The 51,755-nt window shown below is 67.4% G+C and carries 47 protein-coding genes; 28 read left to right on the top strand and 19 right to left on the bottom strand.

Annotated elements, in window-relative coordinates; genetic code table 11:
- Positions 1-73: 73 nt before the first annotated feature.
- The 10 genes from QZH66_RS09975 to QZH66_RS09930 all read right to left on the bottom strand — a co-directional run bounded on the left by QZH66_RS09975 (position 74) and on the right by QZH66_RS09930 (position 15,195).
- Positions 74-1,264 carry a CoA transferase gene (locus QZH66_RS09975; RefSeq protein WP_305805787.1) on the bottom strand — a complete coding sequence of 397 codons (1,191 nt, stop codon included), beginning with the start codon at positions 1,262-1,264 and terminating at the stop codon, positions 74-76.
- Between the two features lie 191 nt (positions 1,265-1,455).
- Complete coding sequence (locus QZH66_RS09970) at positions 1,456-3,315, bottom strand: beta-L-arabinofuranosidase domain-containing protein (RefSeq protein ID WP_305805786.1); 1,860 nt, start codon at positions 3,313-3,315, stop codon at positions 1,456-1,458.
- Positions 3,312-5,501, bottom strand: coding sequence for a formylglycine-generating enzyme family protein (locus tag QZH66_RS09965; RefSeq protein WP_305805785.1), 2,190 nt, complete (start codon positions 5,499-5,501; stop codon positions 3,312-3,314). The genes QZH66_RS09970 and QZH66_RS09965 overlap by 4 nt, the downstream gene beginning before the upstream one ends.
- Positions 5,502-5,538: 37 nt before the next feature.
- Positions 5,539-6,492, bottom strand: a complete 954-nt coding sequence (locus QZH66_RS09960) for a ribokinase (RefSeq protein WP_305805784.1) — start codon at positions 6,490-6,492, stop codon at positions 5,539-5,541.
- On the bottom strand, positions 6,489-7,868 hold the full coding sequence (locus tag QZH66_RS09955; RefSeq protein ID WP_305805783.1) for a serine hydrolase domain-containing protein: 1,380 nt from the start codon (positions 7,866-7,868) through the stop codon (positions 6,489-6,491). Before QZH66_RS09955 ends, QZH66_RS09960 begins: the two co-directional genes overlap by 4 nt.
- A complete protein-coding gene (locus tag QZH66_RS09950) occupies positions 7,868-10,003 on the bottom strand; it encodes a TonB-dependent receptor (RefSeq protein ID WP_305805782.1) in 2,136 nt (711 codons plus the stop codon). The genes QZH66_RS09955 and QZH66_RS09950 overlap by 1 nt, the downstream gene beginning before the upstream one ends.
- A 104-nt stretch (positions 10,004-10,107) precedes the next feature.
- On the bottom strand, positions 10,108-10,533 hold the full coding sequence (locus QZH66_RS09945; protein WP_305805781.1) for a hypothetical protein: 426 nt from the start codon (positions 10,531-10,533) through the stop codon (positions 10,108-10,110).
- Between the two features lie 300 nt (positions 10,534-10,833).
- Positions 10,834-11,715, bottom strand: a complete 882-nt coding sequence (locus QZH66_RS09940; protein WP_305805780.1) for a LysR family transcriptional regulator — start codon at positions 11,713-11,715, stop codon at positions 10,834-10,836.
- A 94-nt stretch (positions 11,716-11,809) separates the two neighbouring features.
- Positions 11,810-14,254, bottom strand: coding sequence for a sodium:solute symporter (locus QZH66_RS09935; RefSeq protein ID WP_305805779.1), 2,445 nt, complete (start codon positions 14,252-14,254; stop codon positions 11,810-11,812).
- A 65-nt stretch (positions 14,255-14,319) separates the two neighbouring features.
- Positions 14,320-15,195: a CoA ester lyase gene (locus tag QZH66_RS09930; RefSeq protein WP_305805778.1), complete on the bottom strand. Its 876-nt coding sequence runs from the start codon at positions 15,193-15,195 to the stop codon at positions 14,320-14,322.
- 142 nt (positions 15,196-15,337) lie between these two features.
- On the opposite strand from QZH66_RS09930, the gene xth reads away from it, so the two are divergent.
- Positions 15,338-16,105: an exodeoxyribonuclease III gene (xth, locus tag QZH66_RS09925; protein WP_305805777.1), complete on the top strand. Its 768-nt coding sequence runs from the start codon at positions 15,338-15,340 to the stop codon at positions 16,103-16,105.
- Positions 16,106-16,165: 60 nt separating this feature from the next.
- On the opposite strand, the gene QZH66_RS09920 is transcribed toward xth, so the two are convergent.
- Entirely contained in the window at positions 16,166-16,417 is a 252-nt protein-coding gene (locus QZH66_RS09920) for a GlsB/YeaQ/YmgE family stress response membrane protein (protein WP_305805776.1), read from the bottom strand.
- Between the two features lie 111 nt (positions 16,418-16,528).
- On the opposite strand from QZH66_RS09920, the gene QZH66_RS09915 reads away from it, so the two are divergent.
- From QZH66_RS09915 to QZH66_RS09850, 14 genes are all read left to right on the top strand, one after another.
- A complete protein-coding gene (locus QZH66_RS09915) occupies positions 16,529-17,122 on the top strand; it encodes a 4'-phosphopantetheinyl transferase superfamily protein (RefSeq protein ID WP_305805793.1) in 594 nt (197 codons plus the stop codon).
- A gap of 83 nt (positions 17,123-17,205) precedes the next feature.
- On the top strand, positions 17,206-17,844 hold the full coding sequence (gene rsmG, locus QZH66_RS09910) for a 16S rRNA (guanine(527)-N(7))-methyltransferase RsmG (RefSeq protein WP_305805775.1): 639 nt from the start codon (positions 17,206-17,208) through the stop codon (positions 17,842-17,844).
- Positions 17,845-17,941: 97 nt separating this feature from the next.
- On the top strand, positions 17,942-18,739 hold the full coding sequence (locus QZH66_RS09905; RefSeq protein ID WP_305805774.1) for a ParA family protein: 798 nt from the start codon (positions 17,942-17,944) through the stop codon (positions 18,737-18,739).
- Positions 18,739-19,668, top strand: coding sequence for a ParB/RepB/Spo0J family partition protein (locus QZH66_RS09900; protein ID WP_305805773.1), 930 nt, complete (start codon positions 18,739-18,741; stop codon positions 19,666-19,668). The genes QZH66_RS09905 and QZH66_RS09900 overlap by 1 nt, the downstream gene beginning before the upstream one ends.
- Positions 19,669-19,701: 33 nt before the next feature.
- Positions 19,702-20,004: a helix-hairpin-helix domain-containing protein gene (locus tag QZH66_RS09895; protein ID WP_305805772.1), complete on the top strand. Its 303-nt coding sequence runs from the start codon at positions 19,702-19,704 to the stop codon at positions 20,002-20,004.
- A gap of 129 nt (positions 20,005-20,133) precedes the next feature.
- Entirely contained in the window at positions 20,134-21,099 is a 966-nt protein-coding gene (locus QZH66_RS09890) for an SDR family NAD(P)-dependent oxidoreductase (RefSeq protein ID WP_305805771.1), read from the top strand.
- A 70-nt stretch (positions 21,100-21,169) separates the two neighbouring features.
- Complete coding sequence (locus tag QZH66_RS09885; RefSeq protein WP_305805770.1) at positions 21,170-21,892, top strand: glycosyltransferase family 2 protein; 723 nt, start codon at positions 21,170-21,172, stop codon at positions 21,890-21,892.
- A complete protein-coding gene (locus QZH66_RS09880) occupies positions 21,892-22,233 on the top strand; it encodes a lipid-A-disaccharide synthase N-terminal domain-containing protein (protein WP_305805769.1) in 342 nt (113 codons plus the stop codon). Before QZH66_RS09885 ends, QZH66_RS09880 begins: the two co-directional genes overlap by 1 nt.
- 302 nt (positions 22,234-22,535) lie before the next feature.
- The gene (locus QZH66_RS09875; RefSeq protein ID WP_305805792.1) at positions 22,536-24,296 is read left to right on the top strand and encodes a DUF885 family protein; all 1,761 of its coding nucleotides are present in this window, start codon (positions 22,536-22,538) and stop codon (positions 24,294-24,296) included.
- A 128-nt stretch (positions 24,297-24,424) separates the two neighbouring features.
- Positions 24,425-25,204 carry a hypothetical protein gene (locus QZH66_RS09870; RefSeq protein ID WP_305805768.1) on the top strand — a complete coding sequence of 260 codons (780 nt, stop codon included), beginning with the start codon at positions 24,425-24,427 and terminating at the stop codon, positions 25,202-25,204.
- Positions 25,205-25,414: 210 nt separating this feature from the next.
- Positions 25,415-25,651, top strand: coding sequence for a 50S ribosomal protein L28 (gene rpmB / locus QZH66_RS09865; protein WP_057505668.1), 237 nt, complete (start codon positions 25,415-25,417; stop codon positions 25,649-25,651).
- A gap of 13 nt (positions 25,652-25,664) precedes the next feature.
- Positions 25,665-25,829 carry a 50S ribosomal protein L33 gene (gene rpmG, locus QZH66_RS09860; RefSeq protein ID WP_180545703.1) on the top strand — a complete coding sequence of 55 codons (165 nt, stop codon included), beginning with the start codon at positions 25,665-25,667 and terminating at the stop codon, positions 25,827-25,829.
- Positions 25,830-26,014: 185 nt separating this feature from the next.
- On the top strand, positions 26,015-27,436 hold the full coding sequence (gene cls / locus QZH66_RS09855; RefSeq protein WP_305805767.1) for a cardiolipin synthase: 1,422 nt from the start codon (positions 26,015-26,017) through the stop codon (positions 27,434-27,436).
- 72 nt (positions 27,437-27,508) lie between these two features.
- Positions 27,509-28,897: an FAD/NAD(P)-binding protein gene (locus QZH66_RS09850; protein WP_305805766.1), complete on the top strand. Its 1,389-nt coding sequence runs from the start codon at positions 27,509-27,511 to the stop codon at positions 28,895-28,897.
- Positions 28,898-29,373: 476 nt separating this feature from the next.
- On the opposite strand, the gene QZH66_RS09845 is transcribed toward QZH66_RS09850, so the two are convergent.
- Positions 29,374-29,865 (bottom strand): hypothetical protein, encoded by a 492-nt coding sequence (locus QZH66_RS09845; RefSeq protein WP_305805765.1) that lies wholly within the window; start codon positions 29,863-29,865, stop codon positions 29,374-29,376.
- A 195-nt stretch (positions 29,866-30,060) separates the two neighbouring features.
- On the opposite strand from QZH66_RS09845, the gene uvrD reads away from it, so the two are divergent.
- The gene (gene uvrD / locus QZH66_RS09840; protein ID WP_305805764.1) at positions 30,061-32,253 is read left to right on the top strand and encodes a DNA helicase II; all 2,193 of its coding nucleotides are present in this window, start codon (positions 30,061-30,063) and stop codon (positions 32,251-32,253) included.
- Positions 32,254-32,383: 130 nt separating this feature from the next.
- Positions 32,384-32,833: a universal stress protein gene (locus tag QZH66_RS09835; RefSeq protein ID WP_305805763.1), complete on the top strand. Its 450-nt coding sequence runs from the start codon at positions 32,384-32,386 to the stop codon at positions 32,831-32,833.
- A 181-nt stretch (positions 32,834-33,014) separates the two neighbouring features.
- Here QZH66_RS09835 and QZH66_RS09830 read toward each other — a convergent pair whose 3' ends face one another.
- The gene (locus tag QZH66_RS09830; protein ID WP_305805762.1) at positions 33,015-33,287 is read right to left on the bottom strand and encodes a hypothetical protein; all 273 of its coding nucleotides are present in this window, start codon (positions 33,285-33,287) and stop codon (positions 33,015-33,017) included.
- A gap of 76 nt (positions 33,288-33,363) precedes the next feature.
- Positions 33,364-33,648 carry a DUF2782 domain-containing protein gene (locus QZH66_RS09825; RefSeq protein WP_305805761.1) on the bottom strand — a complete coding sequence of 95 codons (285 nt, stop codon included), beginning with the start codon at positions 33,646-33,648 and terminating at the stop codon, positions 33,364-33,366.
- An 85-nt stretch (positions 33,649-33,733) separates the two neighbouring features.
- Here QZH66_RS09825 and polA point away from each other — a divergent pair, with 85 nt between their 5' ends.
- Entirely contained in the window at positions 33,734-36,502 is a 2,769-nt protein-coding gene (gene polA / locus QZH66_RS09820; protein ID WP_305805760.1) for a DNA polymerase I, read from the top strand.
- A 510-nt stretch (positions 36,503-37,012) separates the two neighbouring features.
- Positions 37,013-37,492 carry a YetF domain-containing protein gene (locus QZH66_RS09815; RefSeq protein ID WP_305805759.1) on the top strand — a complete coding sequence of 160 codons (480 nt, stop codon included), beginning with the start codon at positions 37,013-37,015 and terminating at the stop codon, positions 37,490-37,492.
- A gap of 9 nt (positions 37,493-37,501) precedes the next feature.
- Here QZH66_RS09815 and hemF read toward each other — a convergent pair whose 3' ends face one another.
- The 4 genes from hemF to QZH66_RS09795 are packed head-to-tail and all read right to left on the bottom strand — an operon-like array spanning position 37,502 to position 41,925.
- Positions 37,502-38,401: an oxygen-dependent coproporphyrinogen oxidase gene (hemF, locus tag QZH66_RS09810; RefSeq protein ID WP_305805758.1), complete on the bottom strand. Its 900-nt coding sequence runs from the start codon at positions 38,399-38,401 to the stop codon at positions 37,502-37,504.
- 48 nt (positions 38,402-38,449) lie between these two features.
- On the bottom strand, positions 38,450-39,025 hold the full coding sequence (locus tag QZH66_RS09805; RefSeq protein WP_305805757.1) for a hypothetical protein: 576 nt from the start codon (positions 39,023-39,025) through the stop codon (positions 38,450-38,452).
- Positions 39,026-39,054: 29 nt separating this feature from the next.
- Positions 39,055-39,501, bottom strand: coding sequence for an NUDIX domain-containing protein (locus QZH66_RS09800; protein ID WP_305805756.1), 447 nt, complete (start codon positions 39,499-39,501; stop codon positions 39,055-39,057).
- 57 nt (positions 39,502-39,558) lie between these two features.
- Positions 39,559-41,925 carry a S9 family peptidase gene (locus tag QZH66_RS09795; protein WP_305805755.1) on the bottom strand — a complete coding sequence of 789 codons (2,367 nt, stop codon included), beginning with the start codon at positions 41,923-41,925 and terminating at the stop codon, positions 39,559-39,561.
- Positions 41,926-42,136: 211 nt separating this feature from the next.
- Here QZH66_RS09795 and QZH66_RS09790 point away from each other — a divergent pair, with 211 nt between their 5' ends.
- The 3 genes from QZH66_RS09790 to QZH66_RS09780 all read left to right on the top strand — a co-directional run bounded on the left by QZH66_RS09790 (position 42,137) and on the right by QZH66_RS09780 (position 45,999).
- The gene (locus QZH66_RS09790; protein ID WP_305805754.1) at positions 42,137-43,534 is read left to right on the top strand and encodes a cytochrome ubiquinol oxidase subunit I; all 1,398 of its coding nucleotides are present in this window, start codon (positions 42,137-42,139) and stop codon (positions 43,532-43,534) included.
- A 2-nt stretch (positions 43,535-43,536) separates the two neighbouring features.
- Complete coding sequence (cydB, locus tag QZH66_RS09785) at positions 43,537-44,550, top strand: cytochrome d ubiquinol oxidase subunit II (RefSeq protein WP_305805753.1); 1,014 nt, start codon at positions 43,537-43,539, stop codon at positions 44,548-44,550.
- A 102-nt stretch (positions 44,551-44,652) separates the two neighbouring features.
- Positions 44,653-45,999, top strand: coding sequence for an AMP-binding protein (locus tag QZH66_RS09780; protein WP_345783841.1), 1,347 nt, complete (start codon positions 44,653-44,655; stop codon positions 45,997-45,999).
- 10 nt (positions 46,000-46,009) lie between these two features.
- Here QZH66_RS09780 and QZH66_RS09775 read toward each other — a convergent pair whose 3' ends face one another.
- Positions 46,010-46,999 carry a pteridine-dependent deoxygenase gene (locus tag QZH66_RS09775; protein WP_305805790.1) on the bottom strand — a complete coding sequence of 330 codons (990 nt, stop codon included), beginning with the start codon at positions 46,997-46,999 and terminating at the stop codon, positions 46,010-46,012.
- A gap of 240 nt (positions 47,000-47,239) precedes the next feature.
- On the opposite strand from QZH66_RS09775, the gene QZH66_RS09770 reads away from it, so the two are divergent.
- The 6 genes from QZH66_RS09770 to QZH66_RS09745 form a co-directional block, all read left to right on the top strand.
- Positions 47,240-47,509, top strand: a complete 270-nt coding sequence (locus QZH66_RS09770) for a phosphopantetheine-binding protein (protein ID WP_305805752.1) — start codon at positions 47,240-47,242, stop codon at positions 47,507-47,509.
- Positions 47,510-47,519: 10 nt separating this feature from the next.
- The gene (locus tag QZH66_RS09765) at positions 47,520-48,239 is read left to right on the top strand and encodes a ketosynthase (protein ID WP_305805751.1); all 720 of its coding nucleotides are present in this window, start codon (positions 47,520-47,522) and stop codon (positions 48,237-48,239) included.
- 52 nt (positions 48,240-48,291) lie between these two features.
- Positions 48,292-48,591 carry a hypothetical protein gene (locus QZH66_RS09760; RefSeq protein WP_305805789.1) on the top strand — a complete coding sequence of 100 codons (300 nt, stop codon included), beginning with the start codon at positions 48,292-48,294 and terminating at the stop codon, positions 48,589-48,591.
- On the top strand, positions 48,588-49,577 hold the full coding sequence (locus tag QZH66_RS09755) for an acyltransferase (RefSeq protein ID WP_305805750.1): 990 nt from the start codon (positions 48,588-48,590) through the stop codon (positions 49,575-49,577). The genes QZH66_RS09760 and QZH66_RS09755 overlap by 4 nt, the downstream gene beginning before the upstream one ends.
- Positions 49,531-50,142 (top strand): LolA-related protein, encoded by a 612-nt coding sequence (locus QZH66_RS09750; protein ID WP_305805788.1) that lies wholly within the window; start codon positions 49,531-49,533, stop codon positions 50,140-50,142. Before QZH66_RS09755 ends, QZH66_RS09750 begins: the two co-directional genes overlap by 47 nt.
- Positions 50,118-51,755, top strand: a 1,638-nt coding sequence (locus QZH66_RS09745) for an MMPL family transporter (protein WP_305805749.1), incomplete at its 3' end; no start/stop codon positions are given. The genes QZH66_RS09750 and QZH66_RS09745, both read left to right, overlap by 25 nt.

Genomic DNA, 51,755 nt, shown 5'->3' with positions numbered 1-51,755 from the left:
ATCGGCCACCACCACGGACAGTTCGCGCAGCTGGGCGAGTTTGGAAACTGAGGTCATGCGCTGATCCTTTCGGTCAATCATCTAACGGAGTGTCGAACAGCGCGCCCAGCGCCGCGGTGTCCTGGTCGAAGACCGGGGCGGCAAACGGCTGCGGACCGGGGGTGCGGCCGAACACGATCGGGCGGGTGACGCCGCGGTAGCTGCCCAGCAGCGGGTGGTCCAGGGAGGTGATCATGTTTTCGGCCTGCACCTGCGGATGGTCGAACATGTCTTCGATCTGGCGCGCGGCCGCGCATGGCACTTCCTCGGCAAACAGCGCTTCCCATTCCAGCGCCGGTCTGCGGGCCAGCGCGGCGTGCAGCTGCGGCAGCAGTTCGGCGGCATGTTCGGCGCGCTTGCGCACGCTGTCATAGCGCGGGTCGGTGGCCAGCGCCGGCAACCCGGTCTTGCCGCACAGCGCCTGCCAGAAGCGCGGCGTGTTGGCCGAGATGTACAGCCAGCCATCGGCGGTGGGGTGGATGCCGGTGACGCCACCCGAGCGCATGTCGCGGCCGATTGCGGCCGGCTCGCCTTCGGCCCACACCATCCGCGCCGACTGCATGGTCAAGGCGCTGCGCAGCAGCGACACGCCGACAAACTGGCCTTGGCCGCTGCGCTCGCGTTCGTACAGGGCCGAGGACACCCCGGCGGCGACCAGCGCGGCGGCGTAGTAGTCCACCACCGAGCCGTAGAGGATCTCCGGGGCGCCGTCGGCCGCGCCCTGCATCGCGCACATGCCGGTCATGGTCTGCAGCACCTGGTCGTAGCCGGCCTTGTCCTTCAGCGGACCCTGCTCGCCGTAACCGGTGACCGAGCAGTACACCAGCCGCGGATTGAGCTTGTGCAGGCTGTCGAAATCGATGCCCAGCCGTGCCGGCACGCTGGGACGGAAGTTGTGCACCAGTACGTCGGCCTCGCGCACCAGCCGCATCAGCACCGCGCGCTGGTCGGGTTGCTTGAGGTCCAGCACCACCCCGCGCTTGGAGCGATTGACGCCGAGGAAGGCGCGGCTTTCGGCCTCCAGCGTGGAGGGGTACTTGCGCAGGTTGTCGCCGACCGGCGGCTCGACCTTGATCACTTCCGCGCCCTGGTCGGCCAGCAGCGTGCAGCCGTACGGCCCGGCGATATACGCGCTCAGGTCCAGTACGCGGATGCCGCTGAGCGGTCCGGCTGCGCCCTCGCGATGGGCGATGTCAAACGGGGAAGGGGGGTTGCTTCCGGTCATGGTGGGTGCACTCGATTCCTTGGATTGCAGTGTCCTCCCGGGATGCGGAAGAAACAGATCGTGCGGGTATGTTCAGCGAGGACAAAAAACTTCGATGAGGATTTGTTTGGCGCTGCGTCGGGGATGGCGGTTGTTGAAAGCGTGCTGCGCCGGAGGTCCGGGATACTGAAATCACGGACCTTCCTGATGGCTCAGGGTGCCGGTGGCAGCGACAGCCAGCTCAACCGCCACGCGCCATGTTCACGGCCGCCGCAACGGTAGTACGGCTCGAACACCAAGGGCGCGCGGCTTTGCAGCCACATCGTCACCGGTGCGCCTTCACCTTCGTCAGTGCCCACCTGCAGCCACGTTGCGGGATCGCCTGCCCGCAGTCTCACTGTCTCGTCAGTCTTGAAGCCGTCGATCAGGCCGGTGGCATAGACCAGCGGGCCGTAGCTCAGGCCCACGTATTCCCAGCGCAGTACTTCCTGCGCTACCGGCGAGCCATCGGGTGCGCGCGATTCCTGTACGTTGATGTTGGCCGCGCGCTGCAGCTGCGGTTGCATCGGCAGCTGCACGTTGACCAGATCACCGGCCTGCCATTGCCGCTGCAACTGCACGAAGCCATCAGCGGCGATGTCGATAGGCTGGGTGACGCCGTTGACCTCGATGCGTGCATCCTCGGCCCAGCCGGGAATGCGCAGGCCAAGGCTTAACGTGGCGCTGCGTTCGGGTAGCACCTTGATCGTGATTGCGCCGTCGAACGGGTAGCGGGTGTCCTGCTGCAGGGTCACGTTGCCGGCTTCGGCATGCGCCAACGTTGCCTCACCGGCGCTGTACAGATTGACCCGCAGGCCACCGTCGGCGGCGATGCCGTAGGCGATCTGCGGCAGCTCTTCCACCGCCATCGCGCCGGAAGATTTGCAGCAGCGCCAATACGTGGTGTGCACGCGCTTGCCGTTGGGGAAGGTGTAGTAGCACCAGTCCTCGCCGTTCGGCGCCATCGCCGCCAGCAGGTCGTTGTAGGCGGTGCGTTCCAGTTCATCGGCGTAGCGGGCGTGGCCGGTGATGGCCAGCAGTTCGCGGTTGAGCTGCATCCACGCCAGCACCGAGCAGGTTTCCACATAGGCCTGCGGCAAGAACGTGCGCGGGGCGTTGAACACTTCGCGCGAGCGATGCGCCACGCCACCCCACGGGCCGCCGCCCAAAGTAAGGTGCTGCTCGCGGATGTTGTTCCACAGATTGTCGATGGCCAACTTGTAGTCGGCCTTGCCGGTGGCCTTGTACAGCTTGGCCAGGCCCACCAGATTCCACGACAGCTGATACGCCTTGCCGGTGGCGATGAAGGCGGCATCTTCGTTGGCGATGCCCTTGTCGAGCAGGGCCAGACGCGGGTTGGCGTTGGCCTGCTGCAGGATCTTCTCGGACAGCGCCAGGTAACGCGGCTCGCCGGTGACCAGGTACAGGTCGGCGGCCGGGTCCAGCAGTACCGTGGCCGACATGCCGTGGTGGTTGCCAAGCGTGGTGATGTCGATGCCCGCCTCCAGCGCCTGCCAGCACAGGTCGGCGATGTCGCGTGCGGCTTGCAGGTAGCGCTCTTCGCCCAGCGCCCGCCAGGTTTCGAGGAAGCCGAGGATCAGGTAGCTGTGGGTCCAGATGTCCCAGGTGCGCAGCGCCGGTTCGCCGTTCCAGCTCTCGGGCTTGGGCGGCTGCGGCACGGTGAAACGGCGGTCGGCGGCGTAGTTGCCGAGATAGCCGTCGGCGTCCTGCTGGCTGATCAGCCAGTCGGCGACTCGGCGCAGGTTGGCTTCCAGCTTGTCCTGCCCGCCCTGCGCCACCGCACGCGCAGTGGCCGACAACCACTTGCCGGCGTGTTCGCCGTACCAGTCGCCTTCCTGGTTCTGCTGCTTGTGGGCTTGGCCGAAAATGCTGATCGACGGGCTGTGCTCATCGACGATGAAGCTGCTCAGGCGGCCGCTGCGGTTGGCCGCCAACATCTGCCCGAACACGCCGTCCAGCTTTACTGAGGCGGGCGCGATCAACTGCTGGCCGATGGTGATGGCCGCAGTCATGTTGCATCCACCACGCAGCGGAAGCCGAGCATGCCGCTGCGGTCCTTGGCCGGCGCCATCAGCAGGTACTTGCCGTGCTGGTCCAGGCGATAGGCCTGCGGGAAATACCAGTGCGAGGTCTGCGGCTGGTAGCGGGAGCCGCCGCGCAGGATCGCCGCGCGGGTGTGCTCGTCGATGAACTCATCGGTCCACTGCCACACGTTGCCGACCAGGTCTTCCACGCCAAACGGGCTTGCCCCCTGTGGGTGCGCATCCACATCGGCCGGGGCCAGCACGCGGCGGCCACGGTTCACCCGCGGCACGCAGCTGTCGTCCCAGTCGTTGCCCCACGGATAGGTGCGGCCATCGTTGCCCTGTGCGGCGTACTGCCATTCCCATTCGTGCGGCAGGCGCTTGCCGGCCCACGCGGCATAGGCGCGACAATCTTCCAGCGACACCCACACCACCGGCTTGTTCTCCCAGCCGGTGCGCGGCGCGCCATCGAGCCAATGGGCGAGGAAGTTGATGTCATCGGCCGGGCGGTAGCCGCTGGCGTCGATGAAGGCCTTGAACTGCGCGTTGGTCACCGGGTAACGGTCGATATGGAACGCGGCCATCTGCATGTGCTTGCGGTGGTGGCGGCGCGGGCAGTCTTCCCACGGGAACTGCACGTCCTGGCCGGCCCAGTTGAAGCCTTCGATCTCGATGCCGCCGACGTTGAACACGAACTCGCCGGCGGGGATGCTGACCATGCCGTCCGGCGCGGTCGGCTGCACGGCGGTGGCAGGAATCTCGCGCAGCTGCTGCGGCAGTGCCGTCCACGCCGCGGAGTAGCTGTTGAGCGGCTGCGCGGCGCGCTTGGCGGCGGCCAGCAGGAAGGCCTCCAGCCCGTCCACCGTCACCCCCGGCTGCACGCTGAGCACCGCGCCGAAGCCGCGTGCTTCCATCGGCAGTTCGATCACCGCCTTGCCATCACGTACCCGTGGCGACAACTCGACGCCGTGCCACACGTCGTAATAGCGGCTGCCGTCCACGTGCGGCAGATCGATCTGCTCGCCGTTGACCGCGTATTCGTGGCGGTTGATGAAGGTGTGCAGGCACAGGCCGTCGGCCGGAAACTTGCTGGCGAAGATGCCGCCCTGATGGCAGACCTGGTACGGCTCCCAGTCCATCGACACCACCAGCTGCGGGAACTGGCGGTAGATCGCGGCGATGCGGCGCAGGGTTTCACCATCGCGCGCGGTGAACTGGTTCCAGATGCCCCAGATGTTTTCCCAGGCGTTGTAGCCGATGCCGTTGAAGAAGCAGTACTGCAGGTCGTGGTTGCGGTTGCGGCCCCAGCGGTTCTCGTAGTTGACCATGTGGCGCGGCTCCAGCCACTTCCACTTGGACACCGGCGGCACCGGGCCGTCGGGTGCCTTCTTGCCCCAGCTCTGCACGTTCCAGATCAGCTGTTCTTCGGAGCTGATGGTGGATTCGGGCTGGATCACCACCGGGTTGCCGCGCGCATCGCAGGCGTCGAAGAACGCACGCGGCACACCGTTGAAGGTGTCGCCGTTGATGCCGTCGGCCCCGGTGGCCTTGATGATCTCGGCCAGCCCGTCCCAGTGCGTGCAGCCCGGGTCACGGGTGCCGTGGTCCCACGGCTTGGCCGGCAGGAACACCTTGACGCCACGCTTCTGGAATGCCTGCACGGCGCTCTTCAGCCCTTCCAGTCCGCCGGGCAGGGTGTGCGCCAGATCGAACTGGTTGCGGTCATCGATGCCGATGTTCGGGTAGATGTACCAGATCAACACCGAGTCCAGGCCGCCGAAACGGGCGATCAGATCGTCCAGGTATTTGTCGACGGTGTACTGCGCGGTGTCCACGTCGTAGAAGTAGCGGTCCTCGACCAGCATCTGCGCGTGCACGAAGTTGCGCTGCGACCACTGCAGCTCCGGGCGGCGGTAGTTGACGTCGGTATAGCCGATGCGCACCAGGTGTTCGCGGCGCCAGTCCTTCAGTTCGGTGATCCAGTCGGCGGCGCTGGCGTTGGCATCGATCATCCAGCTCCCGATATCGGAAAATGGCCATGCCGGTGCCTTGCCCGGCGTGGGCAGATAACGGCCGGTGGTCACGTGCGAGAACTTGTACTCGGTGGTGACGGCCTCATGCCCGTAATCGGCTGCTTCGTTGTCGTAGTCGGGGGTCTGATAAGGCGTCGTCATGGGCAAGGCATCCAGCAGGAAACGGAAAGGAACAACATCAAAGCGTGCACCACGCCGCGAGCGCGGTATGGGCATCATCGCCGGGCCGGCGCGCGCAATCGGACAGCAGCGCGGCAACCTCGGTGAAGGTGGGAATACTCGATTGCGCACCCAGCCGGGTGCAGGCCAGTGCCGAAGCGGCACTGGCGGTGAGCAGTGCATCGGCCAGCGGGGTGTCGTGGGCGAGCGCGGCGACCAGCGCGCCGCAGAAGGTGTCGCCGGCGGCGGTGGTGTCCAGCGCGGCGATGCGGAAGGCCGGCTGCAGCAGGATTTCATCACCCACCCGCGCCAGACAGCCGCGCGCGCCCAGGGTCACGATCACGCACGGCACCTGCACGCGGGCCAGACCGGTGGCCAGGTCCGGCGGATTGCCGGCCACGACCGCCAGTTCGCCCTCGTTGACGATCAGCACGTCCAGCAGCGCCAGCAGCTCTTCCGGTAGCGGCTGCGCCGGCGCGGCGTTGAGCGCGATCTTGATGCCGGCCGCGCGTGCGGCGTAGGCGTAGGCCAGCACTGTTTCCAGCGGGGTTTCCAGCTGCAGCAGCAGCCAGCCGATGCCCTCCAGTGCGGGCAGGTGTTCGGCACGCAGCGCCATGTTGGCGCCTGGGGCGACGGTGATCGCGTTCTCGGCATCGTCGGACAGGCAGATGAAGGCGGTGCCGGTCGGCAGCTGTGCATCGCGCACGGTGTGCAACTGCACGCCAGCGTCGAGCAGCGAGGCTTCGATCGGTTTGGCGAAATCGTCCTCGCCCAGTGCCAGCAACATCTGCGTGTCGGCGCCACCGGCGTGCGCGCAGGCCACCGCCTGGTTGGCGCCTTTGCCGCCGGGGAAGGTGCTGAACTCGCGGCCGAGCACGGTTTCACCCGGTGCCGGCACGTGCGCGGCGCGCACCACGAAATCGAGATTGGCCGAGCCGGCGACGAGCACGGCACGACGATGGGCTGGAGTCATGGCTGCAAGGCCTCATCGACAAGGTTGTAGAACGCGGTGCTGATGCGCGGCAGGTCGTTTTCGCCGCCGGGCAGATGTTGCAGCAACAGGATCGCCAGCAGCTTCCTGTCCGGCTCGATCGTGTAATAGGTCGACGCGGCGCCGGACCAGCCGAACGCGCCGGCGGCCGCGCGGCGGCCCTTCAGCGCCGGATCCAGCAGCACCGAGCCGCCCAGGCCGAAGCCTTCGGCATCGCTGAATTCGGTGACCGGTTTGGGCAGTGGAAAGTGCGCGAGCTGGTTCTGCAGCATCAGCGCCACGGTTGCGGGCTGCAGCAGTTGCCGGTCCTGATAGCGGCCGCCATCGAGCAGCATCTGCGCGAAACGGCCGTAGTCGGCGGCGGTGGAGTACAGCCCGCCGGCACCGCTGCGGTACGGGCGCAAGGCCGTGCCGGGATCACGGGTATGCGGCTCATCGGCCAGCGCCAGCTTGCCGTCGGCGCCCATCACGCTCAGCTCGACCGCGCGCGCGCGCTGCGCCGGCGGCACTTCAAAGCCGGTGTCGTGCATTGCCAGCGGCTCGAAAATACGCTGCTGCAGGAACTGCTCGAACGGCACGCCGGCGACCACTTCCACCAGCCGCGACAGGGTTTCGGTGGAGGTGCTGTCGTAGCGGAAGTGGGTGCCGGGTTCGGTCGCCAGCGGCACCTGCGCCAGTCGCGTGCTGTACGCGGCCAGGCTGCCGACATCGCGCACGCGGTGCTGTTCCAACAGTTGCGTCACCGCTTCAAACCCTTCGCCGCCGGCGGCAAAACCGGAGGTGTGGGTGAGCAGGTGGCGCACGGTCAGCGTGGTGCTGAGCGGGCGCAATTGCGGTGCGTCGGCGCTGCCGCCGATGAACAATTGCAGCTGCGAAAATTCGGGGAGATGGCGCGCGACCGGGTCGTCCAGCCCCAGCTTGCCATCGTCCACCAGCATCAACGCCGCCACCGAGGCGACGGTCTTGGTCATCGAATAGATGCGGAAAATGCTGTCCTGCTGCATCGGCCGGGTATGCGCCAGATCCTGCCAGCCGTAGCTGGCGGCGTGCACGGTTCTGCCTTCGTGGATCACCAGCGCGACCGCGCCGGGATAGCCGTGCGGACCGGTGGCATCGGCCAGGAAGCGGTCGATGGCCGGCAACCGCGGGGCCGTTGCCGGTGTCGCGGGTGCGACCGGCAGGGAGCTGCGGCTGACCGCGTCGGAGCAGGCCACCATCGGCCAGCCTGTCATGCAGAGCACGGCGCCCAGGGCCAGGCCCCGGGCGCCGCGGTGCAGCCACACCGCGTCACGCCGGCCGCCGGGGCGGGCGTGATCGCGATGTCGGAGGCGCAAGCCCCTGGCTGCGAGGTCGCTCATCAGAAACTGATGTTATGCGACAGGGCGAACACGCGGCCGCGGCCGGCCATCCAGTCGTCGTTGCTGCTGCTGGCCTCGGAGGTGGTGAGGATGTACTGCTTGTTGAACAGGTTCTCCACGCCCAGGGTCAGCCTGCCGAAGCGGCCGGTGTCGTAGTTCACGCTCAGATCGAGCAGGGTGCGGCCGGAGGTGTGCTCGGCGCCGCTCTTGCCCTGGTTGAGGGTGCGCGACAGCAGCGTCATCGCGCCCAGGTTCAGATCGACCTGTTCGGCCACGCGCCAGTACAGGTTCACGCCGATCTTGTCCGGGCTGACATCGTTGGCGCCCATGCGCTTGTCCAGCGGACCGTTCTTGACGAACCAGGTCTTGCCAACGATGTGCGAGTACATCGCGTTGATCTTCAGGTCGTCATTGAAGTCGTAGCTGCCGCTGAACTCGATGCCGTTGATCCGCACCGGGCCGCGGTTCATCACGAAGTCGCCGGTCACCGGGTCGGTACTCAGCGACACGCCGAAGTCCGAGTAGCTGCGGTAGTAGGAACCACTGAACGAGGCGTTGCCGGCACGCCAGTTCAGGCCGACTTCCTTGTTCTCGACGATGATCGCCTGCAGATCGAGGATCCCGCTCACGCTCTGGCCGGGCTTGTTGATGTTGCGCAACGGGATGCCGACGTTGGGCAGGCTGAAGCCTTCCGAATAGGAGGCATACGCCGAGAGCTGCTCGTTGAAGCGGTAGACCACGCCGAAGTTGGGCAGCTCGGTCTTGTAGTCGAGCTTGCCGCCTTCCACGAACACGCGCTTGTTGTAGTAGGTGGTGGTGTAGCTGTCCACGCTCAGGGTGCCGTCTTCCTGGCGCAGGCCGCCGCTGACCGTCAGCGGGCCGATGTCCCACGACAGCTGCGCGTATGGCGCGGTGCTCTTGTACTCCATCGGCGGCACCCACACGCGGTGGGTCAGCGCCAGGCGCTGATCGGTCAGGTCCTTGACCACGTCCACGCCGGCACGCAGCTCCAGGCCCTCCACCCCGAACAGGTCGCCGCGGGTCCACGAGGTGCGGACGCCGCGCTTTTGCGAATTCACTTCGGACTGGTCTACCAGCTGGCCGAGCGGAGCGATCAGCGGATCCTGCTTGTCCGAACCTTTTTCCGCCGGATAGCGCATCGCCTGGTCGGCGCGATAGGTGTCGGCCAGCAAGGTGCCGCCGAAGAAGTCGGCATGGCTGTAGGACAGTACGAACTGGTTGAAATCGTTGAACTCGGTCTTGGCGCCCAGCGGCGTGCCGGCGATCGAAGTCGAGGTGATGTTTTTGGCGCGGTCACCGTTGATACCGGTGTAGTTGCCCTTGCCGGTCAGGTTGAAGCGGCTGACCGACGCCTGCAGGCGCTGCATGCCGTCCTCACCGAAGTTGCTGCCCAGCTTCAGGAACAGGTTCTTCGATTCGGAGTCGTTGATGGTGCCTGAGCCGCGCATGCCGATCTTGCGGCCCTTGGCGTCATAGGCCATGCCGCGGTCGACGAACGAGGTGGACAACAGCAGGTCGTAGGCATCTTCCTTGTGGCCGAAGGTCAGCCCGACCTTCCAGCCGTCGCTGTCGTCGCGGCCCTGGGTGCTGTAGCGGGTGCTGACAGTGGTGTGGCTGCCTTCTTCCGGCGTCTTGGAGATGTAGTTGATGATGCCGCCGGCCGCGCCGACGCCTTCGGCCGCGGAGGGGCCGTTGACCACTTCGATGCGGCCGATCACGCCCAGGTCGGTGAAGCTGCCGGCGCGGTTGGTCTCGCGCAGTGGCGAGGTCTGCGGGATGCCGTCGAACAGGCGCAATGCAATGCGCCCACGCAGGGTTTCACCGGAGTTGGTCAGCGCCTGGGTCGATTCGGAATAGCCGGGAATGGTGCGCGTCAGCACCGCGGTGGCGTCTTCGGTCAGGCTCAGCGAGTTGTTCAACTCCTGCAGGGTGATGATGCTGACCGCACCGGGGATACGGTCCACGGCCTTGGGCGCGCGGGTGCCGGTGACAATCACGTTGTCCAGCGTGGTGGCGGTCGGCTTGTCGCGATCGGCGCTGGCGTTGTCCTGCGCTTGGGCGCTGGCCGACAGCAGCAGGGCCAGGGTGATGCTCGATGAAAGCAGGGTCTTCATGGTGCGGTCTCTCTCCAGAACGCGGTTGGACTGCAAGGCCTGCCGGAATGGCAAGCAAAAAAAAGACGCCACCGCGGCGGTGGCGCCCTGGATCAAAAGTCCGGTCAGAACAGCGAACCGGAGGTGTTCAGGCCCACCCGGCGGCCGTTGCCGTCGTAGGAGATGCCACGGTCGATAGAGACGCCGCTGACCAGGAAGTCGGCCGCTTCGCCCTTGTAGGCGTGGGTGAGGCCGATCTTGGTCTGGGCGCTGTCGTCCTTGAACTGGGTGCTGTAGCGGGTGGTCACGATGGTCTCGTGGCCGGCCACGCCCGGGTTCTTGGACAGGTAGTTGATGACGCCGCCGATGCCTTCGGCCGCCGCGGGACCGTTGATGACCTCGATCCGGCCAATCACACCGATGACCTGCTCGGCGCTCACCAGGGTGACGGCGCCGGGCACCTTGTCGATGGCCACCGGAGTGCGGGTACCGGTGACGATGACCTGGTCCAGGTCGATGGCGGTCTTGTCCTGCGCCTGGGCAGGACTCATCACGCATGCGAAAAGTGCAGCGCTGATGGCCGCCGATAGTGGCTTGATCACGGGTTCTCCCCCCTTGGATGAAAAAACAGCGGGGACAACGTGGTGGTTGTCAGCGCCGATGGATTTGCATGGACGCGAACGTCCCCTCGCCGACCCGTGTGTACGGCCCTCCCAGGGCGCTGCAAGCACTACACCGGCAATACGCGTGAGACTAGGGCGGCCTCCATGGCGATAGAACTGCGGATGCCTATGTTCATTCCCTAGGGTTTGTTGCTTATCGGCCGCCAACGGCTGCGGTCCCCCGCCGGGTCAGCGCTGTGGCTCGATCAGCGCGGTGCGGCCTTCTTCCAGCAATACGTTCACCAGCCGGATCCGCACCGAGGAGCGCGACCAGACCATGCCGATCCGGCGCGGTTCGCTGTGCTGCGGCAGAGCAATGCGCACCACATTGAGGCCTTCGGGCCACGGCTTGGCCCAGTCCGGCACCAGCGACACGCCGAGCCCGCGATCGACCATCACCGCGATCGCATTGAGGGCGTTGAGCTCGAAGCGTTCGCGCGGCACGATCCCGGCCTGGCGCAGGTACTCGTCGGCCTGGCGGCCGCCCCACTCGTGGCGGTCGTAGCGGATCAGCGGCTGCTCGCGCAGCAGTTCGTGCGGGTCGGCGTGGGCCAGGTGCGCCGGCGCCAGCACCACCAGCGGCTCTTCGCGCAGCAGCTGCCAATTGCAGGTCTTGGGCAGCGCGAACGGTGCCTGCAGCACCATCGCCGCATCCAGGTCGCCGGCTTCCACCGCGCGATACAGATCGGCCGAGTAGCCCGGTTTGATGAACACATTGATCTGCGGGAAGGTGGCCACCATCCGCGACAGGATGTCCGGCAGCAGCCCGGCCAGCGCCGTGGGGCAGGCGCCCAGGCGCAGCTCGCCGGCAAGTTCGTTCTCGTTGGCCACGCTGCGCAGGTCGGCGACGTTGCGCAGCAGATCACGCGCCCGCTGCAGGATGCGCGCCCCTTCCTCGGTCACGCTGACCGTGCGCCCGGCGCGGGCGATCAACGGCGCGCCCAGCTCGCGTTCCAGCGTACGGATCTGCTGGGCCACGGCCGCCGGAGTGATGTGCAGCGACCGCGCGGCGGCGGCCATCGAACCGCGGTCGACGACCGTGACGAAAGTATTGAGAAATTGGGTTTCCACAGATAGACCTCTCAGCGTGCGCGCAAGCTACCGCAGTGCGCGCTGCAATGCGATGCGACCACCGCCCGTTGCCTGCGGGTCGTGGCGGCGCGGTTCATTGCGCCACCTCCACCGGACGGTCGCGGTAGATGGTCAGGCCGTCCAGCGAACCGGCGGGCGCCGGGAAGAACAGGCTGGCCACATAGCCGATCACGATGCACAACAGGATCGAGATGGCCAGATAGAAGTACGGGTGCACCAGGTCCATCGACCAGCAGGCCATCGTGATCAGGATGCTGCCGGCCACGCCGATCGCCACGCCCGGGGCGTTGGCCCGACGGGTGAACATGCCCAGGGTGTAGGCGCCGGCGAAGCCACCGCCGAGCAGGCCGGCCAGCTCGATGGAGACGTCGAACAGCGAGTGGATGTCGTAGCGGCTCATCACCAGCGCGATCAGGATGCCGAGCAGGCCCACCGCCACGCCGATCCATTCGGCAAAACGCACGCTCTGCTTCGGCGTCGGGTTCTTCTTCAGTTTCTCGTAGAAGTCCACCGAGGCCAGGGTGGAAACGCTGTTGATGATGCTCGACAGGGTCGACATCGCCGCGGCGAAAATGCCGGCGATGATCAGTCCGGTCACCCCCACCGGCAGCTCGGCGGCGATGAACAGCGGGAACGTCGCATCGATCGGCAGCAGCGGATTGAGCCGCTCCGGGTTGTTGCGGTAGTACACCCACAGCGCGGTGCCGATGCCGTAGAACACGAAGCCCCCGGGAATCATCATCGCCGCAAAGGTCCAGATCGAACGCCCGGCTTCCTTGTCGGATTTGGTCGACAGCACGCGCTGCATCAGCACCTGGTCCTTGGGGAAGGTCAGCACCACGTCGAACACGACCAGGAAGATGAAGCCCCACACGGTGGCCTTGGTCAGGTCGAAGCTGAAATCGAACAGCTGGCTCTTGTTCTCGGCCGTGGCCAGGGCCAGGAATTCCGGCACGCCACCGTGGATCTGCTGGATGATGAAGCCGATGGCGAACAGGGCGCCGCCGAACATCACGAACACCTGCACGAAGTCGGTCCAGATCACCGCCTTCATGCCGCCCATGGTGGTGTAGACGATGGTGAACACGCCCATCAGCAGGATGCTCCAGACCACATCCACCCCGGTGATGGTGGAGATGGCCAGCGCCGGCAGGAACAGGATCACGCTCATCCGGCTGCCGATCTGCATGACGATGCACAGCCCGCTGGCGAGCATGCGGATGGCCGGGTGGAAGCGGGTTTCCAGGTAGGAGAACACCGACATCAGGTCCAGCCGGCGCAGCAGCGGCACGATCCAGATCGCCACGAACACCAGCCCCAGCACGGCGATCAGGTTGTTGGTCATGTACTGCCAGTTGGTCTCGAACGCCTTGGCCGGAATGGCGATGAAGCTGATCGAGCTGGTGTTGGTGGCATACAGGCTGATGCCGGCGGCCCAGAACGGGATGCTGCGGCCACCGACGAAGAAATCCGAAGTGTTGCCGTGCTTTTCGTGGAAGTAGAACCAGGCGCCGATGCCGAGCATCGCCGCCAGATAGACCAGGATCACCGCCCAGTCGAGCCAGTGCAGCAGGTGTTTTCCGCCTTCGATCTGGGCGTGGTGGAATGTGCTGCCGGACGCCGACGGGGAGGTCCAGAGCAGGCCGTTGCCCCAGCGGATGACCTTCTGCGCGTTGCCGATGGCGGTGTCTTCCAGCGTGGTCCAGGCGCTGGTGATGGTGTGGAAGGTGCGCGCATGCAGCTGGCCGGCGCGATCCTCGACCAGCATCAGCAGGTGCGCCTGGCCCAGGGCGCGGATCGAACCGGGGGCGATCCGGCCATCCGGCGGAGGCATCGCCTGCCAGCTGTTCTCAGCGGTCCAGCGCCACAGCGTGTCGGACTTTCCGTCAGTGCCCACGCCGGCGTACAGCGCGCCTTTCTGCGCCTGCAGCGCGGTGGGCACGCCTGCCTGCGGCCATGTCGCCTGGCGCTGCCAGGCGACGGTGCTGGCGGCATTGATGTTGCGGCGGTACAGATGGGTGACGCCGGCGGCATCGGTGCCGGTGACATAGAAGGTATCGCCGAGCGCGGTGGCGTGGGCATGGGCAAGCGGCATCGGCAGCGCCAGCGGGGGTCCGTAGACCAGCGAATGGTTCTGCACCCGCACCGGCCGCAACCGGTCGCTGTGCGAGGCATCGGGCCCCTGCAGCAGATAGGTGCGGGAGGCGGCGGAGACGCTGCCGTGTATGTCCCGGTCCGTGTCCGTCCCGGTCCGGGTGAGCGGCTCCCACGCCGTGCGGTCGCCGCGCAGCGCCCAGGCATCGTGTCCGGCCAGGACGATGGCGCGACCGTCGACATCGACCAGCGCCTCGGCCGACACCGCCGCCGGCAAGGGCGGCAGCGTGCCGGAGGCAACGGTGGTCAGGCTTTCGGCGGCAACGCTGCCGCTGCCCGCCAGCAACCCGGCGACCGCGACCAGACGCAGGCGGCGCGCCCAGCACCGCAGCAGGAGGGAGGCCGAGGCCACAGGTTCGATCATGGGGATTTCCCGGGAAAAGGCGCGGCAGAAACCGGGGCGGCCGCCACGCGAAAGCAGAAAGGGGTTCAAAGCGGTGCCGGGGTCGACGCCGGGCCATCCCGGCGCGCGGCGAGGATGGCTTCGGCGCGGCGCAGGAACGGCAGGTCGATCATCCGGCCTTCAAACAGGAAGGCGCCGTGCCCGTGCCGGCGGGCCTCGCTGGCCGCCGCCACGATCCGGCGCGCCTCCTCGACCAGCGCCGGGGCGACACTGAAGGCGGAGTTGGCCAGGCCGACCTGGCGCGGGTGGATGCAGCTCTTGCCAAGGAAGCCCAGCCGCTGCGCCATCTGCGCCTCGCGCTGGAAGCCGTCACTGTCGGTGACATCCGGAAAGGCGCCATCGCAGGCGAACACCCCGGCCTCGGCGGCGGCCATCTTCAGCGCAAACAGGGTGGCGTGCACATTGGCCGGATCGCGGGCGATGCCATGCGGCGCGAACAGGTCGCCCAGGCCCAGTTGCAGCCCGGCCACGCGCGGATGCGCGGCCGCCAATTCCGCGGCCACGCGCAGTCCCTTCGGGGTTTCGATGTTGAGCAGCAGCCCGATCGGCCGGGCCACGCCGTTGCCCGCCTCGGCCTGCTCCAGCCGGGTGATGGCGGCCTGCAGCTGCGCCACCGATTCGACTTTGGGGATGTTGAGCAGGGCCACCGCCGGCAGCGCCACGGCGGCCAGGTCGGCGGCAAAGTACGGGCTGTCGGTGCCGTTGCTGCGCACGATCAACAGTTTGGGGCTGGCGGCGGTTTCCGGCCGGCGCAGGAAATCGGCCACGGCGCCGCGGGCCTGCGCCTTGCCGGCCTCGGGGACCGAGTCTTCCAGATCGAACGACAGCGCATCGGCATCGCCGGCCATCGCCTTGTCGAACAGTTCCGGGCGTGCACCGGGCACGAACAGCTTGCTACGCATGGTTTCCCCTCATCATCCAGCGCAGTCTGCGGAAATAGGACAGACGAAAAACTGTCTTCCGCGACATTCACGAAATACGTTTTGTTGTGAGTGCGGCCGGCCGCCTGGCCCCGGCCTGCGGCGCAGGGCTTAGAATTGTGCGATGAAAATCGCTTCGTGGAACGTCAATTCGCTCAATGTGCGCCTGCCGCACCTGGAACAGTGGCTGGCCGATTTCGCCCCGGACGTGGTCGGCATCCAGGAAACCAAGCTGGAGGACCACCGGTTTCCGGACACCCGGCTGCTGGAGCTGGGCTACCGCAACGTGTTTGCCGGACAGAAGACCTACAACGGCGTCGCGCTGCTGGCGCGGCAGCCGATCGAGGATGTGCAGGTCGGCATTCCCGGATTCGAGGACGAGCAGAAGCGGGTCATTGCCGGCACCATCGGCGGGGTTCGCGTGATCAACCTGTATGTGGTCAACGGCCAGGACGTCGGCACCGACAAGTATGCCTACAAGCTGCGCTGGCTTGCCGCAGCGCACGACTGGGTTGCCGATGAGCTGCAGCGCCACCCGGAGCTGGTGGTGCTGGGCGATTTCAATATCGCCCCGGAGGCGCGCGATGTGCACGACCCGGCGGTATGGAACGAGGACCACATCCTCACCTCCACCGCCGAGCGCGCCGCGCTGGAAAAGCTGCTGGCGCTGGGCCTGCACGATGCCTTCCGCCTGCATCACGACGATGCCGGCGTCTTCAGCTGGTGGGATTACCGCGCCGCCGGCTTCCGCCGCGACCTGGGTCTGCGGATCGACCTGACCCTGGTGTCCGATGCCCTCAAACCGCGTGCGGTGGCGTCGGGGATCGACCGCGAGCCGCGGACCTGGGAACGCCCCAGCGACCACGCCCCGGCCTGGGTGCAACTGGGCTGAGCACGGAAAAGCCCGGCCGTAGCCGGGCTTTGTTTTCCCGTGGCCGCGCCGTGGCGCGGGTCAGCGGATGCTTTTGCGGGTGAACAGGTTGACGATCGCCAGCAGGATCACCGCGCCGATCAGCGAGAACAGGAACGTGCGCAGCGTGATGGCTTCGTTGATGCCGCCGCCGAAGAAATAGCCGGCGATCAGTGCCCCGATGATGCCGACCACGATGTTCAGGATGATGCCCTGCTGCGCGTCGCGGCGCATGATGATGCTGGCCAGCCAGCCGACCACGCCGCCCACAATCAACCAGATGATGATGCCCATGTTTTCAGCTCCTTGCGTCAATGCACCCCAGGCGGTGCGACCGGCACAGTTAAGAGGTCCGGGCGTGAACTCTCCGTGCACTGCGGCGCTACCGCGGTGGCGGTGAGTCCCTTGCCCGCGGTGCCGTCGGCGTATTGGCAGTTCGGGCCGGTGCGGGTGTGGCAGCTGCCGCACGTGCCGGGCACCCGCGGTGAACCGCAGGCGCGTGAGTTGCTGGCCGCGCAGCTGGGGGGCAGTGCCCAGAACCTGCCGTTGACCCGTGACGAGCGCGGCCGGCCGTGGCTGATCGGCGCGCTGGCACGCTATGGCACCGGCTGGAGCCACAGTGGCGGCCATCTGCTGGTGGCGCTGGGCGAACAGGTGCGGCTGGGCGTGGACCTGGAGCGGCAACGGCCACGCGTGCACATGCGCCAGGTGATCCGGCGATTCTTCCATCCCGCCGAGATCGACTGGCTGGATGCGCTGGACACCGCGGCGCGTGAACACTGGTTTTTCCGTGTCTGGTGCGTCAAGGAGGCGCTGTTGAAGGCGCATGGCCATGGCATCTCGTTCGGCCTGCACAAGCTGCGCTTCGCGCCCGATGCAGCCGGCGCGCTGCAATTGGTGTGGTGCGACCCCGGCCTGGGCCAGGCCTCGCGCTGGCAGCTGCACGAATGGCAGGCCGCGGACGATTTCCGCGCGGCGCTGGCGTGGTATCCGCTGTGACGGCGCCGCACCGATGCGGACGCTGCAACCGGCGCGTTGCTTGACCGGGCGGGCAGGTGGCCAAGACTGCGATAATCGCCGCCATGAACGAGAACACGCTTCCGGCCGCCGTGGCCACCGAACTGGAACAGGGCCTGCGCGCGCTGGGGCTGGAGGTCGCCCTGGCGCCAAAGCTGCTGGCCTATCTGGCGCTGCTGGTGCGCTGGAACAAGACCTACAACCTCACCGCGATCCGCGATCCGCAGGAAATGGTCACCCGCCACCTGCTCGATTCGCTGGCGATGCAACCGTATGTCGACTCCGGCACGCTGGCCGACCTGGGCACCGGCCCCGGGCTGCCGGGTATTCCCTTGGCCATCGCCCGGCCGCAGCTGCAGGTCACGCTGGTGGAGAGCAATGGCAAGAAGGCGCGCTTCCTGCGCGAGGCCGTGCGCCAGCTGCAGCTGGGCAACGCGCGTGTGGCCGAGCTGCGCGCCGAAGCGCTGGACGAGCCGGGCGCCTATGACAACCTGACCGCACGGGCGATGGATACGCTGGCCGGGATCATCGCCGTCGGCGGCCACCTGCTGCGTCCTGGCGGCCATCTGCTGGCGATGAAGGGGGTGTATCCGCACGAGGAAATCGCCCAGCTGCCGGCTGGTTGGGCGGTGCGCGAGGTGCGTCCGTTGCAGGTTCCGGGGCTGGTCGGCGATCGCCATCTGGTGGTGGTCGGCCGCACCTGAGGCCGCCGTGGCCGCCCGCGCCGGCGGTGCCGATTTCCGCCCGGCGCCCGCTGCCCGCATAATGCCCGGTCACACCCCGCCCACGAGGCTCTCCTGCATGGCTCGCATCATCGCCATCGCCAACCAGAAAGGCGGCGTCGGCAAAACCACCACGGCCGTCAATCTGGCTGCTGCCCTGGCTGCCGCGCCCAAGCGCGTGCTGCTGGTCGACCTGGACGCCCAGGGCAATGCCACCACCGGCAGTGGCGTGAACAAGCGTGAAGTCGCCGCCTCCACCTGCGATGTGCTGCTGGGCGAAAACAGCGCCGCCGAGATCCGCGTGGCCGCCCCGGAAGGCTTCGACCTGCTGCCGGGCAACATCGACCTGACCGCCGCCGAGATCCGGCTGATGGACCAGCCCGCGCGCGAGCAGCGGCTGAAACAGGCCCTGGCGCCGATCCGCGGCCAGTACGACTTCATCCTGATCGACTGCCCGCCGGCGCTGTCGCTGCTGACGCTCAATGCGCTGGCCGCCGCCGACTCGGTGATCGTGCCGATGCAGTGCGAGTACTACGCGCTGGAAGGCCTCAGCGCGCTGGTGGAGACCATCGACGCGCTGAAGGTGGATCTGAACCCGGCGCTGGAGATTGAAGGCGTGCTGCGCACCATGTTCGATGTGCGCAACAATCTGGCCAACGCGGTGTCGGCGCAGTTGACCGAATACTTCGGCGACAAGGTGTTCCGCACCATCGTGCCGCGCAATGTGCGCCTGGCCGAGGCGCCCAGCCATGGCCAGAGCATCCTCGGCTATGACCGCAGCTCGCGCGGTGGCGTGGCTTATCTGGGCCTGGCGGGCGAGATCATCCGCCGCACCCGTGATCGCATCGAGGCCGGCATGGCCAGGGAGAGCGTCTGATGACTGTCAGCAAGCCGTCCGGTGCCAAGAAACGCGGTCTGGGCCGGGGTCTGGATGCATTGCTGGGCCCCCGCGGTGCTGTCACCCAGGTCCAGGCGGCCGCGGCCATCGAACCCCTGGCCGGTGAAATCCTGCGCAAACTGCCGGTCACCCAGCTGCAGCCGGGCAAGTACCAGCCGCGTCGCGAGATGGATGAAGGCAAGCTGGCCGAGCTGGCCGAGTCGATCACCGCGCAGGGCGTGATCCAGCCGATCCTGGTGCGCCTGATTGAAGGCGACCGGTACGAGATCGTCGCCGGCGAACGCCGCTGGCGCGCCTCGCAGCTGGCCGGTCTGGATGAAGTGCCGGTGGTGGTGCGCGAGCTGGAAGACCGCACCGTCATCGCGATGGCGCTGATCGAGAACATCCAGCGCGAAGACCTCAACCCGCTTGAGGAGGCCGAAGCGCTGCAGCGGCTGATCAGCGAATTTTCGCTGACCCATGCCGAAGCGGCGCAGGCGGTGGGCCGCTCGCGCGCGGCGGTCTCCAACCTGCTGCGGTTGCTGGATCTGCCGGTCGGCGTGCGCGTGCTGCTGGAAACCCGCCGGCTGGAGATGGGCCACGCCCGCGCGCTGCTGACGCTGGCGCCGGAACTGGCGACCAAGCTGGCGCAGGACGCCGCCGATGAAGGCTGGTCGGTACGCGAAGTGGAGTATCGTGCCCAGCAATTCGCCGTGGGCAAGGTGCCCCGCGCGCGCAACGCCAAACCGGCTCCGGCCATGCCGCAGGCGGATATCGCCTCGCTGGAAACCGAACTGTCCGAATCGCTCGGCACCAGGGTGGCGATCAATCATGGCCGTGGCGGCAAGGGCAAGCTGGTGATCCATTACACCGATCTGGACACGCTCGATGGCGTGCTGGAAAAGTTGCGCACACGGCCCCAGGGCTGATCTTCCGCACGCTGTCGAGGTGACCGCAACGCAATGAACCCCACCAAGGTCGACCGCAACCATTTGCTGAGTCTGACCGACCTCCCGAATGTGGGGCCGGCCTGTGAAAAAGATCTGCGCCTGATCGGCATCCGCGTACCGGCGCACCTGCGCGGCCGCGATGCCTACGACATGTACGCGCAGCTGTGCATGAAAACCGGGGTGATGCACGACCCGTGTGTGATCGATGTGTTCCTGTCGATCCTGCGCTTCATGGCCGGCGAAGCGCCGCAGCCATGGTGGGCCTTCAGCAAGGAGCGCAAGGCCGCGCTGGCCAAAGCGCCGCTGCTGGGCTGAAATCCGATGGCCGCGGCCCGCTCGCGCATTGTCCCTGCCTGTGCCGCGTTATTATCAAGCGCCGCCGCGCGCACCGGATCTGCCGCGTCGATCCGGTGCGCCGTCCACTGAAAAATCAGGATTTATCTGATGACCATTCTCGTTACCGGCGCCGCCGGCTTTATCGGTGCCTACACCTGCCAGGCGCTGGCCGCCTGCGGCGAACGCGTGGTCGGGCTGGACAACTACAACAGCTACTACGACCCGCAGCTCAAACGCGACCGGGTTGCCGCGCTGTGTCCGCAGGTTGATATCCGCACGCTCGACCTGACCGACCGCGAGGGTCTGGCCGCGCTGTTCGAGGAGGTCCAGCCGACCGCGGTGATCCACCTGGCCGCACAGGCCGGGGTGCGCTATTCGCTGGAAAACCCGCACGCCTACGTCGACAGCAACCTGGCCGGGTTCGTCAACATGCTCGAACTGTGCCGGCATCGCGGGGTGCGGCACCTGGTGTATGCCTCCAGCAGTTCGGTGTATGGCGACTCGGCCACGCCGCCGTTTTCCGAGGACCAGCGCGTGGATCAGCCGCGCTCGCTGTACGCGGCAACCAAGGCCGCCAACGAGCTGATGGCCTACACCTACGCGCAGCTGTACGGCCTGCCCGCCACCGGCCTGCGGTTTTTCACCGTGTACGGCCCGTGGGGCCGCCCGGACATGGCGCCGCTGCTGTTCGCGCGCGCGGTGCTGGCCGGACGCAGCATCGAGGTGTTCAACCAGGGCCGCATGCGCCGCGACTTCACACATGTTTCCGACATCGTCGCCGGCATCCTCGGCGCCCTGTCGCATTCTTCCACCGCGCCGGTGCCGCACCAGGTGTTCAACCTCGGCAACCACACGCCGGTGGAGCTGGAATATTTCATCGGTGTGATCGAGTCCGCGGCCGGGCAACCGGCGCAGAAGATCTACAAGCCGATGCAGCCGGGCGACATGGTGCAGACCATGGCCGATACCTCGCGGGCGAAGGCGGCATTCGGATACGAACCGGCCACACCGATCGAATCCGGCCTGCCACCGGTAGTGGAATGGTGTCGTGACTATTTCGGGGCGCGCGCCTGATTTCATCTTCGGCTAACTTGAGCGAAGGAAACTGCGCGGAATTTTTTCCATGACACAGCCGGATCCTGCAATGACCCAACCCGAGCTTTCGGTGGTTGTTCCTGTTTTCAACGAGCGTGACAACGTCACGCCGCTGGTAGAGGAAATCACCGCCGCGCTTCGCGGAAAGATCGCCTTCGAGATCATCTACATCGATGACCATTCGCGCGATGACACCTTGACCGTGCTCAAGGCGCTCAAGGCGACCCACCCGGAACTGCGGGTGCTGCACCATGTCAGCCAGAGCGGGCAGAGCACCGCGGTGCGCAGCGGAGTGAAGGCGGCGCGCGCGCCGTGGATCGCCACCCTCGACGGCGACGGCCAGAACGACCCGGCCGACATTCCCAGGCTGCTGGCCGCACGCACCGCCGCCGACCCGGCGGTGAAGCTGTTTGCCGGCTGGCGGGTGGACCGCCGCGATTCGGGTTCCAAGCGCTGGGCCAGCAAGTGGGCCAATGCGATCCGCGCGCGCATGCTGCGCGATGACACCCCCGATACCGGGTGCGGCATCAAGCTGTTCGAACGCGCCGCCTTCCTCGACCTGCCGTACTTCGACCACATGCACCGCTACCTGCCGGCATTGATGCAGCGCGCCGGCTGGCAGACGCTCAGCGTGCCGGTCAACCACCGCCATCGCACCAGCGGCGTGTCCAAGTACACCAATCTCGGCCGCGCCCTGGTCGGCATCCGCGACCTGCGCGGCATGGCCTGGTTGATCGCGCGCAGCAAGCGCACCGTGGTGGAAGAGCGCTGATGGACCTGCACTGGCTCGACCAGCCGCTGACCTGGCTGTACTGGACCGGGGTGCATATCACCGGCTGGAAGCTGATCGGCTATACCGGCGCGTTGATGTTCGGCGGCCGCTGGCTGGTGCAGTTCGTCGCTTCGCGCCGCGCCGGCAAGCCGGTGATCCCGCGCCTGTTCTGGTACATGAGCGTGATCGGCAGCCTGATGACGCTGAGCTACTTCCTGTTCTCGGCCAAGCAGGATTCGGTGGGCGTGCTGCAGAACCTGTTTCCGGCCTTCACCGCGCTGTACAGCCTGCACCTGGATATCCGGCACCGCGGCTGGAAGCGGGACAAGGCGACGCATTGAGGGCTTGGGCGGCGGCGCGTGCACGCCGGTGCGTATCGCGCTGGTGCGCTTGCCGGGCCATGCCAGGCTGCTCTTTGCGACCACCGTCGGCCGCCGATCCGCCGGTCCTGCCCGCGCAGGGCGTGATGCGGCGGGGCGGCCACCCTCCCGTGCGTGGCGACGCGTTCCTGGACCATGGCGCCCGACGCTCATGGCGCGCGGCAGGACCTTTGATCCATGCGCATCGCTTCCGCCGGATGCCATGATCGGGGTTTGCCGCCCACCGGGAACCCCTGATCGTGAAATCACCGCTCGTCACCGCGTTGCTGCTCGCCTTGGCCTTTCCTGCCGGCGTGGCCCTGGCCGCTCCGTCTGCCAGCGCGGCCGCCGCCCCGGCCAGCCTGGCGGCCGAAAGTCCCGCCGATGCGCAATTCCGCGCCATCTACGAGCAGGAGTGGAAGTGGCGCCAGACCGGCGGTGGTGAAGCCAGCGAGGACAGCGACGGCGCGGCCAATGCCACGCGCCTGCCCGATGTCGGCGCCGCCGCGCACCAGGCCCGGTTGAAGGTGTGGGATGAGGTGCTCGCCCAGCTCGATACGCTCGATCCGGCGGCGCTGTCGGCGGACAACCGCATCAACCTGGCGATCTATCACGCCCAGATCCGCAACCTGGCCGATGCGGTACGCCTGCGCGCCTACGAGATGCCGTTCAACTCGGACTCCTCGTTCTGGTCCAACCTGTCGTTCATGGCCCGGCGCGAGATGAAGACCGCGGCCGACTACCGCAACTACATCGCCCGCCTCAACGATGTGCCGCGCTACTTCGCCCAGCACACCGACAACATGCGCGTTGGGCTTGCGCGCGGTTTCAGCGTGCCGCGTGAAGTGCTGGAAGGCCGCGACGGCTCGATTTCCGCGGTGGCCGGATTGACCGACCCGACCCAATCGCCGCTGTATGCACCGCTGAAGAAGCTGCCGGCCAGCATTCCCGCGGCCGAGCAGCAGAAGCTGCAGGCCGAAGCGCGCCAGGCCATTGCCGGCAAGGTGGTGCCGGCCTTCGCCAGGTTGCTGACTTTCTTCCGCGAGGAATACGTGCCGCAGGCGCGCACCACGCTGGCCGCCGAAGCGATGCCCGATGGCAAGGCGTTCTACCGCCAGCAGATCCGCGAATACACCACGCTGGAACTGTCGCCCGAGCAGATCCACCAGATCGGCTTGGAGGAAGTGGCGCGCATCCAGAAGGACATGGACGCGATCATCCAGCAGGTGGGCTTCAAGGGCGGCTTCGCCCAGTTCCTCCAATTCCTGCGCACCGATCCGCAGTTCTACGCCACCACCCCGGAGCAGCTGCTGTACAAGGCGGCGTGGATCTCCAAGCGCGTGGACGGGGTGATCGGCAGGTACATGACCCTGCCGCGCGCGCGCTTCACCATCGTGCCGGTGCCGGCGGACATCGCCCCGTTCTGGACCGCCGGCCGTGGCGGCATGGGCACCTACTGGCTCAACACTTACAACCTGCCGGCGCGGCCGCTGTACAACCTGCCGGCGTTGACGCTGCACGAGTCCGATCCGGGCCACGCGCTGCAGGGCGCGCTGGCGGCCGAACAGGGCGAGCAACCCGAGTTCCGCCGCCACAACTACATCTCCGCCTACGGCGAAGGCTGGGGCCTGTACTGCGAAAAGCTCGGTGTGGAAATGGGCATCTACGAAACCCCGTACGAGGATTTCGGCCGCCTGACCTACGAGATGTGGCGCGCCGCACGGCTGGTGATCGACACCGGCGTGCACCACTACGGCTGGACCCGTGCGCAGGCGCTGGCCTACCTGCGTGAGCGCACCGCGCTGAGCGAGCATGAAGTCACCACCGAGGTCGATCGCTACATCTCCTGGCCGGCGCAGGCGCTGAGCTACAAGCTGGGCGAGATCGCCATCGTGCGGCTGCGCGCGCAGGCGGAGAAGGAGTTGGGCGACAAGTTCGACCTCAAGGCGTTCCACGACGCCATCCTCAAGCAGGGCTCGGTGCCGCTGCCGGTACTGGAACAGCAGATCCAGGCGTATATCGCCGCGCGCAAGACCGCGGGCTGAGCCTGGCGCGGTGGCGCGACCGTGTCACCGGTGACCGGTGACCGGTGGCGTACCCACGGGTCGTGGCGGATGAGCGGTTTGTCCGTGCCGATTGTGTAACGGGCAACGCCGCCGCTACCTTGCAGCACATGTTCCTCGGTGCCCGCTGCCGTTATCCGCTGCAGCGGTTCCGTTTGCATTTGCACAATCGTGTGACACGTTCAGGGAGAGGGGCCATAAAGACACACCAGGTTGTTCTGGCGGCGGGGCTGATGTCGCTGTTCGGCGGCGGCGCTGCTGCGACGGACGCGGGCATCCACATCGAGTTCCTTTGGTCCAAACCACCGGCCGATGCGATCGCCCGGCAACAGACCCGGCAATTCGTCACTGAAGGCGGGCATGACCACCAGATATGCATCACAGCCACTGCCAGTCCCGCCGACGTGGGTGAGTTGCAGCTTGAGCTGCTGGATGCCACTGGAAAGAGGGTCTCGCTGCAGCGGCATGCCGATTACCGGGGTACCAAACGCTGCTATCCGGCAGAGTTGGGCAAAGGGGGCACCGCGGGTGAGTGGACGGTGCGCGCCGTGCTCGGCGATGGCCGTGAACAGGCGGCGCAGGTCCGTGTCGATCCTCGCATCGAGGATTCGCCGCAGTATCTGGCGCGCTCGGTTCCGTATGTGGCCGGGCGGCCGAATTACGACGCCTCGATCCCGCCGCAGCAGTGGGTCGGCCGGCTGGTGTGGGCCATGGACGTGGACTCGCAGGGCAAGGTCACCCATGTGGACGTCGAAGTGGCCGAGGGTGTCGGTGAACGGCTGCGTGAACGGGCCATCGCCGCGGGTTACATGACCCTGTTCCCACCCGACCCGGGCCGCGCAACCAAGCCGCTGCGCTGGAGCCGGACCCTGTCTTTTGCCGCTGAATGAATCTTTCGGGCGCGGGATTTGCACTCGGCGCCGGGTGCCGGCATAATTTCCGGCTCGCTGTGCCCGGTTTTGTCCGGGTCGGTGGCCGGGAACACGTCATCCGGCCACCCTCGTCGGCGTAACCCTTTGATTCCCATGACGCGTGGCGGGTAACCGCCGGGGCCGCCGTCTTCCTGGCTAAGGAAGTCATCAAATCTACCGAGGTGCGCAATGTCCCGCGTATGCCAAGTTTCCGGCAAGGGAGTGCAGACGGGTAACAACGTCTCGCACGCCAACAACAAGACCCGTCGTCGTTTCCTGCCCAACCTGCACGAGCGTCGCTTCTGGGTTGCCAGCGAGAACCGCTGGGTCAAGCTTCGTGTTTCCGCCCATGCCCTGCGCACCATCGACAAGAACGGTATCGATTCCGTTCTGGCCGAGCTGCGTGCCCGCGGCGAAAAGGTCTGAGGAGTAGAGAGTCATGGCAGGTAAGCGCGACAAGATCCGTCTGATTTCCTCGGCTAACACCGGGCATTTCTACACCACGGACAAGAACAAGAAGAACACCCCCGGAAAGATGGAGATCAAGAAGTACGATCCCGTCGTCCGCAAGCACGTGATGTACAAGGAAGGCAAGATCAAGTAATCCATTCGTGGATGACCGGTCTGCTTTCACCCCAGAACCCGCCGCAAGGCGGGTTTTGTGTTTTCCATCCCGGCAACCACACGGCCGGCCCGCGCCCATGATGCCGGCAGCGACTTCCTGCGGTTTCTTGGTGTTTGGAGGCCGGGGCCGCAGAATCGGCGGGATCCTCCGGTGGGAGTGGGCTGATGGCAGTCGAAGGGTTCCAGATGTCGTGGTTGCTGCTGGCCCTGGACTGGTTGATCCGGCTGGCGGCGCTGTTCTGGATTCCCTCCCGCAGCACGCCCGGTGCGGCGCGCAGCTGGCTGTTGCTGGTCGGGTTTGTGCCACTGCTGGGATTGCCGCTGTATCTGCTGCTGGGCGAGCCGTGGCTGTCGCGCCAGCGCGTCCGGCGCCAAGCCGAGTCTTCGCAGGTGATCCGCGAAGAGCAGGTGTTGCTGCAGCCGTTGCGGTGGCTGCCGCCGGGCGATACCCCGATTGCCGAAATCGCCCCGCTGGTCGAGCGCCAGGGCGATTTCATGCCGATCCACGGCAACGCGGTGATGCTGCTGGATGATTACGACGCGGCCCTGCGCGCGCTGCTGGACGACATTGCCGGCGCCAGCCAGCGCGTGCACCTGCTGTATTACCTGATGTTCGACGATGCGGTGGGCGAGGCGGTCATCACCGCGCTGGAGCAGGCGGCGGCGCGTGGCGTGCACTGCCGGCTGCTGCTTGATGCGGTGGGCGCCAAACGCGGATTGCGCCGCTATCGCAAGCGCCTGCTGGCCGCCGGCGTGGAGGTGCGGGCGATGCTGCCCGGTGGTCTGCGCTGGCGGCGCAGCGGGCGCATGGATATGCGCAACCACCGCAAAATCGCGGTGATCGACAACCGCGTCGGCCATATCGGCTCGCAGAATCTGGCCGCGTCGGACTTTGTGCCCGGTTTCCCCAACCGTGAGCTGGTTGCGCGCTTGCAAGGGCCGGTGGTGGCGCAGCTGGAGGCGGTGTTCGCCAGCGACTGGTTCATCGAAAGCGGGCAGCGGCTGGAAGTGATGGCGGATGTGCCGCTGTGCGCGGCCGATGTGGCCACCCAGCTGCTGCCCAGCGGCCCGGCCTATCCGTTCAGCAACGCGCGCGATGCGGTCAATGCGCTGATCCATCTGGCCCGGCGCCGGATCGTACTGGTGACGCCGTATTTCGTTCCCGACGAGGCCACGCTGAGTGCATTGCGCATCGCCGCGCTGTCGGGGGTGCAGGTGCAACTGATCCTGTCGGCCAGCAACAACCAGCGGCTGACCGCCTGGGCGCAGCAGGCCTATTACGACGAGCTGCTGCGCGCCGGGGTGCGGATCGCGCTGTACCGGCCGCACTTCCTGCATGCCAAGCACTTGAGCGTGGACGATGACATCGCGCTGGTGGGCTCGATCAATCTGGACATCCGCTCCTTCGCGCTCAATGCCGAGATCGGCGTGCTGTGTTACGACACCGCTGTGGTGCGGCGGCTGCAGGTGATCGAGGCGGACTATCTGGCCGATTGCGAGCAGCTGTCTGCGGCGCGCTGGCAGCAACGCCCGGCGTGGCGGCGCAGCCGCGAGGGAATCGCGCGGTTGGCCGACGCGTTGATGTGATCCGGGGCCGACCGCCGCGGCAGCGGTGCGCCGACGCCAAGGGCGCAGCAGCCCATCGCCTACAATTGGCCGATGACTGCAACCGACAATCGCCGCGGGTTCGATCTCGCGATCATCGGCGGCGGGGCCGCGGGCGTCCTCACCGCGATCCAGCTGCTGCGCAACGCCGACCAGCCCCTGCGCATTGCGCTGATCGAGCCGCACCCGCTGGGCCAGGGGGTGGCTTACGCCACCCGCTATCCGGAGCACCTGCTCAACGTGCCGACCGCAAAGATGAGCGGGTTTATCGACCAGCCGGACGATTTTCTCGACTACCTCATGCAGCAGGCGGCGTACCCGGCGCTGGACCGCGCCACGCTGGCGCGCACCTATGTCAGCCGCGGCCATTACGCCGGCTACCTGCAGAGGCGGTTGCAGCAGGCGCAGGACGCCAGCGCGGCGCAGTTGCAGGTGTTGCAGGACCGGGTGCTGGCGCTGGAGAAAACCGCTGACGGACTGCAGCTGGGCCTGCAGCACGGGGCGCCGGTGCAGGTCAAGGGGCTGGCGCTGGCAACCGGCAATGTATTGCGGCCGTTGCCGGCGCGCGGCGCCGGCGCGCTCTCTGCCCGGCAGCGGGTGGAGGCATGGGATTTCGACGCGGTGCGGGCCATCGCCAGCGAGGCTGACATCTGCATTGTCGGCACCGGCCTGAGCATGGCCGACAGCGTCGTATCGCTGGCAGACACCCGTCATCGCGGCGCGGTCCATGTGATCTCGCGGCATGCGCTGCTGCCGCTGCCGCACGCCGAAGGCCCGGCCGCCGACTACGACCCGCAGCCCTTGCTGGCGATGGACCTGCGCCAGCGCATGCGCGCGCTGCGCAGGCATGCGGCCGCCGCGCAGGCACGCGGCATTCCGTGGCAGAGCGTGATGGATCGCATCCGGCCGCTGGGGCAAGCGCTGTGGCAGAGCCTTTCGGCCGCCGACCAGCGCCGCTTCCTGCGGCACGTGGTGCGCTACTGGGATGTGCATCGTCACCGCATCGCCGCGCCGGTGCATGCGCAGCTGCAGCGGATGATCCAGCGCGGCCAGCTGCAGGTGCACCGTGGTCGTCTGGAGAGCGTGGCCGGCGAAGGCGCCGGTGTGCAGGTGGCGGCGCTGGATGCGCAGCGTCGGCCGTTGCGCTTGAACGTGCACTGCGTGATCAACGCCACTGGCGTCGAGATGCGGGTGCAGGCCATGCACAACCCGCTGCTGCAGCAGATGCTGGGTAGCGGCCAGGTCTGTTCCGGGCCACACGGCATCGGCATCGATACCGCCGCCGATGGCAGCCTGCTCGATGCCCACGGCATCGCCGAGCCGCGGGTGCGGGTGATCGGCAGTCTGCGTATTGGCCGGTTGTGGGAAAGCCTGGCTATTCCCGAATTGCGGGTGCAGGCGCAGCAGGCCGCGTGGGCGTTGCTGGAGCAGCGGTACGGCTGACGCCGGCGGTGGCCGGTTGCACCCGGCCATCTGGGCGGTGGCTTTCCCGTGAAATGTGCCCAGGGATGTTTCCCACCTGCTCGACGGGCTGAACCCGGCCCGCAGGGACGCGGGTTGAATGTCGATGCCATTGGCCGTCTCCGATCTGGCAATGGCATGGAACATGACACCATCCATGTGATTGGCAACCTGCGCATGCACAATCACTACGAACCATCGTCACCCCCGAACTGCGACAGCAGGCAAACCAGCTCGCCGGCCAAGCCATTGCCGGCGGCTGATATGGCTATGAGGTCAGTCTGAAGGGCCAAGTGCACGCGGCCACACAGCGCTCTCTCTGTGTGATTCAGCGGTAGCGGGGGTGGCACTCTTTGGCAATCCCGAGAGTCGGCGGGCGTCTCGGGAAATCCAACAAGGGCCTCGAAGGAGCCCTTGTTGGATCCTGCGGCTTACCGCCCGGCGTAACCGCCGGAATTTTATGGCGCGGATCCATCGAGCATCACCGGAGCCTTCGGCAAACGAGCTTCGAGCTGGAGTGAAGGGTTGGAAAGTCGCAGGTAATCACGCCGGATCGGGTTGTCAGCACTGCTGCGCTGCCAGACCCAAGTACCGTGCGACAGCGGCTGTGAGGAAACCATGGTGAAATCCACCGAATAATTGCCGTCGGCGAGCGGGGTCACCGTGGATGCCATGTTGGCCACGAACTGGCGGCCGGTAAGCGAGCCGGTCGCATTAAACGCCGGGCTGCTGACAATCTGCTCGATGTCCTGGCGCAGCACGCGGGTCAGTGCGGGGGACATGCGGTCAGCAAGGTCAATGCGGCTCACCTTGCCTCGCGCGTCGAGCGTTACCAGTACCTGGAGGGCATCCACATCCTGTGCGGGTTCCGCACTGGAGCCAGCTACCGCCTGGCCTGAAAACATCAGTGAAGCAAGAGAGAACAACAGCGCGCGGGTCATGCTATTCATATCTTCGTCCTGAAGTGGCGGTTGGCGCAGCTCGATTGACTGATGTGGTCTGCCGTATCACTAAACCTGCTTTACAGGCCAGTGTCAAAGTGTGGTGGGGGTTGTCATGCGATTGCATCCGCACTTGCGAGATACCGCAGTGAGCTGAGCCACGCCTGCGGCCATGCTTTAGTACTACTGGCGTAAAATAGCCGCATGGATGTTTCCCACCTGCTCGACGGGCTGAACCCGGCCCAGCGCGAGGCGGTTTCTGCGCCTCCCGGTCATCACCTGATCCTCGCGGGCGCCGGTTCCGGCAAGACCCGTGTACTGATCCACCGCATCGCCTGGCTCAACGAAGTCGTGGGCGTGCCGACGCACGGCATTTTTGCGGTGACCTTCACCAACAAGGCCGCCGGCGAAATGCGCCACCGCATCGACCTGCAACTGCACCACGGCAGTCGCGGCATGTGGATCGGCACCTTCCACGGCCTGGCCCACCGGCTGCTACGGCTGCACTGGCACGACGCGAAACTGCCGGAAAGCTTCCAGGTGCTGGATTCGGATGACCAGCTGCGTCTGGTCAAGCGCGTGGTGCAGCAGCTGGAACTGGACGACGGCAAATATCCGCCCAAGCAGATCGCGTGGTGGATCAACCAGCAAAAAGACGAGGGCCGCCGCCCGCAACATATCCAGCCCGAACCGCACGATGCCTGGACCGAGACGTTGCGCCAGGCCTATACCGCCTACCAGGAGCGTTGTGACCGGGCAGGCCTGGTCGACTTCGCCGAGCTGCTGCTGCGTGCGCATGAACTGCTGCGCGACAACCCGGCGCTGCTGGCGCATTACCGCGCCCGTTTCCGCGAGATCCTGGTGGACGAGTTCCAGGACACCAACGCCATCCAGTACGCGTTCGTGCGCGTGCTCGCCGGCGATTCGGGCCATGTGTTCGTGGTCGGTGACGACGATCAGGCGATCTACGGCTGGCGTGGCGCCAAGGTCGAGAACGTGCAGCGCTTCCTCAAGGATTTTCCGGGCGCGCAGACCATCCGCCTGGAGCAGAACTACCGTTCCAGCGCCAATATCCTCGGCGCGGCCAACGCGGTGATCGCGCACAACCCGGGGCGCATCGGCAAGGAATTGTGGACCGACAGCGGCGACGGCGATCCGATCGACCTGTACGCGGCCTACAACGAGATGGACGAGGCGCGCTACCTGGCCGAGCGCGCGCGGCAATGGGTGCGCGATGGCGGCAGCTATGGCGATGTCGCCGTGCTTTACCGCAGCAACGCGCAGTCGCGTGCGTTCGAAGAGGCGCTGCTGTCCGCGCAGCTGCCCTACCGCGTCTATGGCGGCATGCGCTTCTTCGAGCGCGCCGAGATCAAGGATGCGCTGGCCTACCTGCGGCTGATGACCAACCGCAACGATGACGCAGCCTTCGAGCGCGCGGTCAACACGCCCACGCGCGGCATTGGCGAGCGCACGCTGGACGAAGTGCGCCGGGTGGCGCGCGAGCAGTCGCTGTCGTTGTGGGAAGCCACCATGCTGGTGACCCAGGGCAACGCGCTGGCCGCGCGCGCGCGCAATGCATTGGCCGGATTCCTGAGCCTGATCGGCCAGCTCACGGCCGAGACCGGACAGATGGATCTGGCCGAGCGTATCGACCATGTGCTGCTGCGCTCGGCACTGCGCGAGCACTGGTCCAAGGAAAGCCGCAACGCGCTGGATTCCGAATCACGTACCGACAACCTCGACGAACTGGTATCGGTGGCCTCGCGTTTCACCCGTCGCGAAGACGACATCGCCGAAGTCGGCGAAGAGATGAGCGAGCTGGTGGCCTTCCTCGCCTACGCCTCGCTGGAAGCCGGCGAAGGCCAGGCCCAGGCGGACGAGCAGGGCGTGCAGCTGATGACGCTGCATTCGGCCAAGGGCTTGGAGTTCCCGCTGGTGTTTCTGGCCGGCATGGAAGATGGCCTGTTCCCGAGTGCGCGGTCGCTGGAGGAAAGCGGGCGGCTGGAAGAAGAGCGCCGCCTGGCCTACGTCGGCATCACCCGCGCGCGGCAGAAACTGGTGCTCAGCTATGCCGAGTCGCGGCGCATCCACGGCCAGGACAACTACAACGTGCCCTCGCGGTTCCTGCGCGAGATCCCGCGTGAACTGCTCAACGAGGTGCGGCCCAAGGTGCAGGTCTCGCGCCCGGCTGCGCTGGGCGCCTCGCGCAATCCCGGCCACGCCGCGCTGGAAGCCCCGCCACTCCGGCTCGGCACGATGGTCAGCCATCCCAAGTTCGGCGAAGGCATGGTCACCGACTACGAGGGCAGCGGTGGCCACGCCCGGGTGCAGGTGGAATTCGTCGACGCCGGCATCAAATGGCTGGTGATGGCCTACGCCAACCTGCAGCCGCTGTGATCCGGGCGCCCAGCAACTGCCGTTGCCGGGTGCGTCATCGCCGCCGGGATTGATCCAGGTCAATGCCCGGCCTGCACGCCCGGTGTGTCATGGTGGCGACCCGCAATCGCGGACAGCCAGGAGCTAGGCCATGTACAAGCGCATTCTGATTGCCACCGATGGGTCCGACCTCTCCGCCAGGGGGCTGGACAAAGGTCTGGAGCTGGCAGCGCAGCTCGGTGCCGCCGTCGATATCGTCACCGTTTCCGAGCCGTGGGCGGTGGGGATGTATGACGCGATGGGCTGGAGCGTCGGTTACGAGACCAGTCCGGAATACAAGAAAGACCGCGAAGATGCCGCGCAGAAGATCCTGCAGCCGGCGGTCGACGTTGCCCGCGCGAGCGGTATCGCCAACGTGGTCTCGCATCATGTGCTCGACCGCTACGCCGCCGACGGCATCATCGAAACTGCCGAAACCTGTGGCTGCGATCTGATCGTGATGACCTCCCACGGCCGCCGCGGCGTCACCCGGGTGTTGCTGGGCAGCCAGACGACCGAGGTGCTGGTGCGCACCAAACTGCCGGTGCTGGTCATCCGCTGAATCATTCAGGTCCGATGCGGGAAATCGCGCCGGTGGCGCGGTCCGGCAGGTGCCACGGGCGGGTCCCGGGATTTCAATAAAGCGACGGCGGTTGACGCGACACGGCAAAATCCGTCGCAGCGTGACACGTGCTGCCCGCATGCGGGCGTGGCTTCGCGCCCCACGGCAGCGGCGTACGGTTTTATGCCCGACGCCAGTTGACGACGCTGCTGCGCGGCGCGCGCAGCGGCAGCGTCTGCGATTCGTCCAGGCTGCCATCGGCACGCAGCACCACGTAGCGGCTGTCGCCGCGGTCGAACAGCACCGGCACCGGATCACGGAACAGCGGCCGTCGCACGAACCGCAACTGCCAGCCGAAATGTTCCAGCGTCTCCACGGACTGTTGTTGTTCCGGAGTGAACCCGTCGCGCAACTGCACGGGTTCCGGGGGCTGACGGCGCTCGGTCGAATTCATGGAACGTAAGCTGGAGATGGAAAGTGCCATCTTCAATGCAATTGCCGTTCCAATCTGGCCGTGGCGGTCGCCGCGATTACCAGCTGTACAGCTTCCAGTACACCGGCGAGACGCCGTCCTTGTCGCTGTCCATGCGGCCATCGCCGTTGCGGTCGTAGATGTAATACGGCGCGCCGCGGGCCGGGGTCACCTTGACCATCCGCAACTGGCCGCTGATGCGGTATTCCTCGATGGTGTCGCCATTGTCCTGGACGCGCCTGGCAACGTCGGCGCCGCGGACGTCCACCGGGGCCTCACCCGTACCGCCGGTGCTGGCGCAGCCGGCCAGTGCCAGCAGGGAAAACAGCAGCAGGTTTTTCATGAAGGGCTCCATGCGAGGGGAATACCGGCTTGATTATGCGCCGCGCGCCGGGACCAGGTGCGGACCGGCCGCGTAGAATCACGCTATGAGCAGATTAGTCCTGATTGACGGGTCAAGTTACCTTTATCGCGCCTTCCATGCGTTGCCGCCCCTGACCAATGCCGCTGGCGAGCCTACCGGCGCGCTGTTCGGCGTGGTCAACATGCTGCGGGCGACATTGAAGGAGAAGCCCGAATACGTGGCGTTCGTGGTCGACGCGCCGGGCAAGACCTTCCGCGACGACCTGTATCCCGACTACAAGGCCAACCGGCCGTCGATGCCCGATGATCTGCGCCCGCAGGTGCAGCCGATGTGCGACATCGTGCAGGCCCTGGGCATCGACATCCTGCGCATTCCCGGCGTGGAGGCCGATGACGTGATCGGCACCCTGGCCCTGCAGGGGGCTGCCGACGGACTGGAGGTGACCATCTCCACCGGCGACAAGGATTTCGCCCAGCTGGTGCGCTCGGGCGTGGCGCTGGTCAACACCATGACCGGCAGCCGCGCCGACTCGGATGCCGCGGTGATTGAAAAATTCGGGGTGCCGGCTTCGCAGATCGTCGATTACCTGGCGTTGATGGGCGATGCGGTGGACAACGTTCGCGGTGTCGACAAGTGCGGGCCCAAGACCGCGGCCAAGTGGCTGGGCGAATACGGCTCGCTGGATGGGGTGATTGCCGCGGCGCCGACGATGAAGGGCAAGATCGGCGAGAACCTGCGTGCGGCGTTGCCGCGGTTGCCGCTCAACCGCGAACTGGTGACGATCAAGACCGATGTGGCGCTGGATTGCGGCCCGCGCCAGTTGCAGCTGCGCGACCAGGACGTGCCCACGCTGCGGGAGTTGTACACCCGCTACGGGTTCACCCAGGCCCTGCGCGAGCTGGGCGGCGCTGCGGCGCCGGCGGCGGTCGACGACAGCAAGGTCAGCCTGCGCGGCACCGCGGCCGGTTACGCCAAGGCCAGCGACAGCGCAGCGGCCGTCGAGATCGATCCGGCGCTGGCGGCCAAGGGCGAATACGAAACCGTGTTCACTGCCGAGCAGTTGCAGGCCTGGGTACAGCGCCTGCAGGCGGCCGACGAGTTCGCCTTCGATACCGAAACCGATGCCCTGGATGCGATGCGCGCCAACCTGGTCGGCCTCAGTGTCGCGGTGGAAGCCGGCAAGGCGGCCTATATCCCGGTCGGGCACACCTATCCCGGCGCCCCGGCACAGCTGCCGATGGCCGATGTGCTGGCGGCCCTGAAGCCGCTGTTCGAAGACGCCGGCAAGCGCAAGCTCGGCCAGCACGGCAAGTACGACATCCATGTGCTGCGCCGTCACGGCATCGACGTGCGTGGCTATGCCGATGACACGATGCTGGAGAGCTTCGTGCTCAATTCCACCGCCACCCGCCACGACATGGATTCACTGGCGCAGCGCTATCTGGGCTACACCACCACCAAGTTCGAGGAGGTGGCCGGAAAGGGCGCCAAGCAGATCTCTTTCGCTCAGGTCGGGATCGACGAGGCCGGTGGCTACGCCGCCGAAGATGCCGACATCACCCTGCGCCTGCATCGGGTGCTGTCGGCAAAACTTGCCGCCGAGCCGTCGCTGGAAACGGTGTACCGCGAGATCGAGATGCCGCTGGTGCCGGTGCTGGCGCGGATCGAGGCCAATGGCGTGGCGATCGATTCGGTCGAGCTGCGCCGGCAAAGTGCCGACCTGTCCTCACGCATGCTCGCCGCGCAGCAGAAGGCCACCGTGCTGGCCGGGCGCACCTTCAACCTGGATTCGCCCAAGCAGCTGTGCGCGGTGCTGTTCGAGGAACTGGGCCTGCCGGCGCTGGTGAAAACGCCCAAGGGCCAGCCCTCGACCAACGAAGAAGCGCTGGAGGCGATCGCCGAGCAGCACGAACTGCCGCGGGTGATCCTGGAATACCGCGGGCTGGCCAAGCTGCGCAGCACCTACACCGACAAGCTGCCGGAGATGGTCAATCCCGACACCGGCCGCGTGCACACCAGCTATCACCAGTCCGGTGCGGCGACCGGGCGGCTGTCCTCGTCCGATCCGAACCTGCAGAACATCCCGATCCGCACCGAAGACGGCCGCCGCATCCGCAAGGCCTTCGTCGCCCCACCCGGGCGCAAGCTGATGGCCTGCGACTACTCGCAGATCGAACTGCGGATCATGGCCCACCTGTCCGAAGATCCGGGCCTGATCAGTGCGTTCGAGCAGGGCGCCGACGTGCACCGCGCCACCGCGGCCGAAGTGTTCGGACGCAGGCTGGAGGAGGTGACGCCGAACGAGCGCCGCGCCGCCAAGGCGATCAACTTCGGCCTGATGTACGGCATGAGCGCGTTCGGTCTGGCCAAGAACCTGGGCATCGACCGTGGCCAGGCACAGGACTACGTGTCGCTGTATTTCAGCCGCTATCCGGCGGTGCGCGACTTCATGGAGCGCATGCGTGTCCAGGCACGTGAACAGGGCTATGTGGAAACCCTGTTCGGCCGCCGGCTGTACCTGAACGACATCCACGCGCGCAACCAGGGCCTGCGCGCCGGTGCCGAGCGCGCCGCGATCAACGCACCGATGCAGGGCACGGCGGCGGACATCATCAAGCGCGCGATGGTCAGCGTCGACGGCTGGCTGGCCGATCACCGCGAACGCGCGCTGATGCTGCTGCAGGTGCACGATGAACTGGTGTTCGAGGCCGATGTCGACTTCATCGACACGCTGCGCCACGAAGTGGTGTCGCGGATGAGCGCAGCGGCGAGCCTGCGGGTGCCGCTGGTGGTGGATACGGGGGTGGGCGCCAACTGGGACGAGGCGCACTGAGCGCGGCGGCTGGCGGCACCGGGACGTGGTGACGCGCTGGGCGGAACGAGGATTTGCCGTTCTTTAGGGGTGGAGGTGGAACATTGCGTATCAATCTCCGCATTCACTTTTTGCCTTGTTTTCAAGGGGATGAATCGCTCCTTAATCCTTCCGGATAACAAAGCAATTCTTCACGAACCATCAATGTTCAAAGTGCTCTTATGTCCTTCGACAGGCGCAATACCTGTCGTGGATCTCTCCCATCCCCTGGAGCAGATCTCGGAACGGGNAACCATCAATGTTCAAAGTGCTCTTATGTCCTTCGACAGGCGCAATACCTGTCGTGGATCTCTCCCATCCCCTGGAGCAGATCTCGGAACGGGAATTTCTCCCCAAGTTTCCGTTCCCGAGCCCCGTCGACCCCCCCCTGGTCGGCGGGGCTTTTTTTTTGAGCGGTTCCATCACTCCCGGCGCATGGCTTTTAGGGCCGCTGGCGGACTATCGTCAGTGCTGGCCCACTTGGGGATGACGATGTCGGATCTTTTCACGCTGGCGATGCCGTGGTGGGAGTTCGTGCTGCGCGCGGTCGTGGTGTACGTGGTGGTGCTGGGCATGGTGCGGCTGTCGGGCAAGCGTGCGCTGGGGCAATTCACCCCGTTCGATGTGCTGCTGATCGTGCTGCTCGGCAATGCGGTGCAGAACGCGCTGCTGGGGGAGGACACCTCGCTGGCCGGCGGCCTGCTGCTGGCGGCGACCCTGATGCTGTTGAACTATGCAGTGGGCTGGTTCACCGCGCGCTCTCCGCGCGTGGAGCGCATGGTGGAAGGCGAACCGGTCGTGCTGGCGCGTTCCGGCCGCGTGTTCATCCACGTGCTGCGGCGCGAGCTGGTGAGCAAGGCCGACTTCGATGTGGCGATGCGGCAACAGGGCTGCGCCGATATCAGCGAAGTGGAACTGGCGCTGCTGGAGACCAATGGCCATATCACCATCCTCCAGCAGCCGAAAAACTGACCGCGCCGCTCAGTCGAGCCAGTCGCGCGGCGTCAGGTAAGCCGCCAGCCGTGCTTCGGCGCTGCCTTCCTGCGGCACGTAGCCGTATTCCCAGCGCACCCGCGGCGGCAGGCTCATCAAAATGCTTTCGCTGCGGCCGCCACTCTGCAGCCCGAACAGCGTGCCGCGGTCATAGACCAGGTTGAATTCCACGTAGCGGCCACGGCGGTACAGCTGGAACTCGCGCTCGCGCTCGCCATAGGGCGTGTCCTTGCGGCGCTCGACGATCGGCAGATAGGCATCCAGGAACCCCTCGCCCACCGCGCGCAGATAGGCGAAATCCTGCTCGAAGTCGCCATGCAGGTCGTCGAAGAACAGCCCGCCGACACCGCGGGTCTCGTTGCGGTGCTTGAGGAAGAAATAGTCGTCGCACCAGCGCTTGTGCTCGGCATAGCGCGTTTCGCCATACGGCGCGCACAGGTCATGGGCCACCTGGTGCCAATGGCGCACATCCTCGTCGAACGGATAGAACGGGGTCAGGTCGAAACCGCCGCCAAACCACGAGGCGACGTGTTCGCCATCGCGCTCGGCGCGGAAATAGCGCACGTTGGCGTGGGTGGTGGGCAGGTAGGGATTGCGGGGATGGAACACCAGCGACACGCCGCAGGCGCGCCATGACGCCCCGGCCAGCTCCGGCCGGTTGGCCGAGGCCGACGGCGGCAGGCGCGTACCGGCGACATCGGAAAAGCCGATCCCGGCCTGCTCGAACACCGCGCCCTCGCGCAGGATGCGGGTGCGGCCACCGCCGCCCTCGGCCCGCTGCCAGTTGTCTTCGATGAAACGGGCCTGGCCGTCGGCGGTTTCGATGGCGGCGCAGATGCGGTCCTGCAGCCCGGTCAGATAGTCGCGTACACGTTCAAATTGATTCATGGCGGTACTTTAACGCAGGCCCGTGGCGCGGCTGCAGGGCGCTGCGGTTCAATGGAACTGCACGCGCACGTCGGGTTTTCCCAGCTTCAGCGCCAGCCAACCATGCAGCAGTGCAAACGCCAGCGCGGTGGCGGCGCCGGTGATCAGGCAGATCCAGCGGCTGACCTGCAGCTGCAGCAGCAATTCCTGGCCCTGCGGCGTCTGCAGCATGCCGGCGGGAAACATCCCGGCCAGGCCGTTGAACAGGGCCTGGATCAGCGGCAGGCAGGCGAAGTTGGCCACGGCGGTCAGCAGCAGGAAGCCGATGAATCCGGTTCGCGCCCACTCGCGCCGTGCCAGCAGGCCCCATCCCACCGCCAGCAGGGCCAGCGACGCCAGCAGCATCAGCACCCCGAGCGTGCCGGCGTGCCGCAGCAGCCAGTCCAGGCCGGCGGGCAGCGGTAGATTGTGCGCGGCCAACCACTGCGCAGCGCCGGCCCGTCGCAGCAGCCCGATCACGCCCAACTGGATCGCGCTGTAGACCACCGAGATCACGGCCACCACCAGCGCCAGCCGCGCGGTGACATCGACGAGCGAACCGGCGCGGCCGGCCTGGCGGTCAGGGGAAAGCGAGGCAGGGCTCACGGCGCGTCCAGGGAGGGGGCCAAGGCGGACTATCGCCCGAGCGGCGGTGCTTGCCCAGCGGCCTCGGCGGCGAGCAGCGCGCGCGCGGCCGGCAGGATGTGGTGTTCGCTCATCGGCGCCAGCTCCACCCCGTGCGGCGGGTGCAGGGGAATCCACGCCAGTTCGGCGATTTCAGCCCGCGCCCGTGGCGATCCCCGCACCTGGATCCGGAACGCTTCGGCCTGCACCCGGCGGCCGGGTTCGTTGACCGCGTGTTCCTCGAACTGGCCCAGACGGTGCGCGCTGTCCACGTCCAGTTCCACGCCGAGCTCCTCCCCCAGTTCGCGCGCCAGCGTGGCCAGCGAGGCTTCACCCGGCTCACGCTTGCCGCCGGGCTGGATGAAGGCGGCCGAGCCGCGCTTGCGCACCACCAGCACCCGGCCGCCGGCATCGAGGATCACCGCGGTGACGATGCGGATCGGGGGAGCAGGAGACATCGGTCGTGCCAGCGGGGTTGCAACCACCCGGCCCGCGCTGGGCGGGCCGGGGCGGGGTTACTTGAGGTTTTCCTCGAACAGCTTGTAGATGCGCTTGTACTGGTCCAGCCACGAGTCCGCACGGGTGTAGCCGTGGCGTTCCAGCGGGTACGGTGCGATCGACCAGTTGTCCTTGTGCAGCTCCATCAGCTTCTGGGTCATGTTGACCGAGTCCTGGAAGAACACGTTGTCATCCATCATTCCGTGCGCGATCAGCAGGTGGTCCTGCAGGCCGGCGGCGTATTCGATCGGCGAGGAGATGCGGTAGGCCTCCGGGTCGATGTCCGGGGTGTTGAGGATATTGCTGGTATAGCCATGGTTGTACTGGTGCCAGTCCCCGACCGGGCGCAGCGCGGCGCCGGCCTTGAACAGGCCCGGGGCGCGGTACAGCGCCATGTAGGTCATGAAACCGCCGTAGGAGCCGCCGTAGATGCCGGCATGCGCGCGATCACCCTGTTGCGTCTCCACCAGCCAGTCCAGGCCGTCCTGGTAGTCCTCCAGTTCCGGGTGGCCCATGTTGCGGTAGATCGCGGTGCGCCAGTCGCGGCCGTAGCCCTCGCTGCCGCGGTAATCCATGTCCAGCACGATGTAGCCCTGCTGCACCAGCAGGTTGTGGAACATCTGCTCGCGGAAGTAGGCCGGGTAGCGCTGATGCACGTTCTGCAGATAGCCGGCGCCATGCACGAACATCGCGATCGGGTACTGCTTGCCCGGTTCGGGGTTTTCCGGACCGTAGTACTTGGCCCAGACCACGCCGGCGCCATGTTTGGACGGCACCTGCACCAGCTTCGGCTCGATCCACTGCCGCGCCTTGAACGCGGCACTGCGGGTATCGGTCAGCACCCTGGCCGCCCCGCCGGCCGCCGGCACCACCGCCAGCTGTGGCGGCAGGTAGGCGCTGGAATAGCGCACCAGCAGCTGCTGGCCGTCGGGCGAGAGCGAGAAGTCCTCCACCCCGTTGAGCGCGGTCAGTTCCTTCACCTGTCTGCTGGCGCGGTCGACCGCGCACACTTCGTAGTCGCCCGGTGCCTGCTGGTTGCACAGGAAGTAGAAGCCGCGGCCGTCGGCGCTGGCCACCGGCATCGAGGCTTCCCACTTGCCGCCGGTCAGCGGCTGCGGCTTGGCCGTGCCCTGCTGGGTGTACAGGTGCGAGAAGCCGGATTCCTCGGACAGCAGCCACAGTGTGCGGCCGTCGCCCAGCCAGCCGAAATCGTTGAAGCCCCAGTTGATCCACGCCGGATCGGTCAGCCGGTGGCGCGTTTCCAGCTTCGCGCTGGCCGCGCTGACCCCGACGATCCAGCGGTCCTTGTTGTCGTTGGCGCGCAGCATGATCGCCGCCTGCTGGCCATCGGCGCTCCAGCGGATGCCGGGCGCGCCCCGGCCGCCCAGCACTTCGAGCGTGCGGTTGCCTTTGAGCGCATCCTTGCCGGCGGCCTTGCGCAGCGCCGCCAGCGGATCGGTGCCGATGCCCGGCAGGCCCTCCAGCGACAGCGGCCTGACCGTGCCGGCCACGGCATCGACCAGCCACAGCGCATGCGGCTCGGGATCGTTGCGGCCGACGCGGGTGCGGGTGTCCTCGAACTCCTCGTAACCGGACTCGGTCACGTACTTGGGCATCTTGCCGGCGCGGCCTTCGTCATAGCCCTTCGGCTTGGTGACCACGATCAGGGTGCGGGCATCGGGCGAGAGCACGCTGTCGACGATCTCGACCTCGGCGCCCAGATACACCGGGTCCGGTGCGCGGGTGCGGTCGGCCTGGCGCCAGCGGGCGTCCTGCTGCTTGAGCGCCTCGCGCTGGGCGCGGTCGTTGCGCAGCGTGGCGAGGGTGCGCAGCTGCTGCTCGCGCAGTTCGTCCGGCTTGGGGGCGTCGTCGGGGTTCTTTTCCGCCTTCAGGCTGGCCACCTGCTGCACGCCGGCGGCCGCGGTCCAGTGGAACCAGTTCTGCCCGGTGCGCCAGATCACGCCGCCATCGCGGGCGAAATTGACCGCGCTGGACTTTTCGCTGCTGCGGGTCAACTGGGTCAGCGCGCCGCTGCGCAGGTCGCGTACGAACACGTCGCCGTTGCGCACGAACGCCGCGCGCTGGCGGCTGCCGTCGTAGACCGGATTGGCTACATCCAGGCTGTCGCGCTGGTCATCGGCCACCTGCTGTGCGGCCCCGCTGGCGACCGGCTGGCGGAAGGTGTCACGCACCGGGCTGCCGGTGCGCTTGAGCTGGTATTCCACCTGCTGGCTGTTCCACGACCACCAGGCGCTCTCCACCGGGGGGCCGATCCAGTCCGGGTCGGCCATCGCCTGCTCGATCGTGATCGGGGTGGGCGCGGCATGGGCCGTACCGCCGAGGGCGGCGAGCAGGATCAGGGACAACGGCAGCGTTCTGGGCATTGCGGGCGGCACCAATAAGGAAAACCCGGCAAGCGTAGCAGTCCCTTCACGGCGCTGGCTGGGCCACAGGTCATGGCGGGCAGCGGCGGCGGGAATTGCGGCGCGCCCCCGGCGGGCACCTTGCAGTGCTGTGCTGCAGCAGGGCGGCACATGCGGCCCTCACACCGGCGGGCGGAAACTGGCGCGGGTTTGGGCCGTTCCGGAGATTTGCGTGGACGCACTCTTGTTGTCGCGGATCCAGTTCGGGTTCGTCATCAGTTTCCATGTGCTGTTCCCGGCCTTCACCATCGGCACCGCGAACTGGCTGGCGTTCCTCGAGTGGCGCTGGCTGCGCACCGGCAATCCGGTCTGGCGCGAGCTGTTTTTCTTCTGGCAGAAGATCTTCGCGGTGTCCTTCGGCATGGGCGTGGTCACCGGCATCGTGATGTCCTTCCAGTTCGGCACCAACTGGTCGGAACTGAGCCGGGTGGCCGGCAGCGTGATCGGCCCACTGCTCAGTTACGAGGTGCTGACCGCGTTCTTCCTGGAATCCAGCTTCCTGGGCGTGATGTTGTTCGGCTGGGGCCGGGTGTCGCCGCGGCTGCACTTCCTGTGCACCTGCCTGGTGGCGCTGGGCACGCTGATTTCCACTTTCTGGATCCTGTCGTCCAACAGCTGGATGCAGACCCCGGCCGGCTACCGGATGGTGGACGGCATCCTCCACCCGCAGAACTGGTGGCACGTGGTGTTCAATCCGTCGTTCCCGTACCGGTTGGCGCATATGGCGCTGGGCGCGTTCATCACCACCTGCTTCGTGGTCGGCGGCCTGGGCGGCTGGTACCTGCGCCGCGGGGTGCATGTGGAGGCGGCCGCCCGCATGTTGAAGCTGGCGGTGGCGTTTGCCGCGATCACCCTGCCGCTGCAGATCCTGGTCGGGGACCAGCATGGCCTGAACACGCTGCAACACCAGCCGATGAAGGTGGCGGCGATGGAAGGCCACTGGCGCAACGGCGCGCCGGGGGCGGGCGTGCCACTGCTGTTGTTTGCGCTGCCCGACGAGAACGCCGAGCGCAACGCCATGGAAGTGGCGATCCCGCGGCTGGGCAGCCTGATCCTCACCCACAGCCGTGACGGGACCATCGCCCCGCTGACTGCGGTGGCGGCGACCGACCGGCCGCCGGTCACCCCGGTGTTCTATGCGTTCCGGGTGATGGTCGGGCTGGGCGTGCTGATGCTGCTGCTGGCGTGGGTATCGGCGTTCGCCTGGTGGCGCGGCTGGCTGCTGCAGTCGCCCTGGCTGCAGCGGGCGTGGAACCTGATGTTGCCGGCCGGTTTCATCGCGCTGGTATCGGGCTGGTTTGTCACCGAGATCGGGCGCCAGCCGTGGGTGGTGTATGGGGTGTTGCGCACTGCCGATGCGGTCGGGCCGCAAACGGCCTGGATGACCGCGCTGTCGCTGACCGTGTACGTGCTGGCATATGCCTTCGTGTTCGGCTGGGGCATCTGGTATCTGGTGAAAATCGCCCGCACCGGGCCGAACCCGCATGAGCGGCCGCCGGAGATGGAGGGTGGTGAACGGACCCCGGCGCGGCCGATTTCCGGCGTCGATGAACCGCTGGAAGGAGGCTGAGCATGGACATGGCAACGGTGCTGCCGGTGGTGTGGTTCGCGGTGATCGGCTTTGGCGTGCTGATGTACGTGGTGCTGGACGGGTTTGTGCTCGGGATCGGCATCCTGGCGCCGTTTGCCGACAACGAACAGCAGCTGGACCTGATGATGAACACCGCCGCGCCGATCTGGGACGGCAACGAAACCTGGCTGGTGCTGGGCGGGGCCGGCCTGTTGGCGGCGTTCCCCGGCGCCTACGCGGTGATCCTGTCCGGGCTGTACCTGCCGGTGCTGATGCTGCTGATCGGGCTGGTATTCCGCGGCGTGGCGTTCGAGTTCCGTTTCAAGGCGCACCGTTCGCGGGCGCTGTGGAGCGTGGCCTTCACCCTGGGCTCGCTGCTGGCCGCGTTCGCCCAGGGGGTGATGCTCGGGGCAATCGTGCAGGGCCTGCCGATGCTGGACGGGCGCTATGTCGGCGGGGCGTTTGGCTGGTTCAGCCCGTTTTCGGTGTTGACCGGAGCGGCGGTGGTGTTCGGCTACGCGCTGCTTGGCAGCACCTGGCTGATCCTGAAGACCACCGGCAAGGAGCAGGCGATCGCGCGGATGCTGACGCGGCCGCTGGTGGTGGCGGTGATCGTGTTCATGGGGCTGGTCAGCGCGTGGCTGCCGTTCCTGGATTCGCGGCTGATGGCGCGCTGGTTCAGCAGTGGCAATTTCTGGTGGCTGTCGCCGGTGCCGGTGTTGACCCTCGCCGTGGCGGTGGCGCTGTGGCGCAATGCGCTGCATCCGCAGCGCGACTTTGCGCCGTTCCTGCTGTCGCTGGGGCTGTTCGTGCTGGGCTTCATCGGCCTGGTGCTGGGCATGTGGCCTTACCTGGTACCGCCGGGACTGACTCTGTGGCAGGCGGCGGCTCCGCCCTCGTCGCAGGGCTTCAGCCTGGTCGGGCTGCTGGTGCTGCTGCCGGTGATCCTGGGCTATACCGCGTGGTCGTACCGGGTGTTCCGCGGCAAGGTCACCGCCGACAGCGGCTATCACTGAGCCGTGGCGTGGCTTGCCAGTGGCCGCGCCCGCCGCCAAGCTAGCCGCCCCGGCATGCGCCCCTGAGCGGACCGGTTCCCGTTGCCAGGTGGATGTAGCCGCATGCCGGTCGCTGTTGAGGATTTCATGTCGCCGCGCCGTTATCCGCTCGCCGTCGGCGGGCTGGAACGTGGGCTGGCCCGCGTGGCCGGGATCGACGTCGATCTGCGCACGTTCCTGGCCCACGTCCACGGCCTGGCTGCGCTGCTGCCCGAAGGCCGGCACGCCATCAACCTGTGCGAAGACCGCTACCGGTTCCTGGTGGCGTTCTGCGCGGTGGCGTTGCGCGGGCAGGTGAACCTGCTGCCGCCGTCACGGGCGATCGCGGTGGTGGCCGACGTGCAGCGCCGCTATGCCGAGACCTGGTGTGTGGGCGATAGCGCGTTGGATCCGGCGCCGCCGGGGTATTTCCGCCTTCCCGCGACCTTGCCGCAGGCGCAGGGCCCGATGCCGTGGCTGGAAGAAAACCGGTGCGTGGCGATCGGCTTCACCTCCGGCAGTACCGGCGCCCCTGCCCCCAATCCCAAGACCTGGGGCAGCTTGCAGACCAGCACCGCACAGAATCTGCAGGCGTTGCAGGACCTGTGGGGCCGCACGCTGCCGGAAGTGGTGGCCACCGTGCCGCCGCAGCATATGTACGGGCTGGAGATGTCGGTGCTGTTGCCGCTGCTCGGCCCGGCCCGGATGCATGCCGGCAAGCCGTTCTTCCCCGATGACGTGGCGCAGGCGCTGGCGCAGGCCAGCGCGCCGCGGCTGCTGGTGACCACGCCGGTGCACCTGCGGGTGCTGGTGGAATCCGGGGTGCGGCTGCCGCCGTTGGCCGGCATCGTCACCGCGACCGCGCCGTTGCCGCAGGACCTGGCGATCGCCGCCGAGCAGCGCTTCGGCATCGAAGTGCGCGAGGTGTTCGGTTCCACCGAAACCTGCATCTTCGCCCGTCGCCGCACCGCCCACGAGGCGGCCTGGGATCTGTTGCCCGGGGTGCGCCTGGAACCCCAGCCGGACGGTACCCGGGTCCATGCGCCCCATCTGCCGTTGCCAGTGACGCTGGCCGATCTGGTGGAGTTGCTGCCCGGTGAGCGCTTCGTGCTGCGTGGCCGGCGCGCGGACCTGCTGGAGATCGCCGGCAAGCGTGCTTCGCTGGGCGACCTTACCCGGCGCCTGCTGGCGGTCGCGGGCGTGCAGGATGGCGTGGTGGTGCAACTGGCGCCCGAGCCCGGGCATCCGGTGGGCCGGATTGCCGCGCTGGTGGTGGCCCCCGGCTGCGAGGAAAGCCGGATCCTGCAGGCCCTGCGGGCGGAAATGGACCCGGTGTTCCTGCCGCGGCCGTTGCGCAAGGTGGCGCAGCTGCCGCGCAATGAAACCGGCAAGCTGCCACGTGACGCGGTGCTGGCCCTGTTGCAGGGTTGACGCGTGCGGCTCAGCCGCCGTGGACGCCGTCGATCTCCACCCGCAGGTCACGGCGGCACACCGTGGCGTGCAACAGCATGCGCGGCACCTGCGGTCCCAGATGCTGTGACAGCTGCTGTTCCACCTGCGCCATCTCGGCGCGGTCGCGCACATACACCTTGAGCCGGCTGTTGGCGCCGAACTGCGGCGGCAGGCCGGGTGCGTGCTGCCGCGCCGCGCCGATCAGCGCGTCGAAGTTGGTGAAGGTTTCCTCGAGCTGGCGGGCGGTGCAGTCGGCGTGCAGGGTGTGGTGGCCGACCACGCTGGCGGTCCCGGACAACAGCAACGGCAGTTCGCTGCCCGGCGCGGCGAGCATGGCGCGGGCGAAGCTGGGCGGCTGCGGCCCGTACTGGCGCGGGTAGCGGTAGGCGCTGACCTGGCGCGGATTCTCCAGCGGAATGCCGGGCGCGCGCGCGGCCAGCCAGTACACCTGCAGCACACGCACCCCGTCGACCCGCCCGATCGCGGTGGCCGCCGGCAGGGTGGCCGCATCGATCGTGCCGATGCCGCGGGCGCGGCCGACGCAGAACTGGCGGTAGCGCTCCTGGTCGCCCTCGCCCTCGGTGATGGCATCGAGGTAATTCCAGATCCGCAGCAAATGCGGGTAGCCATGCCGCGCCAGGGCCGCCAGCAGCTGCGTATACGCCTGCTGCGAGCCACCCAGGATGCCGCCAGCGGCGGTTTCATCGATCTGCAGCGCACCGAACATCAGCGCGCCATCGCTGGCCCAGGCCACCCCGTGCCCGTCGCGTCCGCTGCGAACCGGGGTGCGGCTGCGCCAGACTTCCAGCTGTGGCGCGCCATAGGCCTGCAGGCCCACCTGCAGGTAGCGTGGATCGGTGCAGGCCGGGGCCGCAGCGCCGGCATGGAAACCGAAGATCGCCAGCACCCGGGGGTCGTCCAGCAGCGCGGGCAGCTGCGTGGCTGGCACATAGTCCACCGTCATTGCCGCCGCGGCCATCGCGGAAGAAACGGTGCTCATGGCGCGATCCGCGGCGCAAGCAGGGCGATCGGAACGGCCTGGCCCCCCAGCACAGGCGTGGCGGGCAACAACAGGGGCGGTGCGGGAAACATCATGCGTTGGCAAATCGGGTATTACCGGAATGGCACATGATAGCGCGCGGCGATTTCCGCCCCGGTTGCGCTATCGACGGTGATGCCGGATCGTTGCGCCTCCGCAACTGTCGCTGGACCTGTACACATGTCGCAACAATCCCGATCCGAGGCCGCCCTGGCGGAACTGCTGGTGGAAAGCCTGAACCTGGAGGACGTCACCCCGGCACAGATCGATCCGGAGGCGCCGTTGTTCAACGAGGGACTGGGGCTGGATTCGATCGATGCGCTGGAACTGGCACTGGCCATCAGCAAGCGCTACGGCTTCCAGCTGCGCTCGGACAATGACGACAACCGGCGCATCTTCACCTCGCTGCGTTCGCTTTCCGCCCATATCGACGCCAACAAGACCGTCTGAGGTGGACCCCATGGTTGCCGCGCCCGGGGCCGGTCACGGCGTAGCGGCGGCGCTGCTCCGGGGCCTGCTGTTGCTGGCGTATCCGCTGCTGTCGCACCTGGCCAGCCTGCGTGCCGGCGGTGCCTGGGCGGCCGGCGCCATGTTCAGTCTGGTGCTGCTGGTGCTGCTGGCGCCGTTGGCGCAACGGCGGCGCTGGGCGCTGCCGGCGCTGGGGCTGTGCACGCTGGCGCTGCTGTGGCTGGCTGGGTCGCCGCTGGCGTGGATGCTGCTGCTGGCCCCGCCGGTGGTGTTCCCGCTGCTGGTGGCGTGGGGTTTCGCGCGCACGCTGGCGCCAGCGCGGGTGCCGTTGATCGGGCGCATCATGCGCGCGCTGTACCAGCATGCCGGGATGCCGGTGACGGCGGCGCTGGAACGCTATACCCGGCGCCTGACCGCCGCGTGGGCGGCGGTGCTGGTGCTGCTGGCGGCGTTGAACCTGGGGCTGGCGGCCAGTGCGGTGCCCGGCGGCCTGCTGGTCACGTTCGGCCTGCAGCCGTGGTGGCCGGTCAGCCATGCGCAGTGGTCGTGGTGCGCCAATATCGCCAACTGGGGCCTGATCGGCGGTTTCTTCGTACTGGAATACGCGGTGCGGACCCGGCTGTTTCCGCAACGGCCGGACCGCAATCCGGCCCAGTTCGCCCGGCAGATGGCGCAGCTCGGGCCGGCGTTCTGGCGCGACCTGTTGCGCTGAGCGGCGGCCGCGCCGGGTATCCTTGGCGACCATCGAGGCTGTCATGGCTGCCATGCAATTCACCATTCCCTGCGACCACCCCTGCCTGGCCGGGCACTTTCCCGGCCGCCCGCTGGTGCCTGGCGTCGTGGTGCTGGAACAGGTGCTGCGGGCGATCGCGCGGCAAACCGGCCTGCCGGTCACCGCGTTGCGCCTGCCGCAGGTGAAGTTCATGGCGCCACTGCTGCCCGGACAGGCCGCGACCATCGAACTGGAAGGCGCTGCGCCGCGCTGGCGCTTCACGGTGCTGCGTGATGAACAGTTGCTGGTGCGCGGCGAACTGGTGGTGGTCACGCCGGTTGCCGCGGCATGAGCGAGGTCGACTGGAAGCGTCGCCCCGAAGGTGGGGGCCGCGCCGCGATCCGGCTGATTGCCGGCATCGCCCGCCATGGCGGACGCGGTATCGCGCGGCTCTGCCTGTACCCGATCACCGTCTATTTCCTGTTGATGCGCGGCGCCGAGCGGCGGGCCTCGCGGGCCTTCCTTTCCCGGGTGCACGGGCGCCGCGCGTCCGTGGCTGAGGTCGCCCGGCATATCCATACCTTTGCCGCCACCATCCTGGACCGGGTGTTCATGCTCGGCGGGCGCATGCAGTTGTTCGACATCCACCACTTCGGCCTGGAGCAGTTGCACGCGGCGATGGACCAGGGGCGCGGGGTGCTGGTGTTCGGCTCGCACCTGGGCAGCTTCGACGCGCTGCGCGCGCTGGGCCGGCAGCGCCGGGACATCCAGCTGCGGGTGCTGCTGGACAAGGCGCACAACGCGGCGATCACCGAGGTGCTGGCCGAGCTGGACCCGACGCTGGCGGCGGGGATCATCGATGCCGGCCAGGACGGCCCCTCGATCGTGCTGGCGATCAAACAGGCGCTGGACGAAGGCGCGCTGGTGGCGCTGCTGGTGGACCGCGCCCGGCCCGGCGAACCGTCGCTGGCCGCGCCGTTGCTGGGCGCGCCGGCGCCGTTGCCGACCGCCCCGTGGCTGATGGCCGCCGTGCTGAAAGTGCCGGTGGTGCTGGCGTTCGGCCTGTATCGCGGTGGCAACCGCTACGATCTGGTGTTCGAGGCGTTCGATGACGCCATCGACATCCCGCGGCGGGAACGGGCCGGGGCGTTGGCGCTGCTGGTGCAGCGCTACGCCGCACGGCTGGAGCTGCGGCTGCGCAGTGCCCCTTACAACTGGTTCAATTTCTATGACTTCTGGCATGCCGATGACTGCGCTTCTCCCGCCCCGATGGACCCGCCGCGCGTTGCTGATGCTGGTCGCCAGCGTGGTCCTGCCGGCATCGGCGAGCGGGATTGAGGCCCGCTGGATCCTGCAGCAGCTGGCGCAGCCGGCGCCCAGCCAGACCGGTTTCGTCGAGCTGCGCGGTTCGGCACTGCTGAAGGAGCCGTTGCGGGTGGAAGGCCAATACCGCCGTCCGGACACCGCCACGCTGGTGCGCGAGGTGCGCGCGCCCTACGCCGAAACCACCACCATCGCCGACGGCAAGGTCAGCATCGCCCGCGCCGGCAAGCCGCCGCGCGTGTTCGCGCTGCAGCGGGTGCCGGAACTGGGCGACCTGCAGGCCAGCTTCGGGGCGCTGCTGTCCGGCGACCTGGCGGCGCTGGAGCAGGGTTACCGGCTGCAGCCGCAGGGCACGCCCCAGCATTGGCAGCTGGTGCTGATCCCGCGCGGCGAAGCGCTCGCCAAGCGGGTGGCCGCAATCACCCTGCGTGGCCGTGGCAACGAACTGCGCTGCATTGAAACCCGCCCGGCCAAGGGCGATCTGCAGCGCACCCTGCTCGGCGGCGCCGCCGCGGCGGCGGCCACGGTGCGCGATGCCGACGCGCTGGCGGCGTTGTGCCACGACGGTGGGGCGCGTTGAGCCTGTCGTCGAAGCAGCGCATCGTTCTGGCGATCGGCTGGCTGCTGCTGCTGGCCCTGGCCAGCGCGTGGATCGGGGCGCGGATGCAGGTCAGTGGCGACCTGCGCAAGTTCATGCCCGATGCGCAGACCCCGGCGCAGAAGCTGTTGCTGGACGAGCTGGGCGAAGGCCCCGGCAGCCGCCTGCTGCTGGTGGCGCTGTCGGGCGCGGCCCCGGCCGAACTGGCCGCGCAGTCCCAGGCGCTGCGGGCGCAGCTGGCCGACGACCCGCAGTTCGAGCTGGTCAGCAATGGCGAGCAGGCCGGACTGGAGGCGATTCCGCCCCGGTTGCTGCCCTACCGCTATCTGCTGGGCGAGCTGCCGGACGATGCGTTCTCGGCCGCGACGTTGCGCGAGGAACTGCAGGCGCGGGTGCAGGATCTGGGCTCGCCGGCCGGTGCGCTGGTCGAGCCGCTGCTGGCCGCGGACCCGACCCTGCAGATCCTGCGGGTGGCCGAATCGTTGCAGCCGGCCAACGCGCCGCAGCGGCCGGAGGAGGTGTGGTTCGACCGCAGCGGCACCCAGGCGTTGCTGCTGGTGCAGACGCAGGCGGCCGGGTTTGATCCCAGCGGCCAGCAAGCGGCGGTGGACACGATCCAGCACGCTTTTGCGCAGGTCGCCGGCGACAGTGGCAGCCGCCTGGAACTGAGCGGGCCGGGCGCGTTCTCGGTGAAGATCGGCAATCGCACGGCGAACGAGGCCGGCGCCATCGGCACGCTGGATACGCTGGGCATGATCCTGCTGCTGTGGGTGGCCTACCGCAGCTGGAAAATGCCGATCCTGGGCTTCCTGCCGCTGGCCACCGCCGGCCTGGCCGGGCTTGGCGCGGTGGCCCTGGGCTTTGACGGCGTACACGGCATCACCATCGCTTTCGGCTTCACCCTGATCGGGGTGGTGCAGGACTATCCGATCCATTTCTTCAGCCATCAGCGCCCCGGCCGGTCGCCCTGGGACAACGTGCGCGCGCTGTGGCCGACGCTGGGCACCGGGGTGATCGCCACCTGCATCGCCTACCTCACCTTCCTGTTCTCCGGGGTGGACGGCCTCAAGCAGTTGGCGGTGTTCACCATCACCGCACTGGTGGCCGCGGCGCTGGCCACGCGTTACCTGCTGCCGGCGCTGGTCGACCCGCCCACCCGCGATTTCGCCGATTCGGCGCTGCTGGCGCGGATCTGGCGCCAGGTGCAGCGGCTGCCGCGGCCGCGCTGGTCGCTGGCCGCGCTGGCGCTGGCGGCCGCCGCGGCGCTGTTCTGGGCGCCGGGCACCTTCTGGCAGAACGATCTGGGGCGATTGACCCCGGTCGACCCGCAGGATCTGCAGCGCGATGCCGAGCTGCGCAGCGAGCTGGGCGCGCCGGACGTGCGGTATGTGCTGACCCTGCGCGGCGACGATGCGCAGACGGTGCTGGCGGCCTCTGAACGGCTGCGTCCGGCACTGCAGCAGCTCATTGTCGACGGCGCGCTGGACAGTTACGACATGGCGGCCCGCTACCTGCCCAGCGCCGCCACCCAGCGCGCGCGCCAGGCGCAGCTGCCCGATGCCGCCACCCTGCAGCGCGCGCTGGACGCCGCGGTG

The organism is Stenotrophomonas sp. YIM B06876 (assembly GCF_030711595.1).
Classification (GTDB): Bacteria; Pseudomonadota; Gammaproteobacteria; order Xanthomonadales; family Xanthomonadaceae; genus Stenotrophomonas.
Note: the sequence above shows the minus strand (reverse complement) of the source record. Positions and strands in the feature narration are given on the sequence as shown.

Bases quoted from the DNA above. Each gene is read 5' to 3' on its own strand.
- QZH66_RS09975 (WP_305805787.1), bottom strand. From the start codon at position 1,264: ATGACCGGAAGCAACCCCCCTTCCCCGTTTGACATCGCCCATCGCGAG.
- QZH66_RS09970 (WP_305805786.1), bottom strand. From the start codon at position 3,315: ATGACTGCGGCCATCACCATCGGCCAGCAGTTGATCGCGCCCGCCTCA.
- QZH66_RS09965 (WP_305805785.1), bottom strand. From the start codon at position 5,501: ATGACGACGCCTTATCAGACCCCCGACTACGACAACGAAGCAGCCGAT.
- QZH66_RS09960 (WP_305805784.1), bottom strand. From the start codon at position 6,492: ATGACTCCAGCCCATCGTCGTGCCGTGCTCGTCGCCGGCTCGGCCAAT.
- QZH66_RS09955 (WP_305805783.1), bottom strand. From the start codon at position 7,868: ATGAGCGACCTCGCAGCCAGGGGCTTGCGCCTCCGACATCGCGATCAC.
- QZH66_RS09950 (WP_305805782.1), bottom strand. From the start codon at position 10,003: ATGAAGACCCTGCTTTCATCGAGCATCACCCTGGCCCTGCTGCTGTCG.
- QZH66_RS09945 (WP_305805781.1), bottom strand. From the start codon at position 10,533: ATGAGTCCTGCCCAGGCGCAGGACAAGACCGCCATCGACCTGGACCAG.
- QZH66_RS09935 (WP_305805779.1), bottom strand. From the start codon at position 14,254: ATGATCGAACCTGTGGCCTCGGCCTCCCTCCTGCTGCGGTGCTGGGCG.
- QZH66_RS09930 (WP_305805778.1), bottom strand. From the start codon at position 15,195: ATGCGTAGCAAGCTGTTCGTGCCCGGTGCACGCCCGGAACTGTTCGAC.
- xth (WP_305805777.1), top strand. From the start codon at position 15,338: ATGAAAATCGCTTCGTGGAACGTCAATTCGCTCAATGTGCGCCTGCCG.
- QZH66_RS09920 (WP_305805776.1), bottom strand. From the start codon at position 16,417: ATGGGCATCATCATCTGGTTGATTGTGGGCGGCGTGGTCGGCTGGCTG.
- rsmG (WP_305805775.1), top strand. From the start codon at position 17,206: ATGAACGAGAACACGCTTCCGGCCGCCGTGGCCACCGAACTGGAACAG.
- QZH66_RS09905 (WP_305805774.1), top strand. From the start codon at position 17,942: ATGGCTCGCATCATCGCCATCGCCAACCAGAAAGGCGGCGTCGGCAAA.
- QZH66_RS09900 (WP_305805773.1), top strand. From the start codon at position 18,739: ATGACTGTCAGCAAGCCGTCCGGTGCCAAGAAACGCGGTCTGGGCCGG.
- QZH66_RS09895 (WP_305805772.1), top strand. From the start codon at position 19,702: ATGAACCCCACCAAGGTCGACCGCAACCATTTGCTGAGTCTGACCGAC.
- QZH66_RS09890 (WP_305805771.1), top strand. From the start codon at position 20,134: ATGACCATTCTCGTTACCGGCGCCGCCGGCTTTATCGGTGCCTACACC.
- QZH66_RS09885 (WP_305805770.1), top strand. From the start codon at position 21,170: ATGACCCAACCCGAGCTTTCGGTGGTTGTTCCTGTTTTCAACGAGCGT.
- QZH66_RS09880 (WP_305805769.1), top strand. From the start codon at position 21,892: ATGGACCTGCACTGGCTCGACCAGCCGCTGACCTGGCTGTACTGGACC.
- QZH66_RS09870 (WP_305805768.1), top strand. From the start codon at position 24,425: ATGTTCCTCGGTGCCCGCTGCCGTTATCCGCTGCAGCGGTTCCGTTTG.
- rpmB (WP_057505668.1), top strand. From the start codon at position 25,415: ATGTCCCGCGTATGCCAAGTTTCCGGCAAGGGAGTGCAGACGGGTAAC.
- rpmG (WP_180545703.1), top strand. From the start codon at position 25,665: ATGGCAGGTAAGCGCGACAAGATCCGTCTGATTTCCTCGGCTAACACC.
- cls (WP_305805767.1), top strand. From the start codon at position 26,015: ATGGCAGTCGAAGGGTTCCAGATGTCGTGGTTGCTGCTGGCCCTGGAC.
- QZH66_RS09850 (WP_305805766.1), top strand. From the start codon at position 27,509: ATGACTGCAACCGACAATCGCCGCGGGTTCGATCTCGCGATCATCGGC.
- QZH66_RS09845 (WP_305805765.1), bottom strand. From the start codon at position 29,865: ATGAATAGCATGACCCGCGCGCTGTTGTTCTCTCTTGCTTCACTGATG.
- uvrD (WP_305805764.1), top strand. From the start codon at position 30,061: ATGGATGTTTCCCACCTGCTCGACGGGCTGAACCCGGCCCAGCGCGAG.
- QZH66_RS09835 (WP_305805763.1), top strand. From the start codon at position 32,384: ATGTACAAGCGCATTCTGATTGCCACCGATGGGTCCGACCTCTCCGCC.
- QZH66_RS09830 (WP_305805762.1), bottom strand. From the start codon at position 33,287: ATGAATTCGACCGAGCGCCGTCAGCCCCCGGAACCCGTGCAGTTGCGC.
- QZH66_RS09825 (WP_305805761.1), bottom strand. From the start codon at position 33,648: ATGAAAAACCTGCTGCTGTTTTCCCTGCTGGCACTGGCCGGCTGCGCC.
- polA (WP_305805760.1), top strand. From the start codon at position 33,734: ATGAGCAGATTAGTCCTGATTGACGGGTCAAGTTACCTTTATCGCGCC.
- QZH66_RS09815 (WP_305805759.1), top strand. From the start codon at position 37,013: ATGTCGGATCTTTTCACGCTGGCGATGCCGTGGTGGGAGTTCGTGCTG.
- hemF (WP_305805758.1), bottom strand. From the start codon at position 38,401: ATGAATCAATTTGAACGTGTACGCGACTATCTGACCGGGCTGCAGGAC.
- QZH66_RS09800 (WP_305805756.1), bottom strand. From the start codon at position 39,501: ATGTCTCCTGCTCCCCCGATCCGCATCGTCACCGCGGTGATCCTCGAT.
- QZH66_RS09795 (WP_305805755.1), bottom strand. From the start codon at position 41,925: ATGCCCAGAACGCTGCCGTTGTCCCTGATCCTGCTCGCCGCCCTCGGC.
- cydB (WP_305805753.1), top strand. From the start codon at position 43,537: ATGGACATGGCAACGGTGCTGCCGGTGGTGTGGTTCGCGGTGATCGGC.
- QZH66_RS09780 (WP_345783841.1), top strand. From the start codon at position 44,653: ATGCCGGTCGCTGTTGAGGATTTCATGTCGCCGCGCCGTTATCCGCTC.
- QZH66_RS09775 (WP_305805790.1), bottom strand. From the start codon at position 46,999: ATGGCCGCGGCGGCAATGACGGTGGACTATGTGCCAGCCACGCAGCTG.
- QZH66_RS09770 (WP_305805752.1), top strand. From the start codon at position 47,240: ATGTCGCAACAATCCCGATCCGAGGCCGCCCTGGCGGAACTGCTGGTG.
- QZH66_RS09765 (WP_305805751.1), top strand. From the start codon at position 47,520: ATGGTTGCCGCGCCCGGGGCCGGTCACGGCGTAGCGGCGGCGCTGCTC.
- QZH66_RS09760 (WP_305805789.1), top strand. From the start codon at position 48,292: ATGCAATTCACCATTCCCTGCGACCACCCCTGCCTGGCCGGGCACTTT.
- QZH66_RS09755 (WP_305805750.1), top strand. From the start codon at position 48,588: ATGAGCGAGGTCGACTGGAAGCGTCGCCCCGAAGGTGGGGGCCGCGCC.
- QZH66_RS09750 (WP_305805788.1), top strand. From the start codon at position 49,531: ATGCTGGTCGCCAGCGTGGTCCTGCCGGCATCGGCGAGCGGGATTGAG.